This is a genomic window from Gloeocapsopsis crepidinum LEGE 06123 (assembly GCF_015207655.1).
GTDB classification, from domain to species: Bacteria; Cyanobacteriota; Cyanobacteriia; order Cyanobacteriales; family Chroococcidiopsidaceae; genus Gloeocapsopsis; species Gloeocapsopsis crepidinum.
This window is the reverse complement of record NZ_JADEWN010000040.1, coordinates 1-51939: the sequence shown is the minus strand read 5'-3', so window position 1 is coordinate 51939 and position 51939 is coordinate 1. Positions and strand designations below refer to the sequence as shown.

Below are 51939 nucleotides of genomic sequence, written 5' to 3'. Positions count from 1 at the left end.
CATCGTAGTCCCGTCAATTTTGGTGTTAATGTCCTCTGTGGTTTGATTGCTTATTGTCATCAGCCCAAAAAGCCCTCCCTTCACTTAGAATGGGCTTTACCTCCATCTGCTTAACCCGAACTCAGGTTCACTTACACCAAAACAGATTGCATCAACGGCTGATCAGGAGACAACTTCCCTGTTCGCAGCCACTCATCTAACTCTGGTGGTGTTTGTACTTTATTTAGTTGTGTGTGGAGTTGTTTGCCTTCGAGAATTTCTTGTTGCAACAAAATCTGAGCAGTTTCCTCTAATAGATCGCGATTTTGATCCAAAATGCTCAAAGCAATATGATGTGCGCCATCAACAATGTCCTTGACTTCGCGGTCGATATCTTCGGCAACTTTTGGGCTAACCGAACGACGCGGATTACTATAACCGCCTAAGAACTCTTGTTGAATTTTCTCAAAAGCAACAGGACCCAACTCATCACTCATACCATAGAGCGTTACAGCGCGTTCGGCTAAATCAGTTGCTTTTTGAATATCATCACTTGCACCTGTAGACACTTTGCCAAAAATTAATTCTTCAGCTGAACGTCCACCAAGGAGTATTGCAATTCGACCGCGCAATTCATCCTCAATCATCAAAAAGCGGTCTTCTTCGGGCATTTGTACGGTATAACCCAAAGCACCCACACCACGAGGAACCACAGAGATTTTCTCAACTTTACCTGCGCCAGGCATTAAAGCACCAATAATGGCATGACCAACTTCATGATAGGCAACCGTCTTTTTCTCATTTTCATTAAGAACGCGCGATCGCCTCTCTAAACCAGCAACAACACGTTCAATTGCTTCATTAAAGTCACTCATCGCCACAGCTTCACGATTTTGTCGGGCTGCAAGCAATGCGGCTTCATTGACTAAATTTGCTAAATCTGCTCCAGCAAATCCTGGTGTACGTCCTGCAACTGTGAGGAGATCGACATCATCTGCTAACTTGACATTCCGTGCATGAACTTTGAGAATCGCTTCGCGACCAACTTTATCAGGACGATCGACGACAACTTGACGGTCAAATCTACCAGGACGGCGTAACGCAGGGTCTAGAATTTCAGGGCGGTTTGTTGCTGCAATGATAATCACGCCAGTATTCGCATCGAAACCATCCATTTCAGTTAAGAGTTGGTTTAGCGTTTGTTCGCGTTCGTCGTTACCGCCAACAAAGCCATTCGCACCGCCTCGCGACTTACCCAAAGCATCTAACTCATCGATAAAGACAATACAAGGGGCTTGTTGCTTCGCTTGTTCAAACAAGTCACGGACTCTTGCTGCACCAACACCAACAAATAACTCGATAAATTCAGAACCAGAAATGCTGAAGAACGGAACACCCGCTTCACCGGCGATCGCTTTAGCAAGAAGTGTTTTACCTGTTCCTGGAGGTCCTACAAGTAAAACTCCTTTAGGAATTTTGGCTCCAAGTTTGGTATACTTACCTGCATTTTTTAAGAAATCGACAACTTCTTGGACTTCTTGTTTCGCTTCTTCAACACCTGCAACATCACTAAACTTAACTCCAGTCGTTCCTTCTGAATAAATACGGGCTTTACTTTTACCAACAGTTAATGCTGCAGGACCACCACCTTGACGATTAATCAAAAATCCCCAAATTCCAAAGAAAATTAATGGCGGTATTACCCAACTTAAAATAGTTCCAATCCAACCATTATTATTTGGTGCTGGAGCTGCATATTTGACATTATGTTCGCGGAGAATTTTAGGTAAATCGAGGTCAATTGTAATTGGTGTTGTAGTAAATACTTGACTTTCCCCTTCTGTTTCAGGTTTGAGGGCAAATTCAATGCGATCGCTTCCCACAATCGCCCGATCAACTCGATCTGCTTCAACTTGCGTAATAAAGTCACTGTAAGGCACTTGCGGTAAACGTGAACCAAAGCTCGGCACAATGAAATTTAGTAGCAAAAGTATCGTAAATAAAATGAGTAGACTGCCGCCAAATTGCCGTGCTTGAGGTTGTTTTTTTGGACGCTTTTTGTTGTTTGTTTCTACAGGCATTTCAATAGCTTCTCCTATATTCAGTCATTAGCATTTAGCATTAAGAGGGGTCAGGAATCAGAGGTTAGAGGTCAGGGAAATGACAAGTAAGGTGTTGAATGAAGATGCTTTATGTTTCTTCCCCTGATACCTGATTCCTGACCTCCAGCCCCTTCTTTTTCACACAATTTAGGTCAATAGCAAAGCAAATAAACCACACAAAGTAATACCATCAAATACTCCTGCACCACCGATACTTAAGACGCCAGAACTCATTGCTTGAATGTCTTTGAGATGCAGTAAGTCAGCACCAATTAAAGTTCCTAAGATCCCGCCTGCAAAAGCAACAGGCGCAGCATGGGCTGTCGCTAGTACCATTGCCGATAAAGCAGCTGTTAAAGGTGCGAGTAAAGGATTCATCTGAATACCAATTCCTGGGACAACTCGCGCTGCATAGTAACTAACTAATGTAACAATGGCAGTCATTAACACAATTGCTAGCGCATCACCTTGCGTAAATTGATACAACGCCAACCCCACTGGAATGACACCGCCTCCCACATTAATTGCTACTACAGTGGAGCGTTTCATGCGTTTGAGAGGAATGCCCCAATATTCTTGTAACCACAACTGTGTTAAATTATCTGCAGTTGTTTGCGGAGCTGCCACTTTATAAAGTGGAATGTTGATTGTACTGCCGATGATGACTGCAGCTAGTAATAACACTGCGACATCGGGTGCAAACCCCAGCTTGGCTACTGCTAGCCTTACAACATCAACTGCTACAGTGAACCAAAGAAATGGCAGTAACAGTAATAAGACTAGGAATAGTAAAAATGATACCGGCAGGTAAAACATTAACTGACTAAGCGTTAGAGCTTGGGCTAAATTAAATGGCTCTAAAGATATTGTAAAAGTAGGGGATCGCGCTACCAGTTCGGTGTTTACTTAACTTTCCACCGCAAAATCCACACCTTGAAATGCAGGAAAGTAGGGAGAAAAAACTGCAACCTCTACCCTTGCTTGTTTACAACTTCGCGGACTTACTTGTAAAGAATAATGTTTTGGATATTCTTAACTTCAAAATTCAAAGCTTTTGAAACCGAAATATGCTAACGCATCGGCTTGACAGTTTTTAGAGCCGTAGCAAGATTAAAATATAAGTCCCTCAAACAATAAGCGTAAATCATGAATCAGACTGGATTTATTTTTAAGGTGCTTTTGTTATCTACTGTCATGTCAGTTTTGATTAAGTATGGTGGTGCATATCTACCAATTCTGCCAACGACAATAACTGCATTGATTGTTGTTTTACTACCGAGTATCGTTATGGCGATCGCTTTGTTCCAACGCTTCCAACAGCATTCCGAGTCATAGTAGTCAGTAATCTTCATTTCCTCCAGTTCCAATTCCCTCACAATATGCGTACAATTGCCGAAATTAATGAAAAAATCGCTCGCCAAAGTGCAGTGGTGTTAACAGTTGAGGAATTGAAAGCACGGGTTGCAGAAGTCGGCGTTAGTCAAGCCGCAAAAGAAGTAGATGTCATTACTACTGGCACATTTGAGCCGATGGAATCATCGGGAGCCATTATTAATTTAGGACATACCGATCCCCCAATTAAAATTCGTCGCTGTTGGTTGGATGGTGTTCCCGCTTATTCGGGCTTTGGAGCCGTAGATTTATATTTAGGCGCAACTCAGGCGGTTGAAGCAATTGATGGTGAAGAAGTGCGAGAAAAAGGCGGGGGTCATGTTATTTCCGACTTGATTGCTGGATTACCAATCCAGCTACGTGCTTTAGGACAAGTCACTGATTGTTATCCGCGTGCGACGTTTGAAACGACAATTACCCGCGACACGATTAACCAGTTTTATTTATTCAATCCCCGAAATCTATACCAAAATTTTATTGTAGGAGTCAATGGCGGCGATCGCCCTTTACACACGTATCTAGGACCGCTACAACCTCGTTTAGCTAATGCTGTTTACTCAAACCCTGGGGCACTTTCTCCACTATTAAACGACCCGAATTTACAACTAATTGGAATTGGTACGCGAATTTTCTTAGGTGGTGGCATTGGCTATGTTGCTTGGGAAGGGACACAACACTTTCCTTTACAAAAGCGCCTCCCAAACGACACACCAATAGGTCCTGCGGCAACTTTAGCTTTGATTGGTGATGCCAAACAAATGGATGCCCGTTGGGTACGTGGTTGCTATTTTAAAAGCTATGGTCCTTCTCTCATGATCGGCGTCGGAGTACCCTTACCCGTTATAAACGAGGAAGTCGTTGCCCGCTGTGCAGTTCAAGACAACGACTTAGTAGCTCCTATCGTAGACTTTTCGATTCCACGTCGCGTGCGTCCTACCTTTGGTTTGGTCAGTTACGCACAGCTTAAATCTGGGCGGATCGCGATTGAAGGGAAACCTGTGCGCGTTGCTCCCCTAGCCAGTTTGTTTTTATCACGTCAAGTCACAATCGCCCTAAAACAGTGGATTGAAGCAGGAAAATTTACTCTCGCTAAGCCAGTTGCACCAATCCCTAAAGAACGCTCTTTTCTTCCTCAAGACATTTGGGGCGCACAAGTTGTCTTGGAGTGAAAAAGGAGTCAGGGGCGTTAGCGCAGCGGGACAAAGTCCGGAGTGAGGAGCGAGTGAATAGTGGAAGAGTGTTCGAGTAGTAGAGATACCCTTCAACCCTACCACCCGCCTACCCGCATACTCAACTCCCGCTTACTCTCTGTCCCTCTCTCTAGTTTGGTGGCTTCGGGCGCTTGATTGGTTTAGGAACTGAGGCTTTGGGTACAGGTCGCGTTATAGGCTTGGGATCTAGAGATTTGCGCACTGGGCGTGGTGTATCTGAATTACGTTTAGGAAGTGGATAACCTCCTTTACGAGGACTACCACCTCGCTTTAATTTGGGCTTCGATGGCAGAATCGCGATCGCACTTCCCTCTTTAAGTACCAAATCTTTCTCTTGCCTTTGCACGTGTAAGTCCCAAAATTGACCAACAGCTTTACTTCCGAGATCGCCGCTGAGTTTTAACTTAAAATATTTGGGCTTATCCGAATCTTTGCGCGGAGCCTGCTTAATTTTCACAATGAAGTGTTGATCGGGCGCAGACTGATAAACAATTTCACCTCGCACTGAGAAATAACCATCTTCTACTAAATCTGAAGTGCGGGGTGGTTCTAACGCAGAAAATTCATTTTCCTGATCCCCAATTTCGGAATCCTGATTTTGACTTTGTTTTGCTAACTTATCTGGTTCCCAGACACCAACAACTTGCAGGTGTAAAGTACCTTCTTTTTGTTGCGTACGCGGATAAACCACCCATAAATGTTCTTGGGATAAATCGAGGTGATTCCTCACCAAGCTCATCACTCTTCCTAAAAGGACAGCATCAATTTCAATTCCCTCACTTGTCAACAGTATGCCTTTAGTGAACTGTTCGGCACTGGGAACATATCTACTCCGAACCAAACCAATTGCCCGATACTGCATTGGTTCACTCGGAGGCGGAATTGGTTGTTGTCGATTAACAGATGTTTCTACAGCATCTGTTACAGTTGGTGATGATTCACCCCCAATTTCTACCTGAGATTCAGTTGACACAGAGTCAAAGGCAGCATTGGATGATTCGGAAAACGGATTAACGGAGGAATTCATAAAAACTCCTTGCGGCGGAGACACATCCAACTTGAGATTATATTTGGCACTTGCACGTTACCTGTAGACTGTTAGGAAGTACACAAGTGTTGTGCTTCTTAGCAACAAAAAGTAGCTAAAATGCACTGTGCAAACTCCAGTGTGCGAAGCATAGCATAGCTGCATAGCCTCCAGTAACCAAACAAAGTACAGCCGTCACATTCCGGACATTATCCGAAGGTTTTACATATCATTGTCAGCATTCATTAATTTCAAACTCTATCCCACAGCGCGTTTCCACAGAAATTGTTGAGACTTGTTTTGAGCACCTACTTAAATAATATTGCAGCTATTTTAACTCGTTAGTCTAGAAAGCTTCGGCAAAGTTAAAGCAATTTTCAGTAATTCTCTTATTCATCACAAATAATATTATTTTAGATTTAGAGTTCAAGGCAGTTTTGTGTCTCAACCGCGTAGACGCTGGTTTATTAGTGTAGTTCTGGTGCTGGCAATCATTGCCTTCGTTGGGTTTTCAATGATTCCTTTGATCAGCACCGCATTTCGCGCCAGTCAACCAGTAAGCGAAACATCTGTAACCAACCAAGGTCAAAAACAACTCGAAGAAGCTGCACGAGGCTATGAAGTCGTTTTGCAGCGCGAACCAGAAAATCAAACAGCATTACGGGGATTAGTCGAAGCACGAATTCAACTATTGGATCTTAAAGGGACTGTTGATCCTCTCGAAAAATTGGTCGCATTGAATCCGGCAGAAACACAATATGGCTTACTTTTAGCGGAAGTTAAGCAAAGGCTAGGCGATCGCGAAGGTGAAGCTGCGGCGTATCGCTCGATTCTCAATGCAAATCCAGGTAATCTCCAAGCGCTTGAAGGACTAGCCAATGTCCAATTACGCGAACAACGTCCAATGGAGGCAGTTGCCTTACTACAAAACACCCTCTCGAATGCCCCAGAAGCTAATCAAAATCAGCCTGGTAGTGTAGATATTAATGGTGTCAGGCTACTTTTAGCTCAAGTCTATGCCACGCAGCAAAATTACAATGAGGCGATCGCTATCTACGACGAACTGATTAGTAATAACAAACAAGATTTTCGTCCAGTATTAGCAAAAGCTATGGCATTACAGCAACAAGGCAAAAATGAGGAAGCTAAACCCTTATTTGATAATGCTGCAGGATTAGCCCCCGCTCAATACAAAGAGCGAATTAATCAACTCGCAACTCCTTCTCCAACTCCTAGCCCTCTCGCACCTGACATTACACCGTCTCCTTCTCCACCTCCTAGCCCCTAGCCATAGCATCAATTACGCATAAGGTCCTTCCCACCACGCCATTAGTCCGAATAACAAAAACAAACAACCACCAAAAATAGTTAGTGCTTGCTCAGATATGCGTCCAGCTAACATTCTGCCACCAATAACGGCGATCGCAGCACACAGCGCATGACCTAAAATTGCCCCTGCTGTTACTCCTAAAGGATTATTACCTGCTGCTAAGGCGATTGTTGCAATTTGCGTGCGATCGCCCCATTCAGCTAGAAATGTCAAAACAAATGCTTCAGTACAAATCGCCCAATTTGATTGCTGGGGTAAGCTACCTTCTGCCTTTTCTATAATATCTACAGCTTCTTGCACCACTTCCACATCACAAGCATTGGCAGGCATTTGACTTGCATCGTACAAAAGCTTAAAGCCAAAGCCAATAAATAAAGTAATTTCGGCATAGTAGATGTAGTTTGGCGGAAATACTGATGCAACTTGCCCCACGAGCACAGATAATACCGTCATTGTTGCTAAAGCTGCGACGACAGCAGCAAAAATCAGCCTACGCGAATGGCGCATTGCTAAAATTGCGGCAATAAAAAATGTTTTATCTCCTAGCTCAGATACTGCAATGAGGAAAAAACCCGCGATAAAAGCAGATAGCACCTGATCAAGCTCCTCAAACTAAACTAACCTCTGCTTGATGAGCTTGATGACAGCCAAAAGACCCCACCAAGCTCACAATTCCTGCTGTGAACTTAGTGAAGGTCTCACTTCCAAATTAGCTTGGCAATACTACTTGCTAAGTTGTCACTTGAACCAGGTTATTCACCAGTATGTTGACTCAAGTGTGCTGACAAAATCGCGTGTCAGCAGTTACTCCCCTTCAATTTAGGATTATTTTACTACGTCTTTCGATAGATTAAAAGTACTTTGTGCTAAGTCGTGAATAGTTTCTTGCCAAGATGATGGTGAATTGTTTGGAGGTAACGGACGCAAATAGTAGTAGCTACTGACTATTAACACCACAGCAGAAACTGCACCTATTGCTAGTCCTAGCCACAATGTCAACTGATCTGACTTGCTATTGGTAGTGTTGCTGGTATCAGTTGTGAAAGTTGGCGATCGCTTTTCTACGGCATCTGAGGTCAGTTGAACCAAGTTTAAGTTGTCATTTTGTGTAAGAGGTTGCAATGCTTGTAAGGCTTCTGTTGCTGACTGATAACGCTCTTTAAAGTGGTAGCGCACCATTTGATTTAGGATGTTTGCTAAACGAGGACTAACATCGGCGTAGTGTTGCCAAATAATCTCCCCATCCGCATCTTCAAGTAACTCACTCGGACTGCGCCCAGTCAAGGCTTGAATACCAATCATCCCTAGTGCATAAATATCACTGTTTGGTCGAGGTCTACCTCTTCCTTGTTCAGTTGGCATATATCCAGGAGTACCAATAGCAACGGTAGCAGGAATTCCCTCAACAAATTTGGAACTTGTCTGACCTCCAGCTGTGACGACTTGCTTCCAGACTTGCTTGACACTACCAAAGTCAATTAACACTAATTGGCGATCGCTACGACGAATTAAATTGCTAGGTTTGATGTCGCGGTGAATCAATCCGTAATCATGGACATACTCTAAAATGCCTAAAACTTGTTGCAACAACTCTACTACTTGACTTTCCTGCCAAGGTGTTTGTAGTTCTTCACTCAAAGGATGACCAGTCACGAACTGCTGCACCAAGTAGAATTCTCGATCGATCTCAAAGTGAGCAAGTAGCTGTGGTACTTGGTCGTGTTCGCCTAATTTCTCTAAGGCTTGTGCTTCTCTGGTAAATGATGAGCGCAGGTCAGCTATTGTTTGCGGTTGAGGGCTAGTCGCGGTTGAAAGATGTTTAATCACACACTTAGCTGAGTCTGGTTCAAAAAGGTCTTGAGCCAAGTATGTTTGACAAAATCCTCCCCTACTGAGAATTTCTAGTATTTGGTATCGACCTTTAATGACTTCGCCTATCATGTTAAGAAGCGGATAAAGTATGTAGTGCTACTTTTGATTACTGACGTGCGATATTCTCTGACGATACTGGTGCAAATCCAACTTGCTCTAGTGCTTTTTGTCCCTGTTGACTTAGCAAAAGATTAGTGTAAGCTTCTCCTGCTTGTTGTTCTCGACTTTGGTTTTGCTTGGTAATGACAAATAAATTGTAAGTGATTGGATATTCACCGCTTTCAAAGACGGCTGTATTTACCTGATTCCGTTCAGCGGGACATTCACTTGTCTGAACTGAGGGCTGGCGATAAGGAGCGATCAGCTGATTAATATTCTCGCCTAAAGGCAAAGTTTTGACACTACATTGAGGTACTATTGTACGTGCAGAAGCATAATATATACCACCTGGGGTATTACTCACTTGACGTAACGCTTCTGTTGTTGTGGTGACATACTGCACTTGAGTTCCAAACTGCGACGACTGGCTTTGAGAAGCAAATATAGGAGCGTCTGCATCTTCTAACGGTCGAGAAAATGGCACAATGTTAAGGTCTGGTCCTCCAACTTGGCTCCAGTTGGTAATTGTTCCTTGATAGATTTGCCGCAACTGCTCAGTCGTTAATCCTGCGACTGTTAGTGAATGGTTCACGGCTACTGCTACACCATCAACTCCAACAGGACTTTGCTCTAGTACAATACCTCGCTCTTTGGCGATCGCAGCTTCTGTTGCTGTTAGAGGACGAGAAGTTTGAGCTATGTCTATCTTTCCGTCAAGCAACATCTGAATACCTGTCCTGGAACTGGGGACTCCTTCATCAGGAGATACATAACGCAGTTGTAATTCTGGACGTGCATTTTGAATTTGTGCATCTACCAGCTGTCTGATCGCCGCCCAAGCTGGACTACCACCATAGTTAAATGTACCAGTCGGTACTGCTGCAACTGACTGAAAGTTTGATACATCGCTTGCAACTGAAGCAACACCTGAATTTTGAGTTGAGGCGTCGTTACTCATGAATAAACGTGGTCTTAACCACCACAAGACACCACCAATCACGACAAGTGTTAGCACTTTACCAATGACCAGCCCTCTAATCAGCAGTACAACATCTTTGCTTAACCGATTCCGCGTTTGTTCTCCATTATCAGTCATCGCCGATCTTCTTTAAATGAGGGAGCAAGTTAAAAAGCTTAAAATGTCTTCTAATAAATAAAATTACCTTAAGCTGAGAAGTTTACGTAACAACATGGAATATTATGTATCTAAAGTTAACATAGTCTGCGGTTAGTTTATGCAAGCCTGCCGTTAGCTAATTGCCAATCGAAGAATACTAATTATTTTCATAAGCTGACTCTGCTAGGAATTCCCCACTTTCTCAGCCCTAGACATAGAATCGCCATTAATTCAATAGAACCCTAATACTTTCTTTCTTGCGGTTCAAACATTGTAATCGTAACAGGTCGATATTGTAGGTCAATTCCGGCTGGGGAATAGTAAGCCATTGTATGTTTAAGAAAATCGCTATCATTGCGCTGCGCGTAGTCTTCGCGGTAGTGTGCGCCGCGACTTTCTTGACGATTTAAGGCAGCTGCAAGAATGATTCTACCTACGACAAATAAACTTTGTAGCTCTAATGCTTCGATAATTTCTGTATTCCAACATGTGCTTTTGTCATCTAAGTAAATGTCTGGATATTGTTGTTGTAATTGTTGTATTTGTTGCAAGCCTTCTTGCATAATTTCGGCAGTACGAAAGACACCACAATGCTGCGTCATGCAGTCTTGAAAAGCAGTACGAACTTGGTTGATTCGGTACTTTCCTGGTTGTTCGAGTAAGACTTGCAGGCGACGCTGGGCTTCTGTAATGTAACGTTGCTCATCAATTGCAGGTAACTTGCGATTTTGTACATACTGCGCGATCGCTTTCCCCGTTCGGCGTCCATAGACAACACACTCAAGCAGTGAATTACTTCCCAGACGATTTGCACCATGCACCGAGACACACGCACACTCACCAGCAGCAAAGAAGCCATCAACTAAATTGTCTCCACTACTGCGGACTTGCCCATCGGTATTAACAGGAATTCCCCCCATTGAATAATGCACCGTAGGACGCACCGGCATCGGTTGATGTACTGCATCAATACCAACTAAGCGGTGGGCTTCTTCCCAACAGAAAGGAACGCGGCTCATAATTTTTTCTGGTCCCATGTGGCGCAGATCGAGATACACAAATGGTCCTCCTGCACTTCCATCAGCATGAATCCCGCGTCCAGCGCGAATTTCTCTGGCGATCGCGCGGGATGTGATATCGCGCGGTGCTAATTCCATACGACTTGGCGCATAATTCGCCATAAAGCGATCGCCTTCACTATTAATCAAATACGCACCTTCACCGCGTACAGCTTCTGAAATCAAAACACCTACTGGATACAAACCTGTTGGGTGAAATTGCACAAATTCCATATCTTCCAAAGGTAAACCAGCCATTGCAGTCATGGCTAAACCATCACCAGTGGAAGCATAATCATTCGATGTAGTATTGTAGACGCGACCATAACCACCAGTCGCAAACATGACGGCTTTAGCGCGGACTACTTCAAGTTTTCCATCGCGAATGTTATAAGTCACGATACCTTTAGCTTGACCATCTTCTAAAATCAAGCGCAGGACATACCACTCATCGTAAATCTGGACGCCATATCGTCGTAAATTGTTAACAAGTTCGTGGAGAATTGCATGACCTGTTTTGTCAGCTGCGTAGCAAGTACGATTATGTGAGTGTCCTCCAAACGCACGCTGGGCAATTCGCCCATCAGGTAAACGAGAGAACAGCACCCCCATATGTTCCAAATCAATCACCACATCAGGTGCTTCTCTTGCTAATAGTTCTACCGCATCTTGATCGGCTAAGTAGTCTGAACCTTTAACAGTATCAAATGCATGAGCTTCCCAAGTATCACTAGCATCAACATTTTTGAGCGTTGCGGCAATTCCGCCTTGTGCTGCAACCGAGTGCGAACGAATCGGGTGTGTTTTGGCAACAACAGCAACGTCTAATTTTGGATCAGTGCGGGCAATTTCTACTGCTGCACGACATCCCGCTAATCCGCCACCTACAATAACAACATCGTGTTCGAGCATGATTTAGTATAAAATTTTTGTTTTTAATTTAACGCGAATTCACTTGATAGCCCAACGACTTTAGTCGCGGCTTAACAAACCCCTTCCACCTCCGTGGACTAATGCGAAGATAAAGGCTGTAGAAACCTGTGAAGATAGGTAAAGTCTAGTGTAGCAGCAGTTTTAACTGCTCAGATTTCTTTCAAACCTCTAACCCCTCGCCCCTCACTCCTCACCCCTAGTTGCTCGCCCACAGCATTCATAAATCATGGCAAAAGGTTAATATTATAGACTAACCGATTAACTATTCCACCTCCTTGCATTCATGGCAGAAACACTCTTTTTTAATGCGCTACGTGCCGCCATTGATGAAGAAATGGCACGCGATGCTACTGTATTTGTTCTCGGTGAAGACGTCGGACACTACGGCGGTTCGTATAAAGTTACCAAAGACCTTTATAAAAAATACGGCGAACTGCGGTTACTCGACACGCCCATTGCCGAAAATAGCTTTACTGGAATGGCTGTAGGAGCCGCAATGACTGGATTGCGACCTATAGTTGAAGGTATGAACATGGGGTTTTTGCTTCTTGCTTTTAATCAAATTGCAAATAATGCCGGAATGCTACGCTATACTTCTGGCGGTAACTTTAAAATTCCAATGGTAATTCGCGGTCCTGGCGGTGTGGGTAGACAACTCGGTGCAGAACACTCACAAAGGCTAGAGGCTTATTTTCAGGCAGTTCCAGGGTTAAAAATTGTTGCCTGTTCCACTCCTTATAACGCTAAGGGATTACTCAAATCAGCGATTCGCGATGAGAATCCAGTATTATTTTTTGAACACGTACTACTGTATAACTTAAAAGAAGATCTACCAGAAACTGAATATTTGTTGCCTTTAGACAAAGCCGAAGTCGTCCGCCCAGGTAAAGATGTGACAATTTTGACGTACTCGCGGATGCGTCATCATGTGCTCCAAGCGGTAAAAACTTTAGAAAAGAATGGTTTTGACCCTGAAGTTATTGACTTAATTTCACTCAAACCTTTAGATTTTGATACGATTGGTGACTCGATTCGGAAAACACATCGTGTCATTATTGTGGAAGAGTGTATGCGCACAGGAGGTATTGGTGCTGAACTGGTTGCCTCAATTAACGATCGCCTCTTCGACGAACTCGATGCACCTGTATTGCGCTTGTCTTCACAAGATATTCCCACACCATACAACGGGGCTTTAGAGCGATTGACAATTGTTCAACCAGAGCAAATTATCGAAGCAGTCGAGAAGATGGTGGCATTGCGGATTTAGCAGTGCATTTTTAAAACGTTATCATAGCGTTTGTCGCAGACAAATTTAGAGTATGCAAAGACAGCGATCGCTCTTGGCTTTGATCGTAGTTTTGGCAATTGCTGCAATTGTAGCGATCGCCAGAATTCCGATTCCCTTGGGATTGGATCTTCAAGGTGGTTCGCAGCTAACAATTCAAGTGCAACCGACAGCAGAGATTCCCCAAATCACTGACCGCGAATTAGAAGCCGTTCAGAGGGTCATTGAAAATCGTATTAATGGTTTAGGTGTTTCTGAACCAGTCGTTCAAACTGTAGGGCAAGATCAAATACTTGTTCAACTACCTGGTGTCAGTAATCCAGAACAAGCCGAACGAGTGCTTGGGGGTACGGCACAGTTAGAGTTTCGCACGCAACGACCAGGTACAGAAGCACAGTTATTTGCCGAACAGCAAGTTAGATTAGGATTGCTAGCCAAACAGCAAGAATTAAGAGCAACAAACAATACTACAGAAATTCAGCAAAATCAAGAAGCGATTGAGCGCAGTAATGCAGCGATCGCTCAGTTATTTGAAAGCACGAATCCTCCCCTAACAGGTAGAAACCTCGAAGATGCGTACGGACAACCGACACAAGCACCCAACAACTGGGAAGTAGGAATTCGTTTTGATTCACCTGGTGCTGAACTTTTTGCCCAACTCACCCGCGATCTTGCCGGAACTGGACGCAGTATTGGTATTTTTCTCGATAATGAATTAATTAGCGCACCTACCGTTGGTCCGCAATTTGCTCAAACTGGGATAACTGGAGGATCAGCAGTTATTACAGGTCGCTTTACTGCCCAAGAAGCGAACGATTTGGCAATTCAATTACGAGGTGGTGCATTACCTGTACCTGTAGAAATTGTTGAAAATCGCACTGTTGGTGCCACTTTAGGAAGAGACAGCATCCAACGCAGTATCTATGCTGGTATCGGTGGTTTGATCTTGGTGTTGATCTTCATGGTCGTCTATTATCGAGTTCCTGGGATCATTGCAGATTTATCTTTGTGTGTTTATGCTTTACTGACGTGGGCTAGTTTTGCTTTACTCGGTGTCACCTTGACACTTCCTGGCATTGCGGGCTTTATTCTCAGTATTGGTATGGCAGTTGACGCCAATGTACTCATTTTTGAGCGGACACGCGAGGAACTTCGTGCCGGTAAGTCGCTGTATCGTTCGGTCGAATCGGGATTTTACCGTGCTTTCTCCAGCATTTTAGATAGTAATGTCACAACTTGGATTGCTTGTGCAGCTTTGTTCTGGTTAGGAGCAGGTTTAGTTCGTGGTTTTGCCTTAACTTTGGCACTAGGCATTGCCGTGAGTATGTTTACAGCAATTACTTGTAGTCGTACCCTCATGTTTATCGCAATTAGCTTACCTTCATTGCGTAAGCCAGAATTGTATTGTCCAAACCTGCCAACAGTTCGGAGGGCAGAGGTAGCTCGATGAACTCGCGATCGTAGACTGGAGGGGCATAGATATCACAATGAAACTTAGTATTAACCAATCGCGAAAACTATGGTGGGCAATTTCTGCTGCAGCGATTATTACTGGCATAGCTGCAATGCTGATTTCTTGGCAGCAAATCGGCGCACCATTACGTCCTAGTTTGGATTTTGTCGGTGGTACGCGCTTACAACTCGAACGAGATTGCACTCAACCAAATAATTGCGCTCAACCAATAGATATTACTGCAGTGCGCGAAGTCCTGGCAGCACAAGGACTGTCTAATAGCAGCATTCAGATTTTAGGACAAGAACAACAAGGTATCTCAATTCGCACGAGTACCTTGGATGTAGAGCAACGTACGCAGTTACAAGATGCGCTGAGTCAAAGAATTGGTGCTTTCGCTCCGCAATCAACTCAGATCGATACAGTAGGTCCAACCATTGGTCGCCAATTATTATCTTCTGGATTGCTGGCGTTGATTGTTTCTTTTGGCGGAATTATCGTTTACATTAGCTTACGGTTTCAGTTGGACTTTGCTGTATTTGCAATTACTGCCCTACTTCATGACGTGTTCGTCACAGCAGGCGTTTTTGCAATTTTAGGCTTAGTATGGAGTGTTGAGGTAGACAGTTTATTTATTGTTGCTTTACTCACAATTACGGGTTTTTCAGTCAACGATACTGTCGTCATCTATGACCGAATTCGGGAAATATTAAAAGTAAATCCCGATCGCTCGATTAGTGAAATTGTTGATGATGCTGTTAATCAAACTTTAGCAAGATCGATCAATACAACATTAACAACGATGCTCGCGCTATTTGCAATTTTTCTATTTGGTGGAGAAACTTTAAAGAATTTTGCCTTAGCATTGATTATCGGCTTTATTTGCGGTGCTTATTCTAGTATTTTTATCGCAAGTACTCTCCTTTCCTGGTGGCGCGAACGCAATGGTCAGCGTTTAGCAACACAAAGTACAGCAGTGATTGATTCACCACCGGAAGATACTTAACTTTGCACTCTCATTGTTAGCTTGCAGTAGTATTCTACCCTCACTATGGTTCAACCAGATCAGCCACATTACCACAATCAAAGTGAATATCGCGACAAAACTTTTAAACAGCAAGTACACAAGCTACATCAATTAACTGTGTACGGTAGATGGTTATTTGTCGGAATATTGTGGTTAACGATTGGTTTATTGAGCTTGTGGGGGTTACGTGGAGAAATTGCTTTGTGGCAACAATATTTTACCTGGGTAGCAGTGCGCTATGGCTTGTATTACAACCCAATACCTACCCTGGGTTTAGCAATTTGTGTTGGCATGACTTTGGGTGTCTTGGTATGGCAAAGTCGTAATATCCTTTGGGGAATACCATCGCAAGAAAAGCGCCGTTTAGAACAACAAGTACAGCGCATTCGTCAACAGGGTCCGAGTCACCCCTTATGGAAATGGGTTTGTCAATAAGCAAGTGAACACTCATCAATAGCAAGGAAAGCTATAGAAAAGTTTGTAGACGTTGGTGTCGGCTGAACACTCTCAAAGCAAATTATTCATCTGCGATCGCTTCTGGAAAGAAACTTGAATTGAGCACTTGCTCTAATGAGTAAGAACACTCTAACGGGAAAGTTTTCTTAGGCAATCCTGTCTCATCTGTTGCCGCTTCACGAGCATCCAAGTAACATTCATCAAAAACATCTTCTTTATGAATATGTTTTATAAGCACTGGATATTTTCTACACAGCTTTTTGATTTGTCTTCTCGCATCTTTGATAGATATTTCCCAACTACAGCTTTTTAATTTGGGTTGGTATTGCCACTTAAGTATGTGTAACAGTAATCGCTCTAGCTGACTTTCAATAGCATCTCGCTCTCTGCGCCCCAAATCACGCACCTCTTCAATTAAGTGAATCAAGTCCAATTCGCTGAATCGTTCTTGTTCTAATAACATGGCTTGCTCGTCAGACCATGCAACAAAATCGCGATCGTATAAGTCGCTATGCGAAGTTGAATGTATAGGTTTTGTTCGAGTCATTGGCTAATTCTTTTATGAGGTGCGCTTTTCAATCATCACTTGTTTCACTCGCCAAGCGATCGCTTTTATTATATTGGTTTTAGTTTTTTATCAAAGCGGGCAGCGAGAATCGAACTCGCATCAATAGCTTGGAAGGCTATGGTTTTACCACTAAACTATGCCCGCAATAGAATCAAGCTTAACTAAGATAACACATATTGCTCATTGAATACAAATTTATCTCGGTTTTATTATTCAATCTTGTCAGATAAAGCAAAGCTGTGATGGAAAGTATCAAACTTACACACTTATCATTTGACCAAGGCGCTTTAAGACGCTAAGTATCTGCTGTCGTTCGCGATCGCGTTCAATCGATAAAGCATAGGAGCGTGCATATATAGGGTGTTCTTGAATTACTAGCTTGATAAACATAAATTCCCTACCATTAACGAGTAAGCCAAATGTTGGGTTTACTGGGCTTGGGTTAGCCAACATATAGGCAGGTGCTTGAGGTAACGCTACTGTGACATCAAATTTAGTACTTTTTGATTCAATAACGAGTACCCAAAATCGTTTTTGTATTACCAGAACATCAATATTTCCTTTAACAACAGTACCGTCATCTTCAGCAGAAATTTCCACAGAAGTTTCAGTTTCAATTTCAAAAGGTGGTTGATAAAAGCCTGCTAAATCAAGAAGAGGAGATAACACTACCATTTTCACCGCCTCCTCTGACATAGGGCGACGCTTAGATAGGTTCAAGTAGTTGCTGCAAACTCGCGCCAAAGCCTGTTTTTCAGCTTCAGTTAATGGTGGTAAGCCTTCTTGCCATTCTATAAAAAAACTAGCATCTTGAGCAAGTTGCAAACCAATTTCTTCTAGTTCGTAGAGAGTAATATCTCTAGCTTGAATTGTTTGCACCATAATTGCATAAATATTTTTGAAACTATATAGTTTAATATTAAGCTGGGTGACTTAAGTCGCAGCTAATCAAGCTAAGACTACCTTCGCAGTCTGAAAAATTCATTTTTCCACTAAGAAATATTTGAATAGATCGTCAACAACTAGATTTGCCGCAAGTGGACCAAACCCAGCCCAGTAGGATGCAGGGACTTCATATACTCGGTTTTGTTGCACAACATTTAAGGATAACCAAAAAGGATCAGTTTTTAATCGCTTGAGTGCGGTTTGTGCTTCTTGGGCAATCGCACTAGTATATCCATAAGTCCACACAAACATAACATCAGCGTCTAAAAGTGAAATGACTTCTTTATCAATTCGCCGCTGATTTGCGCCTTTAGTTTCAATATCTTGCGCGGGTGGGCGTTTTAGCCCTGCATCTTCCAAAATTGAGCCACCGAATGAACTTTTTAAATAAAATAAGAAGCAAGGATGTTCCACCCAGGAAGAATTTCACCAGCAATATCTAATTCAATTCCGCGACTTCTTTGTTCGCCAATCGGGATAGAAAAATCAGGATCGTTAGGGTCAGGTGTGGCAATATTAGTTTTAGTAATTTCGTAAGCAGCTAACGTTGCTGAAAGCCCGTTATTTAAATCAGCTTTGATACCCACTTCATATTGAGTACCGCGTTCTGGCTCTAACAATGAACCATCAGCGCGTTGACCAAAATTTGGTTGAAATGAGCGACTATAACTAGCATAAAGTGAAATTGGTTGAATTGGCTGATAAACAACACCAATTCTGGGACTGAAAGCCTCGGCATAATTGCTAGAATCACTACCAGAAGCACTATTTGCTTCCTGAAAAAAACTACCTTGATCTACAATATCAAAACGACCACCAACTAGCAGCTTAAGATTGTCTGAAAATGCTACTTGGTTTTGCAAAAAAATACCTAATTCGTCTGTAGTGGTAATTTCCGTAAATCCCCCTCTAGTCGTTGGATCTGCAAGAGCAGATGGTAAAAGAAAACTGTAAATTGGGTTAAATACATTGATTGATGGAGTTAGTTCAGGTAGTAGCTGAGTGCGGGTGTAGTCTGAAGTTTGTCTAGAGAAATCAAAGCCAAACAATAGTGTGTGCTGAACTGAACCTGTCGCAAACTTACCAACAATGTCTGTCTGTAAAGCATAAGTTTCAGCATAAGTATCATTGGATCTGTAATTTCGTATCAGTTCGCCAGTAGCTTCATCAAGTTCTAACGGCTCGGCACGGTAATTCAAGCTATCATCTGAAATGAATTGAAAGGCATTGCGTAGGGTTAAGCTTTCACTAAAACGATGTTCCAGTCGATAACCAACACCAAAAGTTTCTACTTCAGAATTGTCATCTGGTTCGCCTAAAAATCTACTAATGGGAATATCAGCAATTCCTCGCCCAAAAGCAACTACACCACGGTCAAATGTCCGATTATCGTAGGCATAGCTGAGATTGATTGATAGATCAGTGCGATCGCTAATTTCCCAAGCAAAAACGGGTTCAATGAAAAATCGCTCACTATTTACAAAGTCACGGAAACTACCAGAATTTTCGTAAGCAATATTAAGGCGATATAGTAATGTTTTCTCAGGATTTAAAGGTCCAGATATATCAATAGTAGGACGGTAAAAGCTAAAACTGCCTATAGATAAATCAGTCACAAAATAAGGCTCACTCAACGGTTTTTTAGTTACTAAATTAACTATTCCTCCTGGTGATATCTGTCCGTATAAAATTGACGCGGGTCCTTTGAGAACTTCTATTTGTTCAACATTAGCAGTCTCTGTAAAGCCAGGGATAACTTGAAAACCATCGCTGAGAATATCATAAGCATCAAAACCCCTGATATTTAACTGGTCAGTTGTCCCGCCAAAACCACCGATTTGTACCACTCCACTGACGTTACGTAGTGCATCCGTGAGTCGGGTAACTCGTTGGTCTTCTAAAACCTCCTGAGGAATTACTTGAATTGACTGGGGAGTATCGCGCAGTGGTGTATCAGTTCTAGTCCCAGTTGTGGCATTTGGGATGCTATATCCATCTTCTTCGCCTGTTACCAGCAGTTCAATTGAATCTTGATCGGGTGGAGTTTCACTCGCTTGTGGTGTCTGAGTAATTGAGGTAGTTGGTGTAACAGAGAAGATCAAACCTTCATCGCTATCAAATAACGCAACTTGTGGCGGAGTTTCTGTACTTGTGACCGTTACACGAACAGTATTGGAAGTAATATTTGTTACGGATACTACTGTAATATCACTCGTCGGGTTTTGGGCACGAAATTCATCGCTTGATCGCAACCGCAACTGTGCATTGGGAATATTAGCAATATAGCTATTTCCTTCAATACGACTGACTGGCTGCAATTGTTCGGAACCCTCTGTTTCTAAAATGATTTCTAGTTCTTGATCTGTTGGATTGAGTCGAACTTCCGTAATTTGTAACTGTGAAGACGGAGTAATTTGCGCCGTTTGTGTTTCATGATTACCACGAACTGCGGTTTGTTCTGCCCAACTAGGACAAGCTATCAGTAGGGAAAAGATTCCCGTTAAAAATATCAATCGCGTTAGCTGATTCACCATTGCCCCACACATCAGTAACACCAAAACCTGAGAAACTCTCTCAAGAAGTTTACTCGACGTTGGAGGGCATGAAGCTATTAGGGCGATCGCTAGCCGGAGTTTTTGCGATCGCTAGCCGGAGTTTTTTGCATTTGGTTCAGATAATCTCTTGGATTTACACCAAACTTACGGCGAAACGACGCTGCAAAATAACCACGGTTGACAAAACCGACAGCTTTTGCTACCTCTGATACTGTCATTCCACCAGCTTTTAAATATTGACGCGATCGCTCCATACGACATTGATGCAAATAACCAAATACTGTTGTGCCAAAACAGTGGCGAAAACCAATTTTGAGCTTGTTATCGTTAATACCAACAATCCGCGCCAACTCAATCAACGAAGGCGGATCGTGTAAACGCGCTAGCAGAATCTCTCTAGCGTAGTGAATTCGTTCGATGTCATCAGAACGTAACGCAGATGATTGTGAAATGCGATTGTCTTGCACAAATTGACTAAACTGAAGCGTCAACAGTTCTAAAGCTTTTCCTTCCAAATACATCCGCTTGGTCAAGCCGTGGTACGGACAATGTAAAATTTGATGCATCACTACTGCCATTTCAGGAGTTGTGATTCCTGAGCGATAGTAGGGTTTAATATCACCACTAGCTGCAACTTGCCTCACCTCAGCAGGTAATTGTGTTAACTGTTCGAGCGTCAACTCGTGAAAGAAACTGTAGGGATCTAAGGCGATTTGAAGCCTGATGAGGCGTTGTCCTGCTTGCCATGTTTCAGTTTCAGGTACATTTGGAATACAACTGAGATAGTTACGCCCAACGACTTCATCGACGCAATCTGTCAAACCATGCAATGTTGTTCTGACATCACCTGATACAAAAAAGCTTAAGCAGGAATCGATGCAGCCAGAATTTTGCGAGATACAGATAATATCGTCGGTTAAATTGTAGTCATATACTCCAATGCATAGCCCTTCTCGAAGTTGCATTTCCCACTCATGTACTTTACCTAAATACGGAAGGTATCCTTGCTCAAGCGTTTCCCATCCATCTGACTGACAAACGACGCTACCATTGTGCTTACCTTGTTGCCATAAATCATTCCAATCTTGTTCTGAGAGCGTGATTGCCATATTAATTTTTAATCGCGCAGGTACTCACTCAAGCCTTATGATGAGAAATATTATCAATATAATCCTTGAGATATAAGTAGGTGAGCATAATGAGTAATCGGAAAGCTGTTAACACTTAGCAAGAGATAGCTAATTGCCAATTACCAATTACCTGTTACCAGCCTTGAAGTTATATTTATTTCAACCCTTTTCCTACTTCTCATAAGTGGCACAATCAAACATAAAGATCAGTTGATTTGTAATGCCATCTACACCTGTCTACACTCAGCAACCTTGGTTAGATACTTATAGTGAAATTATTGATGTCCGTTCCGAGGGAGAATTTGCTGAAGACCATATTCCTGGGGCGATTAATTTACCAGTATTAAATAATGAAGAACGTGCTGAAGTTGGAACAATCTATAAACAAGTATCTCCTTTCACTGCGCGTAAAGTTGGTGCAGCACTTGTTTACAAAAACCTTTCGCAATATCTTCGCGAATACTTTGTTGATAAAGAAAAAGATTATCGTCCATTAGTTTACTGCTGGCGTGGTGGACAGCGTTCTAATAGCATGGCTTGGGTACTCGGACAAATCGGGTGGCGAGTGACTGTCATTGAAGGTGGCTACAAAACTTACCGCGCCTATGTCCGCGAACAATTAGAGAAATTACCACTTGATTTCACTTACCAAATTCTCTGTGGTAAAACTGGTAGTGGAAAAACTCATATCTTGCGACAGATGCAGCAGCGTGGTTTACAAGTTCTCGATTTAGAGAATTTAGCGAATCATCGCGGTTCACTGCTAGGTGAAGAATGGCAAGATAAACCTTTAGCCCAACCTTCGCAAAAGTATTTTGAATCTCTGTTAGTGCAACAACTCCACAGTTTCAACTCTCGTTTACCTGTATGGGTAGAATCAGAAAGTAATAAAATTGGACAAGTCTATTTGCCACAATCGCTGTGGCTGAAGATGAAACAAGCCAACTGTGTAGAAATTCACGTACCAATCTCAGCAAGAGTTCAATTTCTTTTACAGCAATATCCCCATCTAGTTACTCATCCTGATGTCTTGCAAGCTAAGCTAGGTTATTTGAAAGCAAGATACGGCAAAAAGAAATTATCGCAATGGTATCAAGCGATCGCACAGCAACAATGGGCAGAATTGTTTCAAGATCTATTAGAGTCACATTACGATCCTACTTATACTCACTCTATGCAGCGAGATTACACTAACGTGCAACAAGAGTTCTCACTTGCAGATTTATCAGTTGCTAGTGTCGATAAAATACTTAATTCTTTAGTCACTGATTGCATACCAATTGATTTAGAAAATTAATCTAAAGCTTCCTAAAACTCTAGTTAGTTCGTATTAAAATTCACAGAGTATTATCTTGGTTACTAAATCAAGTATGAAATGTAAGGTAGGCATCTTGCCTGCCAACCTTCATGAAAATTCTTTTAGTTGAAGACGATCCGTCAGTAAGTCAGGCGCTAGCAACGACATTAACAGCCCATCGTTACACTGTCGATACTGCATTAGATGGTCAAATTGCCTTGGAACTCGCTATTCAAGGAGAGTATGACATTATTTTGCTAGATATCATGTTGCCAAAGTTAGATGGCTTGAGTGTGTGCCAGCAACTACGTCAACAAGGATGCCAAACTCCCATCTTGATATTGACAGCAAAAGACGCAAACGAAGACATTATTGCAGGGCTGAATGCAGGTGCTGATGATTACCTTATAAAACCTTGTGATTCGGCTCATTTTTTAGCACGAGTGAGAGCGCTGTTGCGACGTCAGGGAAATTCTAAGACTTCTCCTGTTTTGACATGGGGAGATGTATGTCTTGATCCTACTCTTATTCAAGTCACCTATCTGCAACGAGTTATTATCCTCAGTCCCAAAGAATATAGCCTGCTAGAGTTATTGTTACGTCATCCACAGCGAATCTTTAGCCGTAGTAGTATTATCAATCACCTCTGGTCTATTGATGACTCGCCAACAGATGCTGCAGTTACAAACTTGATTAAAGATTTGCGGCGGAAACTGAAGTCAGCAGGGATACAAGAAGAATTAATTGAAACAGTGTATCGCTTGGGATATCGATTGAAAGCTGCGCCAAAAAAAGAAAAAGAACAACTAGTAGAAGATTGCCAAAAAGAGAATTTAGCTTCTATTGAGCAGGTGATGTGGGACTTTAGAGCTTCTTTGGAAAAACGAATTGATGTTTTAGAAGCAGCAGCGCGATCGCCAATTCATAACCTTAGTTCAGTTCAACACCAGCAAGTGAAAGAAGAAGCTCATCGCTTAGCAGGTGGATTAGGCACATTTGGATATGCTAAAGGTTCAGACTTAGCACGAGCGATCGAACATCTGTTCATTGAATGTGATTGGGAAGAAGCTCAACAGCAGCAATTTACTCAACTACTTGCGGAACTAAAGCAGGAAATTGCTAAGCCACCAATAGTCTTACTACCAACTTTGAAACCGTTGATGTTGGCGATCGCCGACGACACATTAATTGCACAATTACAGCAAGCCGCACCCCATCGAGGATGGCAAATTGAAATTGTATGCGATCGCTCGGATGTGTTGCATCGTGTTGGCGATACTCCGAGCGTGATTTTTATGAGTCTTAATCATGTTGTCCCAGACCGCAGACTAATGCTGCTGCAGGAATTAAAAATCCAGTTTCCTAATACTCCGATTTTGATTCTGACAACGCAAGATAGTTTAGATAGTCGAGTTGCTGTTGCTCGGTTGGGAGTGAGTCGTTATATTTTACAACCTGCAACAATTGATGAAATTTTTGATGCGATCGCCCAATTGCCGCAAACAACACCTACTGATGCCAAAGTCATGATTGTGGATGACGATCCCATAGCATTGCAGACATTGATGGCAGTTTTACAACCGTGGGGATTGCAGGTTACAACATTAAATCAACCCAAGCATTTTTGGCAAATCCTCACGAGTACGGTTCCTGACGTTCTGTTGTTAGACTTGGAAATGCCCACATTTAGCGGACTTGAACTATGTCGTGTTGTTCGGCAAGATGCTTACTATAGTGATTTACCGATTTTAGTTGTCACTGCTCATACAGATAGTACCTCAATTCAACAAGTCTTTGCTGCGGGAGCGGATGACTTCATAGCGAAACCGATTACAGGTCCAGAACTCGTTACACGCACACTTGCCCGCATTGAGCGATCGCGTATTCAGCGACAATTGCTACAGTATCAAAAAGAACATCTGCAAACTCGACAGATGCAAGCAACGATTGATTTACTCACGCAAGCTGCAAATCGTCACAACTTTGATGAAGTTCTCCACCGAGAATGGCAGCGCCTTACAGATGCACAAGCTCCCTTAAGTTTAATATCGTACGATATTGATTATTTCAAGTCTTACAACGATATCTACGGCTATCCAGCAGGAGATAAGTGTTTGCAACGAGTCACTCATGTTGTTTGGGATTGTATCAAACCTGGTCGCGATCTAGTTGCACGGCTAGGAGGAGACGAATTTGCTATTGTCCTCCCAGAGACTAGCCTCGAACAAGCCCTACAAGTTGCCCAACGCATTCAGCAAGCGATCGCTCAATTGCAGATTCCTCATCCTTCTTGCACTCATCAATATATCACTGTCAGTTTAGGTATTAGTGGTACAATTCCCCAAATTAATATCTCTGCTCAAGAATTAATTGCAATTGCGACTCAAGCACTTTATGCTGCAAAAGCAAGGGGACGCAATACATACTGCTTATATCCGTTATGAAGTCGTTTGATTCGCTGCACCGTGTACATCAACGCCTTGCCAAAATTCCTGTAGGAATACTGCTAAGTTTACCCTTCCTAGTTCAACTTTTAGGTGCTACAGGGTTGGTAGGCTACCTGATTTACCGCAGCGAACAACAAGCAATTCACAACTTAGGCAATAAGTTAGTCAACGAAGTAGGAGAGCGAATTTATCAGCAATTAGATAACTATTTGCAGACAGCGCAAGTAGTAAACCACAGAAATCTGGCAGTCATTCATAATGGTCTTTTAGATATTCAAGATTTTGAGCAAACTGGACATTACTTTTGGCACCAATTTGCGACTTACAATTTTAATTCGATTCAATTTGCAAAAACCGATGGTTCGTATATTGGTGTAAGTTATCAAGATCAAATTCCGGTGATTAGTGAAGTACCTAAACCAAATCACAAGCAATTCATTTACTCTACTAATCACCAAGGCTATCGCACCCAGGTGCAGCAGACAATCGCAAACCCCAATGTGCTGCAAGCTGCTTGGTATCAGGATGCAGTAGCAGCAAAACAGCCGATTTGGACAACAGTATATCCTAAGAATTTATCGCATCCAAAGGCAATCTCTGCAAGTACTCCAGTATACGACTCTGAAGGCAGTTTAACGGGTGTACTTAGTATTGACCTTAATCTTAAGCAAATTAATCGGTTTTTGCAGCAGTCAGAAATAGGAAGAGGTAGAGCAATTATTTTAGAGACATCTGGGCTATTAATTGCTGACTCAGAACCAACTGAAATAATGGCTCAAGGCGAACAACGCCACATAGCAACAACGGAACCTTTGATTCAGTCAATCACAACTCACCTAACGCGCTTTGGCAATCTTAATCAATTACAGCAATATTCAACTCAGCTAGCGATCGCTGAGCAACTCACTTATATTCACGTACTGCCTTATCAAAATGCATACGGTTTGGATTGGTTGATTATCGTTGCTGTACCCGAATTGGAATTGAGGCAAAATGTTGGTGTCAACCAACGGCATACTTTATTGCTGTGTGCAATCATCATACTTTTAGTAGCAGCAATCGGAATAGTCACAACGCAATGGTTCATCAATCCAGCACCGTATTTAGTGCAAGCAGATGCGATCGCGCAAAGACAGTTTGGGTCATTCAACAACAAAGTTCCGGTAGCACAACTCGTTAATACTTTTCGACATATTGCACAGTTCAACACTGCGGCAACGTTTCAAAATCGAAGCCCGCGAGAGCAACATCCAAAACCAATCCTACAGAATTTAGCTCAATCGCTACCAGAAATCATCTACTCTGCAGTTATTAAACCAGATGGTTTGATGCACTTTGAATATATTAATCCAGTGGTTGAAAATGTATACGAAATCAGTGCGGCAGAATTTCTGGCACAACCAAACCGCATCATACTGATGCAAATGCATCCAGAAGATCGCGCAGGCTATCTCAAACAGGTTGCTCAAAGTACTCAAGCAGCTTTTACTTATGAGTGGCGTAGCATCACACCTTCTGGTAAGCTCAAATGGTTGCGTACAAGTTCACAGCCGGAACAACGCAGAGGCGATATCTGCTGGCACGGAGTCATTCTTGATATTAGCGAATGCAAGCAACGCGAACAACAGCTGCAAGCATCTCAAGCCCAACTCAATGATATTCTCAACTTGGCAGGAGTCTCAATTGCTCGATTGCGCTTTTACCCCGATCGAACTTTTGAGGCTGACTATTGTTCTGCCGGTTGTACAGCTATGGTTGGCTACACTCCAGAGGAATTAACTTCACAATTGTGGGCATCTCGAATTCCACCAGAAGACTTGCAAACCGTCATGGATCAAGCGTTTGCAGCTATCTGCCAAGAACAGCCAATTACAATTGAGTTTCGCTTTCGGCGTAAAGATGGTTCGCAATGTTGGCTTGCAGATATTTTAACTTCACGCTGGGATGAAACTGAAGGTTGCTGGATAGTAATTGCTGTAGGAGTTGATATTACAGAACGCAAACGCATTGAGACAGCTTTACATGAAAGTGAAGCACTGAATCGAGCGATTTTGAATGCATTACCAGATTTGATTATTCGGATGCATCAAGATGGCACATATCTCGATGTTAAACCAACGACAGCGTTTCCTATCTTGACTTCACCAAAATTGATTGGAACCAATATTAGCGATCTGCTACCACCAGACATTGCCCGCCAAAGACTAGCAGCCGCAGCTGCAGCTTTGTCTACAAAACAGATGCAGATATATGAGTTTCCACTTGTAGTCAATGGACAGTCGCTTTGGCAAGAAGGACGAGTTATGCCCCTCACTACTGATGAGGTGTTAGTAGTCATTCGCGATCTCACTGAACGCAATCAGGTACAACAAGCACTACAAGCAAGTGAACAACGATTTCGCCAAGCTTTTGATGATGCGCCAATTGGTATGGCATTAGTATCACCGACAGGGCATTTTTTGAAAGTGAATCGCACGCTGTGTGAAATTGTCGGCTATACCGATGAGGAACTTTTGGCACTGACTTCTGACGATATTACTCATCCTGACGATCGCCAAGCAGATTCAGACTACCGACAACAGCTGTTGACAGATAAAATTCGCTGCTACGAAATGGAAAAAAGATACGTACGCAAGCAAGGTGATATCGTGCAGACACTATTGAGTGTCTCGCTAGTGAAAGATGCAGCGCAACAGCCACTTTATTTTATTACTCAAATTCTGAATATTAGCGATCGCCATGAAATTACTCGCATGAAAGACGAATTTATCGCGATTGTGAGTCACGAACTCCGCACGCCTCTGACTGCAATTCGTGGTTCTTTAGGAATTCTAGCAGCGGGTGTTTTGGATGACGAACCGCTTCAAGTTAAAGAAGTACTGCAAATCGCCTTGAGTAACAGCGATCGCTTAGTACGGCTGCTAGACAATCTTCTCAATCTCAAACGCTTGGAATCTGGTATGGTTCCACTCACAATCGAAACACACATAGTTGCCGATCTCGTTGCGCAAGCGATCGCTTGTACTGCAACAATTGCCCAGGAAGCCAATATTAAAATTTCTACGATATTTCCGACAATTCAAATTCAGGTAGCAGGCGATGCGATCGTCCAAACATTAACTAATTTATTAAGTAATGCAATTAAATTCTCACCTGCAGGTAGTACAGTTTGGCTCAGTGCAGAATTACAAGAATCAAAACCAGTACCTTACATTCACTTTAAAGTTGAGGATCAAGGACGTGGTATTCCTATTGACAAACTTGAATCAATTTTCCAACCATTCCAGCAGGTAGCCATTTCAGATGCACAACAAAAAAGAGGCATTGGACTAGGATTGGCAATCTGTAAAAGAATTGTTGAGCAACACGGCGGGCAAATCTGGGTAAACAGCGAACTCGGAAAAGGAAGTACATTTTATTTTACACTACCGATCGCGCAGCAAGATGTATAGCAATTTAATATAGTTAGGACAACACAAGCTCTAACTCCTGAGTGCAAGATGACAAAGCACATTCTGATTGTCGATGATGACAAAGACATTTGTAGACTTGTGCAAATCTCCTTAGAAAAGTTTGCTGGGTGGACAACTGCGATCGCTCAATCAGGGCAAGAAGGATTACTCAAAGCTAAAACAGAACTCTTAGACGCAATTCTTCTTGATGTATCGATGCCTGATATGGATGGATTTCAGTTTGTTACACAGATTCAAGCTAATGCAGCAACGCGTTCAGTTCCTATCGTACTGCTTACAGCTAAAACATTACCAGGCGATCGCCAACGCTTTGCTCAAATGGCAGTTGCTGGCGTCATTACCAAGCCATTTAATCCGATGACTTTTTGGACTCAGGTTGCAGAGATTTTAGGCTGGTAAGAAAATTTGGATTTTAGAAATTAATACTGTAGTCATAAAAATAGCAACGAGAGTCACTAGCCCAAATAGAATAATTGCAGTAACGACGAATGCAGTCGAAGTATGAATTGGTCGGTATAAATAGTCAGGTTGTGCAATCGAACGAACATCTTTGAGGTAGCTGATGATGGCTAAAACTAAAAGAAAAATACCGAGTGCGATCGCACTTAAGCCAGCAATCTGAGCTATTTGTGCATTCAGTGCGGCATCATTTCTAGAAAACGTCTGATTTACGGCGTTGAAAATGCGATCAAAAGCAATACCAAAACCAATTAGCGTCAAGCAATTTTGAATCCAACTGACCAAAGTCCGTTCCGCCGCCGCTCGATTGCGTTGTTTGGCAAGTTCATTAGTAATATTAGTTGGTTGCTGGGGCGGAGAATTCATTTATTTTGAAAGCAATTAGCGTGAATCGCTCTATTTCAGATGCGATTTTGAGTCACTAAATTTAGAACAAGATTCCGATAAACGCAATAATACCAATACAAACGAGTGCGATCGCGACAGTTAACCCTAGAGAACGACGTGGTTTATAAAGATAATCTTCTTGACGTTGAATACGCTTGAGTTCTTGACGATGCTCGATTGATGCCATAATCATCGCATACGTTCCTAACGCAACAAAAGCTAAACCAAGAATACGAGAAAATCGTACAGGATTGAAGCTTTCAGGTTGTAAGCTACGAATGGCACTGACAATTCGATCAATCCCAAAACCAAAGCTAATTAGTGCTAGACAAGTCCGAATCCATGCCATTAAAGTACGCTCAGCTGCCGCGCGGTTACGCTCTTTGGCAAGTTCAGCTTGAATGTTCGGTGTGCGAGTAGGAAGCGGGTCATTCATTAATAATCAACTCGATTCAGCTTCACGAATTGTCTCTAGTGTAAGATTTGTGGGAATCTTTCTTGAAGTGATGAGTTGAAATATCCGCTAACCTAACTTGTGTTTGTTCTAGTCTTCTTACTAGCAGCTACATCAATCGGGTTGTTATCTAGTACGTTTCAACTTGTCTTGCAGTCGTTGACGCCAACCTTTACGCCCTGCGAGGGTAGTAAGTTCGTCTTCATCGACTTGGTATGCCAGCAAATATGCTGTTGTCAACCATTTTGAAAAATCAGGATGGTGCATTAGCTCTCCTTTAGTACAATTTACTTTTACTTTCTGTTAAATATTTTACAAAAAGCTTTAGGGAGATCCCTCTGCTATCAGATAGAATCAGAATTACTTGCGACTCGTTACACTAGCAGCATCGATATTAATCAACGGTAGTGTACCGTTACCGCCCATTACGGCAGGAAAACGACCATCCCACTTTTCTATTGCTTGTTTTTGCAGGAGTTCTGAGGTTAGTGTTAGTCTTTGCAGTCTTTGTGCTTCTGCTTGTCCTTTGGCACGGTTGACTTCGGCGATTGCTTCCTTAGATGCTCTTAAAGCAATAAACTCTGCTTGTTTTGCTTCTTGTTCAGCAATTTGTTTTGATTCAATTGCCTTACTAAATTCTGGTGAGAAGGCAAAATTCACAAGCGAGACATCATCAACAACAAGACCATAATTGTCTAGGCGATTTTCAAGTTGTTTATCAATTTCTTCTTTGAGATCTGTTCTTTCAGTAATAATTTGTTCAGCGGTTTTTTTAGCAGTGGCTGCCTTGAGTACTTCTGATACTGCCGGAGTAATAATACCAGTAATGATTTGTTCTTCACTGCCAACTTGTTGATAAACCTTATTGACTCTTGCAGGATCAATATGCCAGTTCAGCGAAATTTCCGTAGTCACTTTCTGTAAATCTTTAGAAGCTGCGTCAGAATTAAAACTACTTTCTTGCACCCGTACATTGAGACTTCTAACAGTAGTCACCACTGGCATAATTGGATGAATGCCTTCATCTAAAACTGTATCTTGAACTTTACCGAAGCGCATGACAACACCTCTTTCACCAGCATTAATGATGGCAAAAGGTTTAAACACAATTGCTGCAAGTAAAAGTGCAATACCACCTGCAAAGAAAGCTCCCGACTTGAAACCATTAATAGCATCAAATCTAACTTGCATATTTTTTTAATTAATCTTTAATAAGAGGATTGAGACAATGTTGTTCAGTCAACTATTCCAATCAAATTACTGCGAAAGAATGAACTAACAAGGAAACACTAGAAATTAATTTCTCCTACAATTAGTATCGCCGCTGACAGTAAAAAAGCCAGAGAATATAATCAAAACTTTATAAATACTTTAAAAGAGAAGCAAAAACTCTCAATAATATGGTACTTAACTTATGAAAATTCCCCAACATCATGCTTGGAGTCTAACTATAGAAGAGGCGATCGCGCTTCAAGAAAAGTTAACAAAAGAGGTGATAACTGTCGATAAAATTCCTCAACCTGTGCAGTACGTTGCTGGGGTAGATATGGGATTTGAAGCCTCTGGGACAATTAGTCGTGCTGCTGTAGCGGTGTTGAGTTTTCCTGACTTGCAATTGCAAGAGTATGCGATCGCTCGTCGTGAGACGTCATTTCCTTATATACCAGGGTTATTATCGTTTCGGGAAATTCCTGCATTACTTGATGCGTTAGCAAAAATTCACATGACACCAGATTTAATTCTCTGCGATGGTCAAGGGATTGCACATCCGCGTCGATTAGGTATCGCTTCACACTTAGGATTAATTTTAGATATGCCCACAATTGGTGTTGCGAAGTCTTTGTTAGTTGGCAAACACCAAGAAGTACTGAATATTAAAGGAAGTTGGCAACCTTTACAACATCGAGGCGAAACGATTGGTGCAGCATTACGCACGCGTATTGGCACAAAGCCAGTGTATATTTCCAGTGGTCATCGCGTGAGCTTGCCAACAGCAATTGATTACGTGTTGCAGTGTACGCCAAAATATCGTTTGCCAGAAACAACAAGAATTGCAGATAAATTAAGTAAAAGTGATTAGCAATTATAGCAGGGGTCAGGGGACACTCGTGTAATGTTTTAATATCATCTCCAGTTAAATAATCAGACTATCGGCATCGTTACGCTTTTGTTAATCAATAGTCACTAGCCACCTTTTACTCAAAGATTCCATCTAAAATCCAAAAGTGACAAACTAGCTAACCGAGAAAATGAACAGGGAACATTTGGATAACGGACGTTGGGTAAATAGACTGGGTTTTCTACCTTTAATGGGGTTAGCGACAATAGTAGCTGTGGAGAATGGGACAAAACCTATATCTCCTAGTGCTACTTTATCGAATTGGCGTTTTGATCCTGCTACAAATCAGTTGGAGATTACGCTAGAAGCCCAAACGACACCCAACTACTTTTTACTTGAGCAACCGTTACGAATTGTTGTTGATTTACCGAATACTCAGCTAGGAAAAGTTACTACACAACAAGACTACTCTGGGGCAGTACGTCAAGTTCGTGTTTCTCAGTTTGACAAGAATGTGACTCGAATTGTTTTAGAACTTGCTCCTGATACAGTTTTAAACACAGAACAAATGGTGCAGTTACAGCGAACAATTCAATCAGCAAAAGGCGATCGCTGGGTATTGCGTCCACAGATTGCGCGTCAAACTCCGCAGCCTATCACACAAAATCCTGCACTGCCTACTAATTTACCTCCAGCAACGCCTCCTAGCCCACAACAACCTGTTGTCAGTGTGCCGCCACTACCATCTCCTACTACGAGTTCTGTACCAAACGAACCAATCATTGAATTCGGACAACCGTTACCCACAACTGCACCTACGCCAGTACCATCTCAAACGAATACCCCACCTCAAGCAACGACTCCCAGCAGTAGTAATATCGTTGTTCCTGCAGCCAATACTTTATCCAATACGAGGTTAAGTAGACAGTCGCCTAATGTATTGTTGCTAGCGGGTACAAGACTTAATCTCCGCTACGCTGGTGAGTCACCACTACCGCTTAAAGTAGGCGTTCCTCAACAAGCAGAAATGGTACTGGCAGAAGATATTCGCAATCGCAATCTTAATGCTCAAAGTGTAGTTATCGATAACTTAATTGCCCCTGCTGGTACGGCAATTATTGGACAATTTGAAACTGATACTCGTGGTAGCCGCTTTGTTGCTCAAGCGATCGCGCTTCAAGGTCAAAATTTACCTTTAGCAGCCCAATCAGGTGTTCTTGACGCGGTAGATCAAGTAACTGCCACGAACTCAGCAATCATAGAACCTGGCAAAATTGTCCAAATTCGCTTGACTCAAGATCTCCTAAAACTTTGAGCACTATCAATGGCAAAAGATGACTTGTTAATCTATCCATCACTTAGAATCTTTCTGCCTCTCGTGGTGCAACTGATCCAGGTTGATTTAAGTAGAAGTTCTTTGCAGCATCATTTTGATAAACACAACTAATTTGTGGCGAACTGCCCAAGTCGCCCGTAAAGGCGAATGTATTCATTCTCTGCTTGCAATCGCGTACTTGCTCTGATGTTACTAACCTTCGTTGCACCAAAAGATCCCAATTACTGGTACGCAGTACACACCCAGGCCGTAGACTAGGTTGAGCAACATAGACATTAAATGGGTTGAGCGAGACAAACAGGCGCGTATCCAACTCCATAGCACTAGCCCCGTACTGTACGCAGAGTTCAGGATTAGGCGCACTAAGATCGATAAACTCTCTAGAAGCCACGTTGGAAGGGCTGAGCGTTGTGGTAGAACTAAAAGCGATACCAATCCCAATTCCTAAAATAAACACCCCTGCTAATACAAAAATTGAGGTGTAATTAAAAGCTGCGGATAAAAAGCTAGGCGATTTAGTTGCAGTGTCTTTGATAGGTTTGCGTTTCATCTTTGCTCAGTTAAGCCAATTACAAATAGATAGTTAAGTTGGTCAGATTTGATCGTAGCGATAGGTACGATGATTCTGCTAGATGCACCATATTGAGATTAGATGTAAATTAATTAACACAATTTTTGTTTAAAAAACAGTGAATCAAAGCTCACGACAACACGGTAGTACAAATCAGTTTTCTCAGTGGCGATCGCTCCTTGCAGATAGCCTCACAGTGTTTTGGGGAGACTGGTTAGATTTGCGCGTACGCATTACCCAAGTTGCCGCTTCTGGACTTGTTGCACCACTGATTTATATTTTAGCTTTTGGGTTGGGTTTGGGTAGCTCTTTGCCACAGCCAGCGATTGGTAATAGTTATTTAGAGTTTATCTTGCCAGGAATGGTGGCGTTATCGTCAATGACAATTGGCTTTGGTGGGACAACGTTCTCAATTTGTGGCGATCGCTTGTTTACTAAAACTTTTGAAGAGATGCTACTTGTTCCAGTTCATCCTCTGGCATTGCATATCGGTAAAATGCTAGCAGGTATTGTGCGCGGGTTGATGACGTCTGGTGCAGTCATTTTAGTAGCAATTCTGTTTACTGGTAGAATCTGGAGTTTTCTTAATCCCTTATTTTTACTGGTACTAGTGCTGAACTGTGCCGTGTTTTCAGGGTTGGGCGTCATTGTTGGGTTAAATGTGCGAGCGCTCGAAAGTGTTGGGCTATATAACAATTTTTTAATTATTCCGATGTCTTTTTTAGGGGCAACATTTTTTGATCCTGCGACTTTACCCATTGGGTTGAAAGTAATTGTTTATCTTCTACCTCTTACCTACACAAGTACTGGACTACGAGCCGCTGCTTATTTACCACTATCACAGTTTCCGTGGTACAGCATACCGATTTTATTAGGATGTGCGATCGCCTTATCGTTACTAGGAGCCTATCAATTTGCTCATCAACAAGATTAAGTTTTTAGTAGTAGGTAATATGATTCGACCGTAAAGCTAAGAAATTTGTTGCTAAACATTAGAAAAAGCAAAATTTATGGTAAGGAGTTAATTAAGTGTGAGAGAAATGTGATTGATAAATTATGAAAAAAATTGTGGCACTCGCATTATTTGTCTTTGCGATGTTGCCTTCAAAGGTGTCTGCACAGACATATGAAGAATTTTATATTTTTGGTGATAGCTTAGTCGATGATGGCAACTTATTTCAACTTACAGGTGGGCTATTTCCACCGAGTCCACCCTATTTTAACGGGCGATTATCTAATGGTCCGGTTTCTGTAGAAATATTAGGAACTGAGTTAGGCATACCCGTTGATGCAACTAATAACTACGGTTTTGCGGGAACAACATCGGGCGATACCAATGCCCTCAATTTCTTGATAGGCTTACAGCTACCGTCATTACCCACACAATTGAATACTTTTCTTGCTACTGCAGGAACTCCTAGCCCTAATGCATTATATGTTTTGTGGGCTGGTGCGAATGATTATATAATTTTGCCACCACAATTACGAACAACTGATACACAAGCTGTAGTTAATAATCTGTTTGATGCATTAACAACACTTGTTAACGCTGGTGCGCGTAATTTAGTTGTGCCTAACTTACCTGATTTGGGAAGTACTCCACAAGAGCGGGTTTTACCAACCGCAGCAGCACTAACAGCAATAACTAATAGTCATAACACAAATTTAAATACTGCACTTCAAGGATTAGCTGCTAATCGTGACGTTAATATTATTCCGCTTGATATCAATGCTTTATTTGGTGAAGTAGTGACCGATCCAATAACTTATGGTTTGACAAATATTAGCGATCGCTGTCTTGGCAACCCAAACTGTACAAACCCTGATCAATTTTTATTCTGGGATGGCATTCATCCATCAGCCCGTGGTCATCAGATTATTAGTGAATACGCTACTGCTGTGATTCTCGTACCACAAGCCATTATTCCTCAAGCTGATGTTGCCTTGAGTATTGCGAAAAGACACGGACAACACATTGATGGGCGTTTATCAGCACTACGTGGTATTCAAACTTCTACTGATGAACGTTTGGGTGTATTTCTTAACGGCAATGTCAATTTTGGCGATCGCGACACCACAAATCGTGAACCTAGCTACGACTTTATTAATACAAACATCACTGCGGGTGTAGACTATCGCGTTACGGATAACCTAGCGCTTGGCGTTGCTTTGGGATATCTCAATAGTGATATTGATTTAAGCAATAACTTAGGCGATATCAACATTGATGGCTATGCTGTTTCAGTGTATGGCAACTTCGTTCAGAATAACTTTTACACTGATGCTGTTCTCAGTTATGGTGACAACAACTTTGATATCACACGCCAAACCAACTTTTATAATCGTACAGCTAGGGCAGATACAAATGGTAATCAGTTCTCAGCAGGTGTCAATAGTGGCTATGTAATTCGCTCAGGAAACTTTGCTTATGGACCTACAATCGGCTTAAGATACGATCGCGTTAACATTGACGGCTACACAGAAAACGGTGCTGATAGCTTGAATATACAAGTTAATGACCAAAAGGCTGAGTCTTTTGTGTTGAGTGTTGGTGCACAAGCAGCAGTTGCTTTGAATACAGATGTTGGTACAGTTATCCCCGCTCTCCGTGCTAGTTACGAACGCGAATTAGCTGACAATAATCGAGAGATTGTAACTGAACTCGTTACCCAACCAGGAATTCCCATGCGAACAACTGTAGGCGATCGCGATCGCGATTACATCAAATTAGGTATTGGCGCACAAGTCGTATTTTCTGAAAATGCAATAGGTTTAATTGATTATGAAACCGTAATTGGACGTGAAAACTTTAACGATCAGATAGTTCGAGGAGAAATTCGTTACCAATTCTAGTTATCAATTCGAGATGAAATCTGTTGCCGATTTTTTTCTCTAAATTCCCAAACTGCATCTGAAGATTCTGACGACTTAATGTAACTAACAAGCAACTTTATATCGAGATTTGGTAATAAATTACTAGTTGTAATTGGAAGATACGTTTCACCTCTTAATTGATAGAGTAAAAGTTGCTCATCTTCCCAAAACCAAACTTCAGACACTCCTAAACCTTGATAAACCTTTAAACTATCAACTCCACCACTAGTCACAACAACTTCAATTGCTAAATCGGGAAACTCTTTATCTGAACCAATACAGTAACACTCATCAGGTTCGATTCCTCTTGCTACGGCTGCTTTCCGAAAAGTCGTAGAGCCTAAAGGATAGTGACGGGCGCGTGTTTCATCCAAGTAGGCTTCTAAAAGCCTAGCAATGATTTTTTTAGTCAACTCGTGCTTGCGTCCAGGGGACATGAACTGTAAGGTTCCTTCGAGATAGGTAATGTGTAATCCAGGAAAATTATCACCGATGATGTCTAAGAATGCTTCGTATTGCTGCCAAGTTACTCCGTTAAGGATTAATATTTGATCTTCTGAAGCTTCTACTTTTTGGAATTTGGCTGCTTCTAATAGATTGGGGTTCATAATGTTACGCTCACTCCGCTTGTATATATGAAATAGTCGAGTGTTAAGCCTATGGCTTGAGAGAACAAATGCCCTACTTATATGTACGAATAAAAAAATGGTTGCGACAAATTATAATTATCAATTCTCCCCTGCTTCTGCTTCCTCTTTCCCCTGTAGCTTAGCGATCTCTTCAAGAACAATTGAATTGGAACGAGTGGCAAAGTCAAGGATTAGGGCAATTTCTTGATCGCTATAACTTGAATACAGCTTGCTCATCGCCTGCGCCATGGAGTCAAAAAGTGGAGAGATCTTTTGCGCAGCTTCTGGAAGCGGTTGAATAATGACTCGACGCCGATCATTGGGATCTCGCTCGCGCCGTACATAGCCTACCTTCTCAAGTCGATCAATCACACCAGTGATTGCGCCAGTGGTAAGCCCTGTTAGATCAGCAAGTCGTCCAGCAGTGATTGGTGATGAAAAGTTAATAATATCCAGACATTCTAGATCGGTACTATTAATTCCCAGCTGTTCAGCAACTGCCTGACTAAATAGTACTGACTGAGCGCTGACCTTTCGCATCTCTTGGTCAAGCGCACTGAGCAACTCGTCACGATTCATTAAATCTGTTGACATATTTTGCCAAGTTGTTTAGCATCTAATTATCTTAGTATCTCAAGTATTTACTTAGTTAAATATATACTTGCTAAGAGTTTACCACTGGTACAAGAAAATCGTTGTCTGAATGTCGGTTTGTAACCTCAGCACAATCCATTGGGAGAAATGTATTATGAATGAATATTCTACACAAGCTTCCCAATCTCTAACCTCGAATCCAGTTGATGAGGCTGCTATCTGTGCGCTGTTTGAGCAGCTGGTGAATAGCTGGAACCAAGGGGCTGGTGATGCCTATGGTGAGCTATTTGAGGAAGATGCAGATTACGTTGCCTTCGATGGTTCTCACACAAAAGGACGCGCGGCGATCGCCATACAACACCAACAACTCTTCGACACATTTTTAAGGGGAACGCGCTTAAAGGGACAAATTGACAGTATGCAATTCTTAAGTCCTGACGTTGCCCTAATACATACAACTGGCGGAACTCTCATGTCTTGGCAGTCAGATGCTTCAATTCCTGGACGAAAATCAATCCAAACTTTAGTTGCCAGAAAACGCGATGGTAAATGGTACTTTGTCGCATTCCACAATACTCGGATTCGACCAATGGATATAGAAACGATCGCTTCTGGAATGACAAATTTGTTGTGGCAGAAGTTGCGCCCAAGCAGATAAAGCGCATTTCAGAACACTAGGGGTAGCCATCCATTTCGTCGAGAACACCACAGTTACAACAGCAAATCTATTTAAAGGAGTCATTATGACACCCACAATTACCCAAATGAGCTTTTCTCTTATAGGAGTAGCAGTAAGCACTACGCTTTTACCTACGCTTCAGTCACCTGCAGTAGCCACTATTCCCAATCAATGTTTGCAGCACGATCAGCATCATAACCCTACAGGAGCAACAATGACTTGTAGAGCGCTGACATCCACTCAACAACAAGACACGGCTGCTATTCGCCAAGTTGTTCAAAAGATGCAAGACGGACAGAACACCCAAAACGGCGCTCAGTTCGCTTCTGCGTTCGCTCTAGAGCACGACTACATCGTTATCAACGGTACATTCATACCAAACTATACAAGAGAAGCCAATGCCCGTACACACCAAGAGCTTTACGATGGCGATCGCCAAAGCTCTCTCGGAGGAAATCTCAACCAGGTAGGTATCCTACTAGATGTCGCTAAAATTCGCTTCCTGACTCCAGAAATTGCCGTGGTGCATCTCAAGAGTCAATCTTATCTGACGACTCGCCCAGACAAGAAACTGGAAGGAATCATAACAACCGTGATGCAGAAGCGAGAGGACAACTGGCAGATTGTGGCGTTTCACAATGCTCCTTTGCTAGAGGGGGAAAACGGACGCGGGTGGATTAATTTACTGCAACAATAGAAAACTACAAGGAGGAGCAAATGAAAAACCTCAATATTGCCTCTAAGTTAACAATCGTTGCTATCTGGGGTAGTGCAATTCCTATGATGGCGATTGTCGGTGTTTTTGGTCGTGGCAACCCTGTTGCTATGGCAGCTCCACCAATTGCGGCTGGTGCAGCTACATTTGCTTTAGTTAAAGACTCCAAAGATTCTCAAGACAAAGAGAAAAAGGAGCTATCAGCTCAAGCAGGGCGTATGAAGATGTTGGAAATGCGGCTAGAAAACTTAGAAGAAATCGCGACTAAAGACAACTATTCATTAATCAAGTCACGAGACTAAGGACACTGGCGACTAAAGTCACGGCTTAATAAACTCTTTCTACCTCCATAGAATAACGAAAAGTCAGGGTTATAGAAATCTATGAAGTTAGATTTTGTTTGTGTAGCTGCAGTTTCAACCGAATCAGCTCTTTTCTGACGGTTTAACACGATGAAATTTATTGGTATTGATTTTGGATGGCGATCGCAACCGAGTGGCTTATGTTGCTTAGAGTGGCAAGATAACGAGTTACAACTTGTAGATTTAGATAGAAAAGAAGCGATCGCCGACATTTTCACTTGGATTGATACCAAAGTAGAACTCAACGTACCAGCAATCGTAGCTGTAGACGCCCCTACACTAATCCCCAACATCACAGGAACGCGATTACCTGACAAACTCACGCACAAGTACTTTGGTAAATACCACGCAGGATGCTACCCAGCAAACCAAAGTCTAGCCTTCGCCCAACGTACTATCAACTTCGGCTTAGAACTCGAAGCACGAGGATTCACCCACGCCCCACAGATCAAACCTAAAATTCTAGGAAGATACCAAATCGAAGTTTTCCCTCACCCTGCAATTGTTCACTTATTCGATTTAAACCGCATTCTCAAATACAAAAAAGGACGCTTGAGCGATCGCCGTGTAGAACTCGCCAAACTCTTCAACTACATTCATCACATCCTGCCCACGCTACAACCTTCTTTGCGTCCTCTGCACCAATGTGGTTCGTTTCCTCAAGAAATCCCCAATACCGGAACTGCCCTCAAAGCACTTGAAGACAAACTTGATAGCCTCATCTGTGCTTATGTAGCAGCCTATTGGTGGTACTGGGGAACCGAACGAAATATTGTACTTGGCGATCGCACGACAGGTTACATTGTCGTACCGCAAAAATTAAGGAGTTTTGAGTTTTGAATTAAAAGAATTTGCTTAACTTGGCACTCATAACTCTAGAAGAAGTTTTGAGTCCTCAAGAGTATTGAATTGTGCAGATTCTTAACTCATAACTCAACACTTCACGACTCATAACTCTATTAACTTGCCCACATAATTACCCTAGGCTCATGCGGACTCGAAAGAAGAGTATGCTTCGGTAAGACGCGCAACGATAAGCCCTGTAAGCCAGAAGTTGTGTAAGTAATCGTGCCAGTATAAATGCTATAACCTTGCTGATCGCGACCTTGGCACTCCATTTCTTGCGCAATCCCGTTAACAATTTCGCCACTAGCATCAACTGCACCTTGATAAAGTTCTACCTGCACATCCTCTGGCAAAAGATTAGCCAAATCAACTTGGGCTTTCACAGCAATATTCTGATTAACTTGGACATCAGACCCCGTAGCGATATCAACATTGGCAATTTTGATATTAAACCAGCGGTCGAGGAGATTAACTTTCCACTGTGCTAATTCTCGTGCAGGAGTGTAGTTGTTAACAGTCAAAGTATGGTAGCGATCGCTTGCGGGAAAATAAGCTTTAGTTGCATATTCGCGTACCATCCGCGCTGTGTTAAAAAATGGACAGTTGTAACGAATTGCGGCTTTCATTTTGGCAGTCCACGAACGCGGTAGCCCATCAGGATCGCGGTGATAGAACAAGGGGACAACTTCTTTTTCGAGTAACTCATAAAAAGCATTGGCTTCGACTTCATCTTGGTAGTGGGGATCGTCGTAAGATTCGCCGTGTCCAATCGCCCAACCTGTACGGACATAATCAGCTTCATCCCACCAACCATCAAGGACACTCAAGTTAAGCAACCCATTCATCGCCGCCTTCATCCCACTTGTACCCGAAGCTTCTCTAGGGCGACGTGGTGTATTTAGCCAAACATCAGAACCAGCAACAAGTAAACGAGCAATGTGAATATCATAGTTGGGGACAAATACGACTTGCTTTTCTGCGCCATGTTCTTGAATAAAATGGTTAATATCGCGGATCAGTTCTTTGCCAGGGATATCTTTTGGATGGGCTTTACCGGCAATGACAAATTGCACCTTGCGGTCTTTTGCCGTGAGAATGCGCTTGATTCTTTCAATATCTCGCATCCATAATGTCGCCCGCTTATAAGTTGCAAAGCGTCTGGCAAAGCCAATTGTTAAAGTTGAGGGGTCGAGAACTTCCTGTGAAGAAGCGATTTCTTGAGGCGAAGCACCGCGATCGCGCAAATGCTTCACTAAGTGTTCGCGCACTGCGACAATCATCTCTACCTTACAGCGCTCGTGGTTGCGCCATAACTCTTCGTCTGGAATTGCCTCAACACGTTCCCACAGTTGATGATCGGTTGGTGCAGATGACCAAGTAGGACCTAGGTAGCGATCGTATAATTCTTGCGTTGATTTAGCAACACAACTACGCGCATGAACACCATTCGTAATTGCGGTAATCGGAACTTCATCTTCAGGTAGGTTGCGCCACAAACCCTGAAACATCTCACGCGACACGACACCATGCAATTGCGCCACACCATTGGCAAACGTTGCCATTTTCAGTGCTAAAACTGCCATACTAAAGGGTGCTGTCAAATCACCCGTGTTTTCTCTCCCTAGTCCTAAAAATTGATCTTTAGATAATCCAAAAATATCGGCATAGTGTCCTAAGTAGTACAAAACTTTATCGGGTGGAAACAAGTCAATTCCTGCTGGTACAGGAGTGTGAGTTGTAAAGATATTACTTGAAATGACAACTTGCCTTGCTGTGGCATAATCTAGCCCTTCTTCTTGAATTAAGCCACGCATCCGTTCCAACGTCAGAAAAGCTGAGTGTCCCTCATTCATGTGGTACGCTGTCACTTTGTATCCCAATGCCTTAAGCATCAAAACACCGCCAATCCCCAACATAATTTCTTGGTGGATGCGCATATCAATGTCACCACCGTATAGCTGATCGGTGATGTCGTGATCGTAGGGATTATTAGGCTCAATATTTGTATCAAGCAAGTAAAGCGGGTTTCTGCCAACTTGCACGCGCCATACCCTGGCATAAACATTACGTCCAGGATAAGGAACGGCAATGTGTAATTCTGAACCATCAGCATTGCGTTCTAAATGCAATGGCATATTGTAGAAATCATTAATCGGGTAGCGTTCTTGTTGCCAGCCATCAGGGTTAAGATACTGCGCAAAATAGCCTTGCTGGTACAGTAAACCGACTCCTACGAGTGGTAATCCTAGATCGCTAGCTGATTTAAGGTGATCGCCTGCTAAAACCCCCAAACCTCCAGAATAGATCGGTAAGCAATCAACTAATCCGAATTCTGCAGAAAAATACGCGTAACACTCTGAGTCTTGAGTGCGATTTCTTCCGTACCAAGTTCCATCTTGCAAATATTCATCTAACTGACGCGCCGCCCGATCCATCTGCGCTAAAAAACCTTCGTCTTCCACAACTTCTTGCAGTCGCGTTTGACTAATTGTTCCTAACATTAAAACAGGATTGTGATGACTCGATTCCCATAAGTCTAGATCTAAGCGGCGGAACAAGTCTTTCGCTTCAGTGTTCCAGTCCCAGTGAATGTTATAGGCTAGTTGCCGCAATTTTTCTAGATGAGGCGGCAAAGCTGGAGAAACGTTGAATGTATGGATTGGTTGCATAAGATGGCAGAGATTATGTGTTCAGTTATGGCTATTGTTTAACCACTTCTGCCTGAAGTTGGCAACTATTAATACTTTATGGCGAATTCAGCGATCGCCCTTTCGGCTTATAAAATAACTGAGTTACTATGGCCATCGCGATTCTAGTGAAACCTTAACATCAAACTCGCGTCAAAGTCTGCAGGTATTCAATTAGACAATCTCAACTAAAAAAGGACAACATTTGGGTATGATGATAAGGACTATCTGCAAATTTAAGTCGCAGTTTCCTTTAGCTTCTCATACCGCTTGGAGATATTTCTATGTTGACTCTTAAAATTGTTGTGTATGTTGTTGTCACCTTCTTCGTTGGTATATTTGTCTTTGGCTTTTTGTCCAACGACCCTGCACGTAACCCAGGTCGGCGGGATCTCGAATAACCAAAACCTACAAGATGCCGTAGACCAAGCAGCAGTTCAGTTAATGTCTGCTACTGGTAATTGGTTAGAAGTGCGGTTGAGGTCATACACCGGTCTGTCTGTTTGCTTATTGTGACTGAAATATGACTCATGCAGCACCGCCCCCTGAACCACATCATATTGTTCTGCCCTCTACGGCAATTTCTTCTCATCGTCAGTCATCATCTTCGGTGCAATCTCAATTTAGTGCAGCCAAAGACGCTACACTTTTGGGCGAAACAATTTCTATTGGTTATCCTATTGAGCAAAATAGCACTGTTGTAGAAGCGTCTTCTGATGCGATTCCAACTTTAGATGTCAGCAACGGAAACAGCCATACAATCGCCAAGTTAAAAAAATTTGCGACCGAAACAACCGCACAGCTACCAGAAAATAGTGATACTAATTTACCAACACTAGATTTTAGTGCGCCAGCACCAACGGCACAAGAACCAGTACAAACGACACCACACTCACCAAGTCAACCTCTGCCTCAGCAAGCCCCTAGGGTTCGCGATCGCGTTGTTGAACTCAATTCAAATTACCAAGAATACGATGCGCAGCGGCAAATTGTCACCGCCGAAGGTGATGTTCTTTTACGATACGATGGCACTGTGTTAGATGCCGATCGCCTGCAAGTGAATTTAGAAAATTTAATCGGCGTCGGCGAAGGAAATGTTGCTTTGACACGCGGACAACAAATCATCCGTGGCGATCGCTTTACTTACAACCTGGTTCAAGATAGAGGAAATGTACTCAATGCAAGTGGAGAAGTTTTTATTCCTACTGCTAGAGAAGATTTTACACCAATACCAACAGATGTCACTGCTGGGGGAGTCGCACCACAACCATTAAGCGATCGCATTAGCGCAAATCAACCGCTACAAAAAGTTACAAGTCCTGGTGGTATTAACATTGGTACTGGTTCTGTAACTTCACCACAACAAGGAGGAGAAATCCGCCGCTTACGCGTTGAAGCTGACACAATTAATTTTTATCCTGAAGGTTGGCAAGCAACCAATGTTCGCATCACCAACGATCCATTTTCCCCTCCAGAGTTAGAGTTACGCGCTGATACAATGACCCTGATTCGCGAAACACCCTCGCGCGATCGCATTAGAACAACAGGACAGCGCTTAGTTTTTGACCAAGGTTTATCAATCCCGATTCCACGCAACGAACAAGTTATTGACCGCAGACAACGGCAAGTGACTCCAGGCTTAGTCAACTTAGGCTACGATAGCGAAGATCGTGGAGGATTGTTTGTTGAACGCAGTTTTAATGTGATTGATAGTGAAGCAGTACGTGTCAGCGTCACTCCACAAGTTTTTGTGCAACAAGCCATTACCGAAAGTGGTGGTAATATTTTCAGCCCCGATCTATTTGGCGTACGCGGTAGTTTAGATGCTACTTTAGGACCACAAACAACGCTTACGGGCTTAGCAGTTCTTCCAGGACTAACAGACATTGGAGATAACTTACGCGCTAGTTTACGGTTGCGTACTCCCCTCAATATTCTTGAAAGACCGCACGGATTAACACTGGAGTATAGCTACCGCGATCGCTTGTACAACGGTTCCTTGGGCTATCAAACAGTCCGTAGTAGTCTTGGTGGAATTGTGACTTCTCCAGTCATTCCTTTAGGAGACACCGGATTTAATCTAAGCTATCAAGCTGGAGCACAATACATTACAGCAAACACTGATCGCATCGATTTACTCGAACCGATTCGCGATAATAATCGAGTTTCTCTAGGTCGCTTGCAAGGTAGTGCGGCTCTTAGTCGCGGATTCTTACTCTGGCGAGGAACTCCTTTACCCGCAACCGCAACTCAAGGATTGCGCTATACACCTACACCAGTCATTCCCTACGTACAATTGTACGCTGGTGTGCGAGGTGACGCGAGTTTTTATAGTAGTGGCGACCAACAAACGTTATTGACTGGAACAGTTGGTATCCAAGGGCAGTTTGGTCATTTCTCTCGACCATTTTTGGACTATACTGGCTTCAATATTGCTTACTCCCAAGGCATACGAGGTGGTACATCACCATTTTTATTTGATCGTGCGGCTGATAGGAGCGTTTTGTCAGTAGGAATTACACAGCAAATTTATGGGCCATTTCGCCTTGGCGTGCAGACTTCAATTAATGTAAATACAGGTCGAGATCTCAGTACCGACTACGTTCTCGAATACAGTCGCCGTACTTATGGCGTTGTCCTCCGCTACAATCCAACTCTAGAGTTAGGATCTCTCACTTTGAGAATCAGTGACTTCAACTGGGTTGGTGGTACAGATCCTTTCTCAGGTTCTGAGGTAAGACCAGTTTTAGGTGGAGTGCGGCAGGAGTAATTGATTTTACACCACGCTGGATCGTTGAACCCGAAAAATGTGTTATTCTTGCTTTGCAATTGGGTGATGGAGCTCACCCTAACCGCCAATTAAGGCTAATGGCTCCTACTGTTCTGGCTTGCCAGGGAGTAGGGCTTTGCAGTGAATGCTTCTCTTGCTCCTTTTGGCAACACCACCGTTGCTGTACTTTACGAAGGAGAGAGAAGTGTTAGCTAGTGCACTTTGGATTTTATCAATGGGGTTTTTTGCAGGTCAGCTTGCCCAACGGTTAGGCGCACCTCCCCTCATTGGTATGATTTTAGTTGGCATTGCGATAGGTCCGCAATCAGCAGATTTTATTAGTCCTGAAGTTTTAGATGCAGCCGATGACTTACGGTTAGTTGCGGTCATGATTATCTTAATGAAAGCAGGACTTGGGTTAGACCGAGAAAAGCTAGCACAACAAGGAACAGTAGCATTAAGATTAGGGTTTCTCCCAGCATCAACAGAAGCAGTAGTTGTTGCTTTCTTGTCGATGTTTCTATTCAACTTTGATTTCTTGACTGGCTTACTGTTGGGCTGTGTTGTCGGAGCAGAGTCACCTGCGGTGATTGTACCAGGAATGTTGCGGCTGAAGAGTTTGGGCTGGGGAGTCGCCAAAGGAATTCCCGATGCAATTTTGACAGGAAGTGCGCTATCTGATGTCTTGCTTTTACTGGTATTTAGCTTATTACTTAACTTTTTGGGACAACAAGGGGGTGAACCAGTAACACTTTTTGCTGGTATTACGTTGTCTCCTTTACAACTTTTACCTTTTCAGGTAATTCTAGAAATTGTCTTGGGATTAGCAGCAGGTTTCCTCTTTGCACGGTTGTTGGTGTTAGTGCTGGTTCAGCAATGGACGCGCAGTGTTGTTCAGGACATGATTATTGCAACTGGCGCAGCATTATTTCTCGTCATTTTTACCGAAGTATTTCCCTACTATTCTGGCTATCTTGCTGTCATGGCAATGGGTTTCTTTTTAATTGAATTCGATGCACCCGTTGCACGTTTGATTCGTGGTGGATTTGATGTGTTGTGGACAGTAGCAGAGATCGTCTTATTTGTACTACTGGGAGCAACTATTCAGCTTGAGGTGTTAGGTAATATCTTACTACCTGGGTTGTTGCTGTTAACTCTTAGTTTAGTTGTTGGTCGAGCGATTGGTTGGTATCTCTCAACTTTAGGCAGCAACTGGACTTGGCAAGAAAAGGTGTTCTTACTACCAGGAAATATGGCAAAGGCGACAGTACAAGCTGCAATTGGTGCATTACCTTTAGCTGCAGGAATTGAAGGCGGCGAAATAATTTTGGCGATCGCCGCACTCTCAATCTTGACAACGGCTCCCATTGGTGCGTGGGCAACGCAGGTGTTTGCACCCAAACTATTGGAAAAAGGAGAAGTCGATCCCACCAAAGTTGCAGTTACAGGTCGTCCTGTGTTTCTAGCAGCGGTAGATACTTCATCACTTGCGGTTCCAGTCCTTCGCAAAGCGGCTGATTTAGCACGACGAAGCAGTGGCGAAGTGATTGTGTTATACATCGACAATGTGGGAGACAAACGCACCGTAGACGAACTTCAAAGCAAGGCAAAACAGTTACTTGCGGATATTCGCTATGAGTTTCTCACGCAATCTGGTGCAGTTCCAGAAGCGATCGTGCAAGTTGCCCAAGCGCGCCAAGTAACAGATGTCGTCATTGGTAAACGGGGACACCGCGTTTGGGAAAAAGTCGTTCTTGGTTCTGTTTCTCAAGCCGTTTTAGAAATGAGTCCAATTCCTGTTATCACAGTTGATGGCTAATGCTGCTAATTGCTACGAGTTAGTTTGTCAAATCGTTTCAACCACTGCCAGAATTTGAATAACAATTTTTCTAACCACAGCATAGCGCGGTCTAACCATTCGAGGACTTGCTCTAAAGGATGTTTGACATAACCTACGGCGATCGCACTCACATCGATCCACTCAGAAGTGGGATTAATTTGAGCAGGATTGGTTGTTGGTGATGGTTCAGGAGTTTCAGTAGCGATCGCATTTGATACTGTGTTTTGTGCGATCGCATTCGTTCGCCGTACTTTTACTAATGCAGTAACTACATTAATTTTTGGCTTGAATCTTTGCCAACCATTAATGAGCTTTCGGCGTAGAAAATCACTTGTTTTATTCTCAGGAAGAACTTTATTTGGTATTTGTGTAGATACTGTTTCTTGTACTTGGGCTTCTGATTCTACTTCACCAAATAAGTCACTCAGCGATAACCAAGGATCTTCAATGGTAGGTGATGAAACACCAGGTAATTGAGACACAGGGCGAAATGGTATTCTTTCCGGTTGCGTCTTTCTAGAAAATTGCAAAGATTTTACTGGCGTATTTTTCCCTATTTTTGTGTTACTGCTACTTCCAAAAAAGAAATCAATTGCTGCCCAGATTAAAGCTTGAATTCGTAAAGTTTGACTTGTAGAATTATCCGATTCAATATTGTTTTGATTTGCTGTATCCGCTAGTATAGTTGTGCTATTTAATTGACTTTGCCAATGTTGAGTGAGTGCGAAAGAATGCGATTCGATTTCGGCAAAAACGCGATCAAGCAAATTCAGCGGTGTTGCATCAATCAGTAAATTACCTGGACTTGTCTTCCCGTTAAGTTGTGTTGGCATTTGGGAAGCATACGCTAAGCGCTGACAGCGCCAGTAGGTTGCAACTTCTCCCTCAATCGTGGCTTGTAGTTGTTCCTGCTGTTGTGGCGTAAAAACATTAAGAATTTCATTTTCAGTTGTGACTAAGACTAAGTTACGATTTGTAAGCTCAGTCGCAATTCCACGAATGACTCGTCGATTGTTCTTCAGTTTTGCAGCAACAGGTATCCACTCCACAGGTGAAGCGGTTGTGTCTTGGGGATTTGGATGGAATAACTCTTTAGTTTGTTGGGCTAAATGAATGATTCGTGGCGAGAACCAAGCGAAGATATTTGATTGTGGTTGCTCATCTTGCTGAGGTCGTGTAATTTCTTCAGTAGGCGTTTCAAATAGCTGCAATACTTGCTGAATGGGTGTATCTGTGCTAGGAGTTTGCGGGGAAGAATCTTGCTGAGGTGCTTGTAGCTGTGGTGACGCTGGCTTGGGAGAAAACTTAAGCTTCCGTGTTGATTGAAATAAAGCGTAGAAAGGATACAAGACGGCTGGTGCTATCCAACTCGTAGCAAATTGAATTTGGCGAAAAGCGCGATCACATTGTTCTGTAAACCGCCGCGATTGCTGGTGAATAAAATTGAAGAGTTTGCTTTGATAGCGACCAGAAGCCGAAGACATACTTTGGATTAGGTTAAGGGATTAAAAGTTACGCTCATTTAGCTTGGGTAATGGGTAATAAGTATTTTTTCCAATTACCAATGACCAGTCTTCTCGTTACGTTAATTGTCACCTACTGATTCAATAATCTGATTTTATCGAAAAGATGACCTCCACAGTGCCGCAAACTTATAGCAACTTAATCTCAGCAGTTTAACAATAGTCTGTAGAACTTCCAAATATTCCTAAAGAGTTATTATGTAATGTGTCGCTAAACCAGTACTCAGGTAAGCTTTTGTGGTTAACAATGCGATCAAACATTTTGAGTAACCATTCTTCAAATGAGAAAGCAATTGGAGACTCCTTCCATTTTGAAGATGGATAATCTTGATCGCAGTCCAAAACAGGATACTCATCTCCAACAAATGCTGTATCAAAAGCGCAAAAATCACCTGTGCTTACACGCCCCAAGTAGGCAAATGCAAGAATGGATGGATCTTCTGGATCATTAAATGGGCTGGAGGTTATACGTCTATAATGCCTATAGCTTAGCAATTCTCCAGTTCCAAAAATCTTAATTCCGGAACCCGCCCACCAAACATCATCTGAGCAAGCTTCTAATTCTTCACTATAAAACAGATGAGCGCCATTAGATCTCAGCAAAAATTCTCGATAACTGCGTGGAAGTGATAAATTTAATTCGCGTTCACATTTATTAATCTCCTCTTGCTGCACGCTGCTATTGAAATGACACTTGCAGTCGAGCGAAAACTCTCGAAAAATGTCATTTGCCAGATCCAGTGACTTACACAGCCAATCATACATAATCTGTCTTTGCTAGATTAAATCACTTCAGCGCAGCAGATGCTAGAAATAAACATTTTTTCCCATTACCGATTACTAATTACCAGCCCTTAAGTAATGTGTAACATCTAAATGCCCCAATTTTATCGAAACGATGACTTCCACAGAACCTCAGACTTATAGCAACTCGATCTCAGCCGTGATTGCGAAACTTCGCGATCGCACTCAAGTCAATGTTCAAGCACGTTGGCGAATTTTAGATGAATCGCAAGCTGAAGTAAAACTTAATGATAGAGAACACATTGCTTGGTCAGCGGGGCAAAAAGTACTGTGGTTAACCCAAAAATTTGTTATTCCCAATGATTTATCAGGGTATCCAATTGCAGGTTTAAGTTTGCGTTTAGCGCTTACCTGGTGGGCGGAAGCTGCACAAATCTATGTTAACGATCAACTTGTTCAAGAAGGCGATTTATTCGATTGTTCAACTCGCGTATTACTAAGTTCAGCAGTAATACCAGGCGAAGAAATTACAGTAAGTTTACGCTTGGTAAGTCCAAATCACGATGCTGGGGCTTTAGTGCGATCGCTTTGTCTTTATGAATCTACCGACACCGCCTATCCTGAACCTGGCTTTATTGCGGATGAACTTGCTGTTTTACAACAATACTTAGAAACGTTCCATCCTGAAAAATTATCAATCCTCGCGACAGCGCTTGCACAAATTGATTGGTCAATTTTAAGCGACAAGCACGCATTTACAGAATCACTGCTTACCATTCGTTCTTCGGTGCAATACTTAGCACAAGAGATTAAGCAACGCCAAATTCAACTTCTCGGTCATGCACACCTTGATTTAGCTTGGTTATGGGCAATTAGCGATACCTGGGAAGCCGCACAACGGACATTTACTTCAGTTCTCAATCTTCAACAAGATTTTCCAGAATTAATATTTTGTCATTCTACGCCTGCGCTTTACGCCTGGATCGAAGAACATCGCCCTGATTTATTCGCAGCAATTCAACAACAAGTTAATACTGGACGCTGGGAAATTGTGGGCGGATTGTGGGTAGAACCTGAACTGAATTTAGTCAGTGGCGAATCGATTGTACGTCAGCTATTGTACGGTCAACGCTATGTTTTAGCGAAATTTGGTGCGATTTCTACAGTAGCGTGGCTACCCGATAGTTTTGGTTTTTGTGCTACGTTACCACAGTTTCTCCAGCAAGCCGGAATCGAGTATTTTGTTACGCAAAAGTTACTTTGGAACGATACGACAAAGTTTCCCTATGGTGCTTTTTGGTGGCGATCGCCTGATGGAAGCGCAATATTAAGTCTCATGTCTGCCCCGATTGGTGAAGGTATTGACCCGATCAAAATGGCGACTTATGCCTGCAACTGGGAACAGCAAACAAGTTTCAAAGCTTCGCTCTGGCTTCCTGGAGTCGGCGATCACGGTGGTGGTCCGACTCGCGATATGTTAGAAGTCGCCCAAAGATGGCAAAATTCTGCCTTCTTCCCTCAACTAACATTTACTACAGCACAAAAGTATCTTCAGCAAATCCGCAGTACTTCTCAACGTGATGAAGAAATCACCTCTCAACGCCACTTGCTACAACAGGGGACACCCCTGCAACGCAGTGGCTCCCCCTCACCC

45 protein-coding genes, 1 tRNA gene, 1 pseudogene and 1 riboswitch are annotated in these 51939 nt (G+C 42.6%); of the genes and pseudogenes, 24 read left to right on the top strand and 23 right to left on the bottom strand.

Features of this window, described 5'->3' with window-relative positions; translation table 11 throughout:
• Nucleotides 1-114: pseudogene (locus tag IQ230_RS26755) on the top strand (IS982 family transposase); the annotation flags it as partial.
• 17 nt (nt 115-131) lie between these two features.
• Here IQ230_RS26755 and ftsH read toward each other — a convergent pair.
• Entirely contained in the window at nt 132-2060 is a 1929-nt protein-coding gene (gene ftsH / locus IQ230_RS16040) for an ATP-dependent zinc metalloprotease FtsH (RefSeq protein WP_193933043.1), read from the bottom strand.
• Between the two features lie 168 nt (nt 2061-2228).
• Entirely contained in the window at nt 2229-2897 is a 669-nt protein-coding gene (locus IQ230_RS16035) for a DUF1614 domain-containing protein (protein WP_193933041.1), read from the bottom strand.
• Between the two features lie 330 nt (nt 2898-3227).
• On the opposite strand from IQ230_RS16035, the gene IQ230_RS16030 reads away from it, so the two are divergent.
• Complete coding sequence (locus IQ230_RS16030; protein WP_193933039.1) at nt 3228-3416, top strand: hypothetical protein; 189 nt, start codon at nt 3228-3230, stop codon at nt 3414-3416.
• A 44-nt stretch (nt 3417-3460) separates the two neighbouring features.
• Nucleotides 3461-4642 (top strand): homocysteine biosynthesis protein, encoded by a 1182-nt coding sequence (locus IQ230_RS16025; RefSeq protein WP_193933037.1) that lies wholly within the window; start codon nt 3461-3463, stop codon nt 4640-4642.
• Nucleotides 4643-4793: 151 nt separating this feature from the next.
• Here IQ230_RS16025 and IQ230_RS16020 read toward each other — a convergent pair whose 3' ends face one another.
• Complete coding sequence (locus IQ230_RS16020) at nt 4794-5711, bottom strand: hypothetical protein (RefSeq protein ID WP_193933036.1); 918 nt, start codon at nt 5709-5711, stop codon at nt 4794-4796.
• Between the two features lie 439 nt (nt 5712-6150).
• On the opposite strand from IQ230_RS16020, the gene IQ230_RS16015 reads away from it, so the two are divergent.
• Nucleotides 6151-6999 (top strand): tetratricopeptide repeat protein, encoded by an 849-nt coding sequence (locus IQ230_RS16015; RefSeq protein WP_193933034.1) that lies wholly within the window; start codon nt 6151-6153, stop codon nt 6997-6999.
• A gap of 12 nt (nt 7000-7011) precedes the next feature.
• Here IQ230_RS16015 and IQ230_RS27705 read toward each other — a convergent pair whose 3' ends face one another.
• The 4 genes from IQ230_RS27705 to IQ230_RS15995 form a co-directional block, all read right to left on the bottom strand.
• Nucleotides 7012-7635, bottom strand: coding sequence for a TMEM165/GDT1 family protein (locus IQ230_RS27705; RefSeq protein ID WP_193933032.1), 624 nt, complete (start codon nt 7633-7635; stop codon nt 7012-7014).
• 231 nt (nt 7636-7866) lie between these two features.
• Entirely contained in the window at nt 7867-8982 is a 1116-nt protein-coding gene (locus IQ230_RS16005) for a serine/threonine-protein kinase (protein ID WP_193933030.1), read from the bottom strand.
• Between the two features lie 37 nt (nt 8983-9019).
• Nucleotides 9020-10108 (bottom strand): PstS family phosphate ABC transporter substrate-binding protein, encoded by a 1089-nt coding sequence (locus tag IQ230_RS16000; protein ID WP_193933028.1) that lies wholly within the window; start codon nt 10106-10108, stop codon nt 9020-9022.
• A 263-nt stretch (nt 10109-10371) separates the two neighbouring features.
• Nucleotides 10372-12099, bottom strand: a complete 1728-nt coding sequence (locus tag IQ230_RS15995; RefSeq protein WP_193933026.1) for a succinate dehydrogenase/fumarate reductase flavoprotein subunit — start codon at nt 12097-12099, stop codon at nt 10372-10374.
• A gap of 304 nt (nt 12100-12403) precedes the next feature.
• On the opposite strand from IQ230_RS15995, the gene IQ230_RS15990 reads away from it, so the two are divergent.
• From IQ230_RS15990 to IQ230_RS15975, 4 genes are read left to right on the top strand one after another with little or no spacing between them, the layout of a single operon-like run.
• Complete coding sequence (locus IQ230_RS15990; protein WP_193933024.1) at nt 12404-13387, top strand: alpha-ketoacid dehydrogenase subunit beta; 984 nt, start codon at nt 12404-12406, stop codon at nt 13385-13387.
• A gap of 52 nt (nt 13388-13439) precedes the next feature.
• Nucleotides 13440-14855 (top strand): protein translocase subunit SecD, encoded by a 1416-nt coding sequence (gene secD, locus IQ230_RS15985; protein WP_193933022.1) that lies wholly within the window; start codon nt 13440-13442, stop codon nt 14853-14855.
• 37 nt (nt 14856-14892) lie between these two features.
• Nucleotides 14893-15864, top strand: a complete 972-nt coding sequence (secF, locus tag IQ230_RS15980; protein WP_193933020.1) for a protein translocase subunit SecF — start codon at nt 14893-14895, stop codon at nt 15862-15864.
• A gap of 45 nt (nt 15865-15909) precedes the next feature.
• Nucleotides 15910-16320 carry a hypothetical protein gene (locus IQ230_RS15975; protein ID WP_193933018.1) on the top strand — a complete coding sequence of 137 codons (411 nt, stop codon included), beginning with the start codon at nt 15910-15912 and terminating at the stop codon, nt 16318-16320.
• An 82-nt stretch (nt 16321-16402) separates the two neighbouring features.
• Here IQ230_RS15975 and IQ230_RS15970 read toward each other — a convergent pair whose 3' ends face one another.
• From IQ230_RS15970 to IQ230_RS15945, 6 genes are all read right to left on the bottom strand, one after another.
• On the bottom strand, nt 16403-16888 hold the full coding sequence (locus tag IQ230_RS15970; protein ID WP_193933016.1) for a DUF29 domain-containing protein: 486 nt from the start codon (nt 16886-16888) through the stop codon (nt 16403-16405).
• Between the two features lie 94 nt (nt 16889-16982).
• A tRNA-Gly gene (locus IQ230_RS15965) sits at nt 16983-17053 on the bottom strand.
• Nucleotides 17054-17167: 114 nt separating this feature from the next.
• Nucleotides 17168-17791, bottom strand: a complete 624-nt coding sequence (locus tag IQ230_RS15960) for a type I restriction endonuclease subunit R (RefSeq protein WP_193933014.1) — start codon at nt 17789-17791, stop codon at nt 17168-17170.
• Nucleotides 17792-17890: 99 nt separating this feature from the next.
• Nucleotides 17891-18268 carry a TroA family protein gene (locus tag IQ230_RS15955; RefSeq protein WP_228055017.1) on the bottom strand — a complete coding sequence of 126 codons (378 nt, stop codon included), beginning with the start codon at nt 18266-18268 and terminating at the stop codon, nt 17891-17893.
• Nucleotides 18238-20388, bottom strand: coding sequence for a TonB-dependent siderophore receptor (locus IQ230_RS15950; protein ID WP_193933009.1), 2151 nt, complete (start codon nt 20386-20388; stop codon nt 18238-18240). Before IQ230_RS15950 ends, IQ230_RS15955 begins: the two co-directional genes overlap by 31 nt.
• 89 nt (nt 20389-20477) lie before the next feature.
• The gene (locus IQ230_RS15945) at nt 20478-21518 is read right to left on the bottom strand and encodes a helix-turn-helix domain-containing protein (RefSeq protein WP_193933007.1); all 1041 of its coding nucleotides are present in this window, start codon (nt 21516-21518) and stop codon (nt 20478-20480) included.
• Nucleotides 21519-21759: 241 nt separating this feature from the next.
• Between IQ230_RS15945 and mnmH the strand changes: the two genes are divergently transcribed.
• From mnmH to IQ230_RS15925, 4 genes are all read left to right on the top strand, one after another.
• On the top strand, nt 21760-22836 hold the full coding sequence (gene mnmH, locus IQ230_RS15940; RefSeq protein ID WP_193933005.1) for a tRNA 2-selenouridine(34) synthase MnmH: 1077 nt from the start codon (nt 21760-21762) through the stop codon (nt 22834-22836).
• Between the two features lie 110 nt (nt 22837-22946).
• Nucleotides 22947-25280, top strand: coding sequence for a response regulator (locus tag IQ230_RS15935; protein WP_193933003.1), 2334 nt, complete (start codon nt 22947-22949; stop codon nt 25278-25280).
• Complete coding sequence (locus tag IQ230_RS15930; RefSeq protein WP_193933001.1) at nt 25277-28735, top strand: PAS domain S-box protein; 3459 nt, start codon at nt 25277-25279, stop codon at nt 28733-28735. The genes IQ230_RS15935 and IQ230_RS15930 overlap by 4 nt, the downstream gene beginning before the upstream one ends.
• A gap of 48 nt (nt 28736-28783) precedes the next feature.
• On the top strand, nt 28784-29155 hold the full coding sequence (locus IQ230_RS15925; RefSeq protein WP_193932999.1) for a response regulator: 372 nt from the start codon (nt 28784-28786) through the stop codon (nt 29153-29155).
• Here IQ230_RS15925 and IQ230_RS15920 read toward each other — a convergent pair.
• The 4 genes from IQ230_RS15920 to IQ230_RS15905 form a co-directional block, all read right to left on the bottom strand.
• Nucleotides 29144-29581 carry a YidH family protein gene (locus tag IQ230_RS15920; RefSeq protein WP_193932998.1) on the bottom strand — a complete coding sequence of 146 codons (438 nt, stop codon included), beginning with the start codon at nt 29579-29581 and terminating at the stop codon, nt 29144-29146. The two genes, IQ230_RS15925 and IQ230_RS15920, sit on opposite strands and share 12 nt — an antisense overlap.
• A 61-nt stretch (nt 29582-29642) precedes the next feature.
• A complete protein-coding gene (locus tag IQ230_RS15915; RefSeq protein WP_193932996.1) occupies nt 29643-30038 on the bottom strand; it encodes a YidH family protein in 396 nt (131 codons plus the stop codon).
• Between the two features lie 144 nt (nt 30039-30182).
• Nucleotides 30183-30323, bottom strand: a complete 141-nt coding sequence (locus tag IQ230_RS15910) for a hypothetical protein (protein WP_193932994.1) — start codon at nt 30321-30323, stop codon at nt 30183-30185.
• Between the two features lie 93 nt (nt 30324-30416).
• Nucleotides 30417-31247, bottom strand: coding sequence for a prohibitin family protein (locus IQ230_RS15905; RefSeq protein ID WP_193932992.1), 831 nt, complete (start codon nt 31245-31247; stop codon nt 30417-30419).
• 223 nt (nt 31248-31470) lie between these two features.
• Here IQ230_RS15905 and nfi point away from each other — a divergent pair, with 223 nt between their 5' ends.
• A complete protein-coding gene (gene nfi, locus IQ230_RS15900; RefSeq protein WP_193932991.1) occupies nt 31471-32136 on the top strand; it encodes a deoxyribonuclease V in 666 nt (221 codons plus the stop codon).
• A gap of 169 nt (nt 32137-32305) precedes the next feature.
• Nucleotides 32306-33430, top strand: coding sequence for an AMIN domain-containing protein (locus tag IQ230_RS15895; protein ID WP_193932989.1), 1125 nt, complete (start codon nt 32306-32308; stop codon nt 33428-33430).
• Nucleotides 33431-33473: 43 nt separating this feature from the next.
• Here the strand turns inward: IQ230_RS15895 and IQ230_RS15890 are convergent, their stop codons facing one another.
• Nucleotides 33474-34001: a DUF3172 domain-containing protein gene (locus tag IQ230_RS15890; RefSeq protein WP_193932987.1), complete on the bottom strand. Its 528-nt coding sequence runs from the start codon at nt 33999-34001 to the stop codon at nt 33474-33476.
• 139 nt (nt 34002-34140) lie between these two features.
• Here IQ230_RS15890 and IQ230_RS15885 point away from each other — a divergent pair, with 139 nt between their 5' ends.
• Both IQ230_RS15885 and IQ230_RS15880 read left to right on the top strand, forming a co-directional pair.
• Complete coding sequence (locus IQ230_RS15885; RefSeq protein ID WP_193932986.1) at nt 34141-34956, top strand: ABC transporter permease; 816 nt, start codon at nt 34141-34143, stop codon at nt 34954-34956.
• A 122-nt stretch (nt 34957-35078) separates the two neighbouring features.
• Nucleotides 35079-36875, top strand: a complete 1797-nt coding sequence (locus IQ230_RS15880; protein WP_193932983.1) for an autotransporter domain-containing protein — start codon at nt 35079-35081, stop codon at nt 36873-36875.
• Here the strand turns inward: IQ230_RS15880 and IQ230_RS15875 are convergent.
• Entirely contained in the window at nt 36872-37504 is a 633-nt protein-coding gene (locus IQ230_RS15875; protein WP_193932973.1) for a Uma2 family endonuclease, read from the bottom strand. The two genes, IQ230_RS15880 and IQ230_RS15875, sit on opposite strands and share 4 nt — an antisense overlap.
• Nucleotides 37505-37624: 120 nt before the next feature.
• Nucleotides 37625-38119: a MarR family transcriptional regulator gene (locus tag IQ230_RS15870; RefSeq protein WP_228055016.1), complete on the bottom strand. Its 495-nt coding sequence runs from the start codon at nt 38117-38119 to the stop codon at nt 37625-37627.
• Between the two features lie 154 nt (nt 38120-38273).
• On the opposite strand from IQ230_RS15870, the gene IQ230_RS15865 reads away from it, so the two are divergent.
• The 4 genes from IQ230_RS15865 (at nt 38274) to IQ230_RS15850 (ending at nt 40715) form a co-directional block, all read left to right on the top strand.
• Nucleotides 38274-38777 carry an SgcJ/EcaC family oxidoreductase gene (locus IQ230_RS15865; RefSeq protein WP_193932971.1) on the top strand — a complete coding sequence of 168 codons (504 nt, stop codon included), beginning with the start codon at nt 38274-38276 and terminating at the stop codon, nt 38775-38777.
• 85 nt (nt 38778-38862) lie between these two features.
• Complete coding sequence (locus IQ230_RS15860) at nt 38863-39495, top strand: SgcJ/EcaC family oxidoreductase (protein WP_228055015.1); 633 nt, start codon at nt 38863-38865, stop codon at nt 39493-39495.
• A 20-nt stretch (nt 39496-39515) separates the two neighbouring features.
• Nucleotides 39516-39815 carry a hypothetical protein gene (locus tag IQ230_RS15855; protein ID WP_193932961.1) on the top strand — a complete coding sequence of 100 codons (300 nt, stop codon included), beginning with the start codon at nt 39516-39518 and terminating at the stop codon, nt 39813-39815.
• Nucleotides 39816-39965: 150 nt separating this feature from the next.
• Nucleotides 39966-40715, top strand: coding sequence for a DUF429 domain-containing protein (locus IQ230_RS15850; RefSeq protein WP_193932959.1), 750 nt, complete (start codon nt 39966-39968; stop codon nt 40713-40715).
• Nucleotides 40716-40834: 119 nt separating this feature from the next.
• Here IQ230_RS15850 and glgP read toward each other — a convergent pair whose 3' ends face one another.
• The gene (glgP, locus tag IQ230_RS15845; RefSeq protein ID WP_193932957.1) at nt 40835-43390 is read right to left on the bottom strand and encodes an alpha-glucan family phosphorylase; all 2556 of its coding nucleotides are present in this window, start codon (nt 43388-43390) and stop codon (nt 40835-40837) included.
• 302 nt (nt 43391-43692) lie between these two features.
• On the opposite strand from glgP, the gene IQ230_RS15840 reads away from it, so the two are divergent.
• From IQ230_RS15840 to IQ230_RS15830, 3 genes are all read left to right on the top strand, one after another.
• Nucleotides 43693-43809, top strand: coding sequence for a photosystem II reaction center protein I (locus tag IQ230_RS15840; RefSeq protein WP_099700006.1), 117 nt, complete (start codon nt 43693-43695; stop codon nt 43807-43809).
• A gap of 122 nt (nt 43810-43931) precedes the next feature.
• Complete coding sequence (locus IQ230_RS15835; RefSeq protein ID WP_193932955.1) at nt 43932-46178, top strand: DUF3769 domain-containing protein; 2247 nt, start codon at nt 43932-43934, stop codon at nt 46176-46178.
• Nucleotides 46179-46231: 53 nt separating this feature from the next.
• A riboswitch (Fluoride riboswitch) is annotated at nt 46232-46293 on the top strand.
• Between the two features lie 90 nt (nt 46294-46383).
• Entirely contained in the window at nt 46384-47997 is a 1614-nt protein-coding gene (locus IQ230_RS15830) for a cation:proton antiporter (protein ID WP_193932953.1), read from the top strand.
• A gap of 5 nt (nt 47998-48002) precedes the next feature.
• On the opposite strand, the gene IQ230_RS15825 is transcribed toward IQ230_RS15830, so the two are convergent.
• The gene (locus tag IQ230_RS15825) at nt 48003-49502 is read right to left on the bottom strand and encodes a hypothetical protein (RefSeq protein WP_193932951.1); all 1500 of its coding nucleotides are present in this window, start codon (nt 49500-49502) and stop codon (nt 48003-48005) included.
• 192 nt (nt 49503-49694) lie between these two features.
• Nucleotides 49695-50306, bottom strand: a complete 612-nt coding sequence (locus tag IQ230_RS15820) for an SMI1/KNR4 family protein (RefSeq protein WP_228055014.1) — start codon at nt 50304-50306, stop codon at nt 49695-49697.
• Nucleotides 50307-50439: 133 nt separating this feature from the next.
• Between IQ230_RS15820 and IQ230_RS15815 the strand changes: the two genes are divergently transcribed.
• Nucleotides 50440-51939: glycoside hydrolase family 38 N-terminal domain-containing protein (locus IQ230_RS15815; protein ID WP_456071379.1), on the top strand; the 1500-nt coding region annotated here is incomplete at its 3' end.

Coding starts and splice junctions, on each gene's coding strand:
- IQ230_RS16030 (WP_193933039.1), top strand. CDS start 3,228: ATGAATCAGACTGGATTTATTTTTAAGGTGCTTTTGTTATCTACTGTC.
- IQ230_RS15935 (WP_193933003.1), top strand. CDS start 22,947: ATGAAAATTCTTTTAGTTGAAGACGATCCGTCAGTAAGTCAGGCGCTA.
- secD (WP_193933022.1), top strand. CDS start 13,440: ATGCAAAGACAGCGATCGCTCTTGGCTTTGATCGTAGTTTTGGCAATT.
- IQ230_RS15865 (WP_193932971.1), top strand. CDS start 38,274: ATGAATGAATATTCTACACAAGCTTCCCAATCTCTAACCTCGAATCCA.
- IQ230_RS15880 (WP_193932983.1), top strand. CDS start 35,079: ATGAAAAAAATTGTGGCACTCGCATTATTTGTCTTTGCGATGTTGCCT.
- IQ230_RS16005 (WP_193933030.1), bottom strand. CDS start 8,982: ATGATAGGCGAAGTCATTAAAGGTCGATACCAAATACTAGAAATTCTC.
- IQ230_RS15895 (WP_193932989.1), top strand. CDS start 32,306: ATGAACAGGGAACATTTGGATAACGGACGTTGGGTAAATAGACTGGGT.
- IQ230_RS15925 (WP_193932999.1), top strand. CDS start 28,784: ATGACAAAGCACATTCTGATTGTCGATGATGACAAAGACATTTGTAGA.
- IQ230_RS15995 (WP_193933026.1), bottom strand. CDS start 12,099: ATGCTCGAACACGATGTTGTTATTGTAGGTGGCGGATTAGCGGGATGT.
- IQ230_RS16025 (WP_193933037.1), top strand. CDS start 3,461: ATGCGTACAATTGCCGAAATTAATGAAAAAATCGCTCGCCAAAGTGCA.
- IQ230_RS15945 (WP_193933007.1), bottom strand. CDS start 21,518: ATGGCAATCACGCTCTCAGAACAAGATTGGAATGATTTATGGCAACAA.
- IQ230_RS15960 (WP_193933014.1), bottom strand. CDS start 17,791: ATGGTGCAAACAATTCAAGCTAGAGATATTACTCTCTACGAACTAGAA.
- glgP (WP_193932957.1), bottom strand. CDS start 43,390: ATGCAACCAATCCATACATTCAACGTTTCTCCAGCTTTGCCGCCTCAT.
- IQ230_RS15825 (WP_193932951.1), bottom strand. CDS start 49,502: ATGTCTTCGGCTTCTGGTCGCTATCAAAGCAAACTCTTCAATTTTATT.
- IQ230_RS16000 (WP_193933028.1), bottom strand. CDS start 10,108: ATGACTGATAATGGAGAACAAACGCGGAATCGGTTAAGCAAAGATGTT.
- IQ230_RS15820 (WP_228055014.1), bottom strand. CDS start 50,306: ATGTATGATTGGCTGTGTAAGTCACTGGATCTGGCAAATGACATTTTT.
- IQ230_RS15840 (WP_099700006.1), top strand. CDS start 43,693: ATGTTGACTCTTAAAATTGTTGTGTATGTTGTTGTCACCTTCTTCGTT.
- nfi (WP_193932991.1), top strand. CDS start 31,471: ATGAAAATTCCCCAACATCATGCTTGGAGTCTAACTATAGAAGAGGCG.
- secF (WP_193933020.1), top strand. CDS start 14,893: ATGAAACTTAGTATTAACCAATCGCGAAAACTATGGTGGGCAATTTCT.
- IQ230_RS15990 (WP_193933024.1), top strand. CDS start 12,404: ATGGCAGAAACACTCTTTTTTAATGCGCTACGTGCCGCCATTGATGAA.
- IQ230_RS15915 (WP_193932996.1), bottom strand. CDS start 30,038: ATGAATGACCCGCTTCCTACTCGCACACCGAACATTCAAGCTGAACTT.
- mnmH (WP_193933005.1), top strand. CDS start 21,760: ATGCCATCTACACCTGTCTACACTCAGCAACCTTGGTTAGATACTTAT.
- IQ230_RS16020 (WP_193933036.1), bottom strand. CDS start 5,711: ATGAATTCCTCCGTTAATCCGTTTTCCGAATCATCCAATGCTGCCTTT.
- IQ230_RS15970 (WP_193933016.1), bottom strand. CDS start 16,888: ATGACTCGAACAAAACCTATACATTCAACTTCGCATAGCGACTTATAC.
- IQ230_RS15875 (WP_193932973.1), bottom strand. CDS start 37,504: ATGAACCCCAATCTATTAGAAGCAGCCAAATTCCAAAAAGTAGAAGCT.
- IQ230_RS15930 (WP_193933001.1), top strand. CDS start 25,277: ATGAAGTCGTTTGATTCGCTGCACCGTGTACATCAACGCCTTGCCAAA.
- IQ230_RS16035 (WP_193933041.1), bottom strand. CDS start 2,897: ATGTTTTACCTGCCGGTATCATTTTTACTATTCCTAGTCTTATTACTG.
- IQ230_RS15950 (WP_193933009.1), bottom strand. CDS start 20,388: ATGGTGAATCAGCTAACGCGATTGATATTTTTAACGGGAATCTTTTCC.
- ftsH (WP_193933043.1), bottom strand. CDS start 2,060: ATGCCTGTAGAAACAAACAACAAAAAGCGTCCAAAAAAACAACCTCAA.
- IQ230_RS15890 (WP_193932987.1), bottom strand. CDS start 34,001: ATGAAACGCAAACCTATCAAAGACACTGCAACTAAATCGCCTAGCTTT.
- IQ230_RS15905 (WP_193932992.1), bottom strand. CDS start 31,247: ATGCAAGTTAGATTTGATGCTATTAATGGTTTCAAGTCGGGAGCTTTC.
- IQ230_RS15850 (WP_193932959.1), top strand. CDS start 39,966: ATGAAATTTATTGGTATTGATTTTGGATGGCGATCGCAACCGAGTGGC.
- IQ230_RS15860 (WP_228055015.1), top strand. CDS start 38,863: ATGACACCCACAATTACCCAAATGAGCTTTTCTCTTATAGGAGTAGCA.
- IQ230_RS15835 (WP_193932955.1), top strand. CDS start 43,932: ATGACTCATGCAGCACCGCCCCCTGAACCACATCATATTGTTCTGCCC.
- IQ230_RS15870 (WP_228055016.1), bottom strand. CDS start 38,119: ATGTCAACAGATTTAATGAATCGTGACGAGTTGCTCAGTGCGCTTGAC.
- IQ230_RS15910 (WP_193932994.1), bottom strand. CDS start 30,323: ATGCACCATCCTGATTTTTCAAAATGGTTGACAACAGCATATTTGCTG.
- IQ230_RS15920 (WP_193932998.1), bottom strand. CDS start 29,581: ATGAATTCTCCGCCCCAGCAACCAACTAATATTACTAATGAACTTGCC.
- IQ230_RS15855 (WP_193932961.1), top strand. CDS start 39,516: ATGAAAAACCTCAATATTGCCTCTAAGTTAACAATCGTTGCTATCTGG.
- IQ230_RS15975 (WP_193933018.1), top strand. CDS start 15,910: ATGGTTCAACCAGATCAGCCACATTACCACAATCAAAGTGAATATCGC.